Annotated in this window: 49 protein-coding genes and 1 riboswitch (1 of these 50 only partly in view); of the genes, 22 read left to right on the plus strand and 27 right to left on the minus strand. The window is 68.8% G+C overall.

Annotation, left to right across the window (positions count from 1 at the left end):
- Window positions 1–74 precede the first annotated feature (74 nt).
- The 5 genes from AB0E63_RS31040 (at window position 75) to AB0E63_RS31060 (ending at window position 5,928) form a co-directional block, all read left to right on the plus strand.
- Window positions 75–680, plus strand: coding sequence for an XRE family transcriptional regulator (locus AB0E63_RS31040; RefSeq protein ID WP_360374156.1), 606 nt, complete (start codon window positions 75–77; stop codon window positions 678–680).
- Window positions 681–780: 100 nt separating this feature from the next.
- Window positions 781–1,941, plus strand: coding sequence for an FAD-binding oxidoreductase (locus AB0E63_RS31045; protein WP_360374158.1), 1,161 nt, complete (start codon window positions 781–783; stop codon window positions 1,939–1,941).
- Window positions 1,938–4,031, plus strand: coding sequence for an FAD-dependent oxidoreductase (locus AB0E63_RS31050; RefSeq protein ID WP_360374160.1), 2,094 nt, complete (start codon window positions 1,938–1,940; stop codon window positions 4,029–4,031). Before AB0E63_RS31045 ends, AB0E63_RS31050 begins: the two co-directional genes overlap by 4 nt.
- Window positions 4,028–4,930 carry a dihydrodipicolinate synthase family protein gene (locus AB0E63_RS31055; RefSeq protein WP_360374162.1) on the plus strand — a complete coding sequence of 301 codons (903 nt, stop codon included), beginning with the start codon at window positions 4,028–4,030 and terminating at the stop codon, window positions 4,928–4,930. The genes AB0E63_RS31050 and AB0E63_RS31055 overlap by 4 nt, the downstream gene beginning before the upstream one ends.
- Complete coding sequence (locus AB0E63_RS31060) at window positions 4,927–5,928, plus strand: proline racemase family protein (protein ID WP_360374164.1); 1,002 nt, start codon at window positions 4,927–4,929, stop codon at window positions 5,926–5,928. The genes AB0E63_RS31055 and AB0E63_RS31060 overlap by 4 nt, the downstream gene beginning before the upstream one ends.
- A gap of 41 nt (window positions 5,929–5,969) precedes the next feature.
- Here the strand turns inward: AB0E63_RS31060 and AB0E63_RS31065 are convergent, their stop codons facing one another.
- On the minus strand, window positions 5,970–6,314 hold the full coding sequence (locus AB0E63_RS31065; RefSeq protein ID WP_360374166.1) for a UBP-type zinc finger domain-containing protein: 345 nt from the start codon (window positions 6,312–6,314) through the stop codon (window positions 5,970–5,972).
- Window positions 6,315–6,507: 193 nt separating this feature from the next.
- Window positions 6,508–10,101 (minus strand): hydantoinase B/oxoprolinase family protein, encoded by a 3,594-nt coding sequence (locus tag AB0E63_RS31070; protein WP_360374168.1) that lies wholly within the window; start codon window positions 10,099–10,101, stop codon window positions 6,508–6,510.
- A 124-nt stretch (window positions 10,102–10,225) separates the two neighbouring features.
- Between AB0E63_RS31070 and AB0E63_RS31075 the strand changes: the two genes are divergently transcribed.
- The 3 genes from AB0E63_RS31075 (at window position 10,226) to AB0E63_RS31085 (ending at window position 12,892) form a co-directional block, all read left to right on the plus strand.
- The gene (locus AB0E63_RS31075) at window positions 10,226–10,951 is read left to right on the plus strand and encodes a GntR family transcriptional regulator (RefSeq protein WP_360374170.1); all 726 of its coding nucleotides are present in this window, start codon (window positions 10,226–10,228) and stop codon (window positions 10,949–10,951) included.
- Window positions 10,952–11,039: 88 nt separating this feature from the next.
- A complete protein-coding gene (locus AB0E63_RS31080) occupies window positions 11,040–12,473 on the plus strand; it encodes an aminopeptidase P family protein (protein WP_360374172.1) in 1,434 nt (477 codons plus the stop codon).
- A 191-nt stretch (window positions 12,474–12,664) separates the two neighbouring features.
- Complete coding sequence (locus AB0E63_RS31085) at window positions 12,665–12,892, plus strand: hypothetical protein (protein WP_360374174.1); 228 nt, start codon at window positions 12,665–12,667, stop codon at window positions 12,890–12,892.
- A gap of 55 nt (window positions 12,893–12,947) precedes the next feature.
- On the opposite strand, the gene AB0E63_RS31090 is transcribed toward AB0E63_RS31085, so the two are convergent.
- Window positions 12,948–14,381, minus strand: a complete 1,434-nt coding sequence (locus AB0E63_RS31090) for an alpha/beta hydrolase (RefSeq protein ID WP_360374176.1) — start codon at window positions 14,379–14,381, stop codon at window positions 12,948–12,950.
- 126 nt (window positions 14,382–14,507) lie between these two features.
- Here AB0E63_RS31090 and AB0E63_RS31095 point away from each other — a divergent pair, with 126 nt between their 5' ends.
- Window positions 14,508–14,861 (plus strand): DUF3817 domain-containing protein, encoded by a 354-nt coding sequence (locus tag AB0E63_RS31095; protein ID WP_360374178.1) that lies wholly within the window; start codon window positions 14,508–14,510, stop codon window positions 14,859–14,861.
- A riboswitch (glycine riboswitch) is annotated at window positions 14,859–14,951 on the plus strand. It overlaps the preceding gene by 3 nt.
- A 79-nt stretch (window positions 14,952–15,030) precedes the next feature.
- Window positions 15,031–16,404 carry an L-serine ammonia-lyase gene (locus AB0E63_RS31100; protein WP_360374180.1) on the plus strand — a complete coding sequence of 458 codons (1,374 nt, stop codon included), beginning with the start codon at window positions 15,031–15,033 and terminating at the stop codon, window positions 16,402–16,404.
- On the opposite strand, the gene AB0E63_RS31105 is transcribed toward AB0E63_RS31100, so the two are convergent.
- Window positions 16,405–17,112: an SDR family NAD(P)-dependent oxidoreductase gene (locus AB0E63_RS31105; RefSeq protein ID WP_360374182.1), complete on the minus strand. Its 708-nt coding sequence runs from the start codon at window positions 17,110–17,112 to the stop codon at window positions 16,405–16,407.
- Window positions 17,113–17,214: 102 nt separating this feature from the next.
- On the opposite strand from AB0E63_RS31105, the gene AB0E63_RS31110 reads away from it, so the two are divergent.
- Window positions 17,215–18,045, plus strand: a complete 831-nt coding sequence (locus tag AB0E63_RS31110; RefSeq protein WP_360374184.1) for a helix-turn-helix transcriptional regulator — start codon at window positions 17,215–17,217, stop codon at window positions 18,043–18,045.
- Here the strand turns inward: AB0E63_RS31110 and AB0E63_RS31115 are convergent.
- Window positions 18,038–18,718, minus strand: coding sequence for an alpha/beta hydrolase (locus AB0E63_RS31115; protein ID WP_360374186.1), 681 nt, complete (start codon window positions 18,716–18,718; stop codon window positions 18,038–18,040). The two genes, AB0E63_RS31110 and AB0E63_RS31115, sit on opposite strands and share 8 nt — an antisense overlap.
- A gap of 178 nt (window positions 18,719–18,896) precedes the next feature.
- Between AB0E63_RS31115 and AB0E63_RS31120 the strand changes: the two genes are divergently transcribed.
- Window positions 18,897–19,529, plus strand: a complete 633-nt coding sequence (locus tag AB0E63_RS31120) for a hypothetical protein (protein WP_360374188.1) — start codon at window positions 18,897–18,899, stop codon at window positions 19,527–19,529.
- 225 nt (window positions 19,530–19,754) lie between these two features.
- Window positions 19,755–19,940: a ribbon-helix-helix domain-containing protein gene (locus AB0E63_RS31125; protein WP_360374190.1), complete on the plus strand. Its 186-nt coding sequence runs from the start codon at window positions 19,755–19,757 to the stop codon at window positions 19,938–19,940.
- On the opposite strand, the gene AB0E63_RS31130 is transcribed toward AB0E63_RS31125, so the two are convergent.
- Entirely contained in the window at window positions 19,934–20,770 is an 837-nt protein-coding gene (locus AB0E63_RS31130) for a hypothetical protein (protein WP_360374192.1), read from the minus strand. The two genes, AB0E63_RS31125 and AB0E63_RS31130, sit on opposite strands and share 7 nt — an antisense overlap.
- Before the next feature lie 136 nt (window positions 20,771–20,906).
- Window positions 20,907–24,287, minus strand: coding sequence for a bifunctional lysylphosphatidylglycerol synthetase/lysine--tRNA ligase LysX (gene lysX / locus AB0E63_RS31135; protein WP_360374194.1), 3,381 nt, complete (start codon window positions 24,285–24,287; stop codon window positions 20,907–20,909).
- An 85-nt stretch (window positions 24,288–24,372) separates the two neighbouring features.
- Here lysX and AB0E63_RS31140 point away from each other — a divergent pair, with 85 nt between their 5' ends.
- Window positions 24,373–25,059 carry a DUF998 domain-containing protein gene (locus AB0E63_RS31140; RefSeq protein ID WP_360374196.1) on the plus strand — a complete coding sequence of 229 codons (687 nt, stop codon included), beginning with the start codon at window positions 24,373–24,375 and terminating at the stop codon, window positions 25,057–25,059.
- A 39-nt stretch (window positions 25,060–25,098) separates the two neighbouring features.
- Here the strand turns inward: AB0E63_RS31140 and AB0E63_RS31145 are convergent, their stop codons facing one another.
- Together AB0E63_RS31145 and AB0E63_RS31150 are read right to left on the minus strand one after the other, a co-directional pair.
- Complete coding sequence (locus AB0E63_RS31145; protein ID WP_360374198.1) at window positions 25,099–25,365, minus strand: zinc ribbon domain-containing protein; 267 nt, start codon at window positions 25,363–25,365, stop codon at window positions 25,099–25,101.
- On the minus strand, window positions 25,346–26,278 hold the full coding sequence (locus tag AB0E63_RS31150) for a transposase (protein ID WP_360374200.1): 933 nt from the start codon (window positions 26,276–26,278) through the stop codon (window positions 25,346–25,348). The genes AB0E63_RS31145 and AB0E63_RS31150 overlap by 20 nt, the downstream gene beginning before the upstream one ends.
- Before the next feature lie 104 nt (window positions 26,279–26,382).
- Here AB0E63_RS31150 and AB0E63_RS31155 point away from each other — a divergent pair, with 104 nt between their 5' ends.
- Window positions 26,383–27,138, plus strand: a complete 756-nt coding sequence (locus tag AB0E63_RS31155; RefSeq protein WP_360374202.1) for an alpha/beta hydrolase — start codon at window positions 26,383–26,385, stop codon at window positions 27,136–27,138.
- On the opposite strand, the gene AB0E63_RS31160 is transcribed toward AB0E63_RS31155, so the two are convergent.
- The 4 genes from AB0E63_RS31160 to AB0E63_RS31175 form a co-directional block, all read right to left on the minus strand.
- Window positions 27,131–28,360, minus strand: a complete 1,230-nt coding sequence (locus tag AB0E63_RS31160; RefSeq protein ID WP_360374204.1) for an ROK family transcriptional regulator — start codon at window positions 28,358–28,360, stop codon at window positions 27,131–27,133. The two genes, AB0E63_RS31155 and AB0E63_RS31160, sit on opposite strands and share 8 nt — an antisense overlap.
- 172 nt (window positions 28,361–28,532) lie before the next feature.
- Complete coding sequence (locus tag AB0E63_RS31165) at window positions 28,533–31,454, minus strand: AAA family ATPase (RefSeq protein WP_360374206.1); 2,922 nt, start codon at window positions 31,452–31,454, stop codon at window positions 28,533–28,535.
- Window positions 31,455–31,557: 103 nt separating this feature from the next.
- Window positions 31,558–31,767: a hypothetical protein gene (locus tag AB0E63_RS31170; RefSeq protein ID WP_360374208.1), complete on the minus strand. Its 210-nt coding sequence runs from the start codon at window positions 31,765–31,767 to the stop codon at window positions 31,558–31,560.
- Entirely contained in the window at window positions 31,764–34,748 is a 2,985-nt protein-coding gene (locus tag AB0E63_RS31175) for a type 2 lanthipeptide synthetase LanM family protein (RefSeq protein WP_360374210.1), read from the minus strand. The genes AB0E63_RS31170 and AB0E63_RS31175 overlap by 4 nt, the downstream gene beginning before the upstream one ends.
- A 469-nt stretch (window positions 34,749–35,217) precedes the next feature.
- On the opposite strand from AB0E63_RS31175, the gene AB0E63_RS31180 reads away from it, so the two are divergent.
- Window positions 35,218–36,246 carry an MsnO8 family LLM class oxidoreductase gene (locus AB0E63_RS31180; protein WP_360374212.1) on the plus strand — a complete coding sequence of 343 codons (1,029 nt, stop codon included), beginning with the start codon at window positions 35,218–35,220 and terminating at the stop codon, window positions 36,244–36,246.
- A 65-nt stretch (window positions 36,247–36,311) separates the two neighbouring features.
- A complete protein-coding gene (locus AB0E63_RS31185; RefSeq protein ID WP_360374214.1) occupies window positions 36,312–37,772 on the plus strand; it encodes an NAD-dependent succinate-semialdehyde dehydrogenase in 1,461 nt (486 codons plus the stop codon).
- Window positions 37,773–37,776: 4 nt separating this feature from the next.
- Here the strand turns inward: AB0E63_RS31185 and AB0E63_RS31190 are convergent, their stop codons facing one another.
- The 6 genes from AB0E63_RS31190 to AB0E63_RS31215 form a co-directional block, all read right to left on the minus strand.
- A complete protein-coding gene (locus AB0E63_RS31190) occupies window positions 37,777–38,445 on the minus strand; it encodes a polysaccharide deacetylase family protein (protein WP_360374216.1) in 669 nt (222 codons plus the stop codon).
- A 228-nt stretch (window positions 38,446–38,673) separates the two neighbouring features.
- Window positions 38,674–39,420 (minus strand): 3D domain-containing protein, encoded by a 747-nt coding sequence (locus AB0E63_RS31195; RefSeq protein WP_360374218.1) that lies wholly within the window; start codon window positions 39,418–39,420, stop codon window positions 38,674–38,676.
- Between the two features lie 90 nt (window positions 39,421–39,510).
- A complete protein-coding gene (locus tag AB0E63_RS31200) occupies window positions 39,511–41,958 on the minus strand; it encodes a glycoside hydrolase family 2 protein (protein ID WP_360374220.1) in 2,448 nt (815 codons plus the stop codon).
- 67 nt (window positions 41,959–42,025) lie between these two features.
- A complete protein-coding gene (locus tag AB0E63_RS31205) occupies window positions 42,026–42,625 on the minus strand; it encodes an SGNH/GDSL hydrolase family protein (RefSeq protein ID WP_360374222.1) in 600 nt (199 codons plus the stop codon).
- A 5-nt stretch (window positions 42,626–42,630) separates the two neighbouring features.
- The gene (locus AB0E63_RS31210) at window positions 42,631–43,728 is read right to left on the minus strand and encodes a Gfo/Idh/MocA family oxidoreductase (RefSeq protein ID WP_360374224.1); all 1,098 of its coding nucleotides are present in this window, start codon (window positions 43,726–43,728) and stop codon (window positions 42,631–42,633) included.
- Entirely contained in the window at window positions 43,725–44,474 is a 750-nt protein-coding gene (locus AB0E63_RS31215) for a sugar phosphate isomerase/epimerase (RefSeq protein WP_360374226.1), read from the minus strand. The genes AB0E63_RS31210 and AB0E63_RS31215 overlap by 4 nt, the downstream gene beginning before the upstream one ends.
- A 338-nt stretch (window positions 44,475–44,812) precedes the next feature.
- Between AB0E63_RS31215 and AB0E63_RS31220 the strand changes: the two genes are divergently transcribed.
- On the plus strand, window positions 44,813–45,361 hold the full coding sequence (locus tag AB0E63_RS31220) for a substrate-binding domain-containing protein (protein ID WP_360374228.1): 549 nt from the start codon (window positions 44,813–44,815) through the stop codon (window positions 45,359–45,361).
- On the opposite strand, the gene AB0E63_RS31225 is transcribed toward AB0E63_RS31220, so the two are convergent.
- From AB0E63_RS31225 to AB0E63_RS31235, 3 genes are all read right to left on the minus strand, one after another.
- A complete protein-coding gene (locus tag AB0E63_RS31225; protein ID WP_360374230.1) occupies window positions 45,358–47,451 on the minus strand; it encodes a molybdopterin-dependent oxidoreductase in 2,094 nt (697 codons plus the stop codon). The two genes, AB0E63_RS31220 and AB0E63_RS31225, sit on opposite strands and share 4 nt — an antisense overlap.
- A 35-nt stretch (window positions 47,452–47,486) precedes the next feature.
- Complete coding sequence (locus tag AB0E63_RS31230; protein WP_360374232.1) at window positions 47,487–47,999, minus strand: AAA family ATPase; 513 nt, start codon at window positions 47,997–47,999, stop codon at window positions 47,487–47,489.
- A 92-nt stretch (window positions 48,000–48,091) separates the two neighbouring features.
- A complete protein-coding gene (locus AB0E63_RS31235; RefSeq protein WP_360374234.1) occupies window positions 48,092–48,691 on the minus strand; it encodes a TetR family transcriptional regulator C-terminal domain-containing protein in 600 nt (199 codons plus the stop codon).
- A gap of 79 nt (window positions 48,692–48,770) precedes the next feature.
- Here AB0E63_RS31235 and AB0E63_RS31240 point away from each other — a divergent pair, with 79 nt between their 5' ends.
- The 3 genes from AB0E63_RS31240 to AB0E63_RS31250 are packed head-to-tail and all read left to right on the plus strand — an operon-like array spanning window position 48,771 to window position 50,659.
- Window positions 48,771–49,319 carry a 2TM domain-containing protein gene (locus AB0E63_RS31240; RefSeq protein WP_360374236.1) on the plus strand — a complete coding sequence of 183 codons (549 nt, stop codon included), beginning with the start codon at window positions 48,771–48,773 and terminating at the stop codon, window positions 49,317–49,319.
- Between the two features lie 40 nt (window positions 49,320–49,359).
- Window positions 49,360–50,001: a Pr6Pr family membrane protein gene (locus AB0E63_RS31245; protein ID WP_360374238.1), complete on the plus strand. Its 642-nt coding sequence runs from the start codon at window positions 49,360–49,362 to the stop codon at window positions 49,999–50,001.
- Window positions 50,002–50,005: 4 nt separating this feature from the next.
- A complete protein-coding gene (locus AB0E63_RS31250; protein ID WP_360374240.1) occupies window positions 50,006–50,659 on the plus strand; it encodes a hypothetical protein in 654 nt (217 codons plus the stop codon).
- 217 nt (window positions 50,660–50,876) lie between these two features.
- Here AB0E63_RS31250 and AB0E63_RS31255 read toward each other — a convergent pair whose 3' ends face one another.
- Window positions 50,877–51,518: a transglycosylase family protein gene (locus tag AB0E63_RS31255; protein ID WP_360374242.1), complete on the minus strand. Its 642-nt coding sequence runs from the start codon at window positions 51,516–51,518 to the stop codon at window positions 50,877–50,879.
- Window positions 51,519–51,819: 301 nt separating this feature from the next.
- Window positions 51,820–52,347: a DUF5946 family protein gene (locus tag AB0E63_RS31260; protein WP_360374244.1), complete on the minus strand. Its 528-nt coding sequence runs from the start codon at window positions 52,345–52,347 to the stop codon at window positions 51,820–51,822.
- Between the two features lie 101 nt (window positions 52,348–52,448).
- Here AB0E63_RS31260 and AB0E63_RS31265 point away from each other — a divergent pair, with 101 nt between their 5' ends.
- Window positions 52,449–53,048, plus strand: coding sequence for a response regulator transcription factor (locus AB0E63_RS31265; RefSeq protein ID WP_360374246.1), 600 nt, complete (start codon window positions 52,449–52,451; stop codon window positions 53,046–53,048).
- Here the strand turns inward: AB0E63_RS31265 and AB0E63_RS31270 are convergent.
- The 3 genes in view from AB0E63_RS31270 to AB0E63_RS31280 are tightly spaced (each overlapping or abutting the next) and all read right to left on the minus strand, a layout consistent with a single transcriptional unit that may run on beyond the window.
- Window positions 53,027–54,721, minus strand: a complete 1,695-nt coding sequence (locus tag AB0E63_RS31270; RefSeq protein ID WP_360374248.1) for an ABC transporter ATP-binding protein — start codon at window positions 54,719–54,721, stop codon at window positions 53,027–53,029. The genes AB0E63_RS31265 and AB0E63_RS31270 overlap by 22 nt on opposite strands.
- Entirely contained in the window at window positions 54,718–56,370 is a 1,653-nt protein-coding gene (locus tag AB0E63_RS31275) for an ABC transporter ATP-binding protein (protein WP_360374250.1), read from the minus strand. The genes AB0E63_RS31270 and AB0E63_RS31275 overlap by 4 nt, the downstream gene beginning before the upstream one ends.
- Window positions 56,367–57,078: the final stretch of a prolyl oligopeptidase family serine peptidase gene (locus AB0E63_RS31280; protein ID WP_360374252.1), read on the minus strand. 1,202 nt of this gene lie beyond the right edge of the window; only the last 712 of its 1,914 coding nucleotides appear in the window; the start codon falls outside the window, past its right edge — the gene reads right to left on this strand; the stop codon is at window positions 56,367–56,369. Before AB0E63_RS31280 ends, AB0E63_RS31275 begins: the two co-directional genes overlap by 4 nt.

A 57,078-nucleotide genomic window follows, 5' to 3' on the forward strand; every position in this document is an offset into this window, starting at 1 on the left:
GAAGCGACGAGGGAAGGACGGGAGCCAGGGCCCCGTGACCACGCCGCGCCGGAGGCGCGGCAATGAAATATGGCATGCTCCGGGCTGTGACGGCGATGGGTGCGGGTCGGTTGCTCGGGACGAATCTGCGGGCGCGGCGAGACGAGCAGGGCATCTCGCTGTCCGAGCTGGCCCGGCGGTCCGGGATCGCGAAGGGCACGCTGTCGCAGCTGGAGTCCGGGGCGGGGAACCCGACGATCGAGACAGTGTTCAGTCTGTCGAACGCTTTGGGCGTGCCGGTGTCGGCCCTGCTGAGCGAGTCGCCGACCGCCGACCTGGTCCTGGTGCGGTCCGCGGACATCGACGTACTGTCCGGCGACGCGATCGATCTGCGGATGCTGCGACGGCTGGAGAATCCGGGCGGCTTGTTCGAGATCTACAACCAGGAGGTCCGGCCGGACGCCGTCCAGCAGTCGGACGGGCATCCTGGCACCGAGCATCACATCGTTCTGACTGGGCGGTTGCGGATCACTTCACGCGGGCGGACCGAGGAGCTGGGGCCGGGGGACTACCTCGCATTCCGGGCCGGCGGACCGCACGGGTACGAGGCGGTGGACGGGCCGGTGCGGTCGGTCCTGCTGCTCGAATACCCGCCGGACGCGTACCCGATCACGCCTGGCGGGCCGCATCTGCCGGGATAGTTCCTCTGAAGTGCCGGTTGAGTGCATTGACCGGGTAGCTGGAGGGCGCGTACGCTCGGAATCGTTCATTTTAGTGAACGTTCTCTTGGAGGAATGCGCCATGCCCGGTTCCGCGACACCCGATGTGGTGGTCGTTGGCGCGGGCATGGTCGGCGCCGCGTGCGCCGAGGCGCTGTCCGCGGCCGGGGTCCGGGTTTTGGTGATCGACCGCGACGGCCCCGCGGGCGGTACGACGGCGGCCGGTGAGGGTAACGTGCTCGTCTCGGACAAGGAGCCCGGGCCGGAGTTGGAGCTGGCGATTGCGTCGCGAGCCGAGTGGGACGTCGTCCGTGATCGGCTGCCGGAGCGGGTCGCCGACGTCGAGTGGGAGTCCAAGGGCGGGGTCGTGGTGGCGACTGGTGAGCCTGGACCGCTGCGGGAGTTCGCGGCCAAGCAGTCCGCGGCCGGGGTCGATGCCCAAGTGATCACGCCGTCGGAGGTGTTCGAGCTCGAGCCGTTGCTCACGCCTCGGGTGACGGTCGGCGTGCACTACCCGGACGACGCTCAGGTGCAACCGGTGCTCGCGGCAACGGCTTTGCTGGCCGCGGTGCGCGATCGCGGTGGCGAGGTGCGGTCCGGGGTGACGGCGCTCGGGGTGCGGCAGTCCGGTGGTCGCGTCGTGGGCGTGGATACGTCGGGCGGCGATATCGCGTGTGGCGCCGTGCTCAACGCCTGTGGGCCGTGGGCCGGAGCTTTCGGTGCATCGGCCGGAGCTCCGATCCAGGTGTTGCCGCGCCGCGGGGTCATCCTGGTGACGGCGCCGCTGCCGGAGTGCGTGCGACACAAGGTGTACGACGCGGATTACGTCGGCGCGGTCGGGAGTGGGGACGCGGAGCTGCAGACATCGACGGTGGTCGAGTCGACGAGGTCCGGCACGGTCCTGATCGGCTCCAGTCGTGAACGCATCGGCTTCGACGACACGATCCGGGTCCACGTGCTCCGCGAGCTCGCCCGCAAGGCCGTCGGTCTGTTCCCGTTCCTGGGCGACGTGCCGGTCATGCGCGCGTACGGCGGGTTCCGTCCCTACGCACCGGATCACCTGCCCGTCATCGGTCCCGATCCCCGTCTACTCGGCCTCTGGCACGCCACCGGCCACGAGGGCGCCGGCATCGGCCTCGCTCCTGCCACCGGCCGTCTGATCACCGAGCTCTTCCTGGGCCTCACCCCTCACGTCGACGCATCCCCCTTCCGAGTCGACCGCCCGGCGGTGATCGCCGCATGACCGCGTACCTCCGCCCGCGTTCAGGCGACCCCGCCGAGCCCGGTACGCCGCCCAACGTCCAAGTCACCGTCGACGGCCACCCCGTCACCGCCTTAGCCGGCCAAACCGTAGCCGCCGTCCTCCTCACCCAAGGCCGCAACTCCTGGCGCACCACCCGCCACACCGCGAGCCCCCGAGGCGTCTTCTGCGGAATCGGCACCTGCCACGACTGCCTAGTAGTAGTCAACGGCACCCCCGACACCCGAGCCTGCCAACGAACAATCCAAGACGCCGACACAATCACCACCCAGGTCGGCGCCGTCCTCCCACACCCGCCCACCACCCCGCAGCCCCACAACCCCGCCGACCCGGCGCCGCGCAACGCCACCGACGCGGAGTTGGATAACCCCACCGACGCGGAGCTGGGTAACCCCACCGACGCGGAGCTGGGTAACCCCACCGACGCGGAGCTGCGCAAGCCCACCGACCGCGCGCAGGGCGAGACCGCCGGCCCGGAGCCGCTCGAGCCGGTCGCCCCGCTGAACGCGACCGCATCGTCGCCTCACGCCGACGCGTCGGCGCAGCACACCAGCCCTGCCCGCCACCTCGCCTCCACTCCGCCGCCGAAGGCGGCTGATGTTGTGGTTGTGGGAGCTGGGCCTGCGGGGGTTGCGGCAGCTCTGGCGGCTGCGGATGAAGGTGCCTCGGTGGTGCTGATCGACAGCGGGCGAGCTGTGGGTGGGCAGTTCAACCGGCAATTGCCCGTGGAGTTCGCGCCTCGGCGTCCCGAGCGGTTACAGCACGGATGGAAGGACTTCGCGGCACAGCGGGATCGGGTGGCTACACACAACCGGATCACGCAGCTGTCCGAAAGCTCGGTCTGGGCTATCGAAGGCCTGCGGCTGTGGGTACAGCGCGGCCCGGCGGATGGCGTCGGACGGGACGTCTTCCCGGTCAACGCAAAGGCTGTCGTCCTCGCAACCGGAGCCTATGATCGCGTGCTTCCCTTCCCTGGTTGGGATCTGCCAGGCGTCTACAGCGCCGGCGCCGCGCAAGCACTAGCGAAGGGCCAGCGAATCTCCGTCGGCCGCCGAGTAATCGTCGCGGGAACCGGCCCCTTCCTGCTACCGGTCGCAGGATCGCTGACCGGAGTAGGCGCCTGCGTTGTAGCCCTCCTGGAAGCAAACTCCCTGCAGACCGTCCGCAAGGGCTGGTCCACTGACCCATTGGTTGCCTCCAGCAAACTTCGCGAGGCCCTCGGGTACGGCGCCCTGCTCGCCCGTCACCGCATCCCCCTACGCCACGGCTGGACGGTGACCGCCGCCCACGGCACCGACCACGTCGAGGCCGTCACCATCGCCCGCCTGGACGACGACTGGCACCCGATCCCAGCCTCCGAACGCCGCATCGAGGTAGACGCAGTCTGCCTGGGCTTCGGCTTCACCGCCCAACTGGAACTAGCAGTCTCCGCCCGCTGCGACCTAACCACCGGCCCCGACGGCGGCCCAGCCGTAGTCGTCAACGCCGACCAGCAAACCACCACCCCCGGCATCTTCGCCGCAGGCGAACTAACCGGCATAGGCGGCGCAGCCCTCTCCACAGCCGAGGGTCGAGTAGCCGGCGCCGCAGCAGCCCAGCACGCCCGCTCCCCACGCCCCAACCCGGAACTGCCAGTCAGCCCGGCGTCTACCGCGCCCCCGGCCACAGGCCGGACACGCGCAGCCCGCGATCCCGGCGTACGTTCCGCCTCCGACGACGGTGCGCGGGCGGCTGTGGTGAAGGGGCGGCGGTTTGCGGCGGCTCTTGCGAAGGCTTACCCCGTGCGGGAGGGATGGCGGGACTGGAGTCGGGCGGACACGCTCGTCTGTAGGTGTGAAGAAGTGAGCCGCGGGGAGATCGAGGAGGCGGTTGCCGACCGCGGTGTGGGGGACGGACGGGGATTGAGGCTCAGCAGCCGGGCAGGGCTCGGGTTGTGCCAGGGGCGGGTGTGTTCGCGCACCGTCGCCGAGTTGGTTGCCGGACAGAACGACGTACCAAGACCAAGCATGAAACGACCGATCGCCGTACCTGTGAGGTTGCGGGATCTGGCTGAGGCTCAGGAGGAGCTGTGAGCGAGAAGTTGGACGGCGTGATCGTCGCCACCGCGTTGCCGTACGTCGAGGACGCGTCGGCGCCGGCGGGGTTGCGGCCCGATCTGGACAAGTTCGCCGAGCATTGCCGCTGGCTGATCGACAACGGCTGCCGCGGCGTAGGACCGAACGGCTCGCTGGGGGAGTACTCGTCGTTGACCGACGACGAGCGCCGAGCCGTCGCGCGGACCGCGATCGAGGCCGTCGGCGATGACGGCGTGGTGGTCGTCGGCGTCCATGGCGTCGGCGCGCACCAGGCGCGGGCGTGGGCGGAGAAGGCAGGTGAGGACGGTGCGGACGGCGTACTCTGCCTGCCGCCGACCATGTACCGCGCGAACCGCGGTGAGGTGGTCCACCACTTCAGCGAGGTCGCGAAGGCCGGCCTGCCGGTGATGGTCTACAACAACCCGCACGACACCAAGGTCGACTTGACCCCGGATCTGCTGGCCGAGATCGCGCAGATCGAGAACGTGGTCGCGGTGAAGGAGTTCTCCGGTGATATCCGCCGGATCCTCGAGATCCGCGAGCTGGCCCCGGAGTTGGCTGTCATCGCCGGTGCGGACGACCTGACGCTCGAGGCGTTGCTGATGGGCGCGACCGGGTGGTTCGCCGGATTCCCGAACGTGTTCCCGAAGGAATCGGTCCGGTTGTTCGACCTCGCCGTACAAGGCAAGCTGGAAGAGGCCCGGACGCTGTACGAGCCGCTGGTCGCCGCCTTCCGGTGGGACTCGCGGACCGAGTTCGTCCAGGCGATCAAGTACGGCATGGACTACGTCGGCCGGTACGGCGGCCCGTGCCGCCCGCCGCGTGGGCCGCTGGTCCCCGAGCACGTCGCCCAACTGGAGCAGGACATGAAGAAAGCCGTGGAATCACTGCGATGAGGTCCATCCGGACGATCAGCGCGATCGACTCGCACACCGAGGGGATGCCGACCCGCGTCGTCACTGGCGGGGTCGGCGTCGTCCCGGGCGCGACGATGGCCGAGCGGCGCGAGTACTTCGTCAAGCACAACGACGACCTGCGGTTGTTCCTGATGAACGAACCGCGCGGTCACGCGGCGATGAGTGGCGCGATCCTGCAGCCGCCGACCCGGTCCGACGCGGACTGGGGCGTCCTGTACATCGAGGTCTCCGGCTGCCTGCCGATGTGCGGGCACGGCACGATCGGCGTCGCGACCGTACTGGTCGAGTCCGGCATGGTCGAGGTGACCGAGCCGACGACGGTGGTCCGGCTCGACACCCCGGCCGGCCTGGTCGTCGTTGATGTTGCCGTGAGCAACGGCCGGGCGGAGCACGTGACGCTCCGGAACGTCCCGTCGTACAGCCATGCCCTGGATGCGACGGTCGACGTGCCGGGGCTCGGGACGGTGACCTACGACCTCGCGTACGGCGGGAACTTCTACGCGATCCTGCCGTTGGAGCAACTCGGGATCCCGTTCGACCGCGCGGAGAAGGACCGGATCCTGAAGGCCGGCCTGGACATCATGGACGCGATCAACGCAACCGACCGCCCGGTGCATCCGCTCGACCCCGGGATCAACGGCTGCAAACACGTCCAGTTCACCGCGCCAGGTCTCGACGGCGCACACTCGCGCAACGCGATGGCGATCCACCCCGGCTGGTTCGACCGCTCACCGTGCGGCACCGGCACCTCAGCCCGAATGGCCCAACTCCACGCCCGCGGCGAACTCTCCCTCAACACCGACTTCGTGAACGAGTCCTTCATAGGCACCCGCTTCACCGGCCGCCTAGTCGAGGAAACCGTTGTCGGCGACCGCCCCGCCGTCATCCCCACCGTAACCGGCCGAGCCTGGATCACCGGCACCGCCAACTACCTCCTAGACCCCGACGACCCCTTCCCCGCCGGCTTCGTGCTCTAAGTCCGCGTCAACCGGCGGCCGCGCTCGTCGACCGGCGGGCGTCAGTGGTGGAGCTTGGTGCGCCAGTCGTCAGGGACGTTGCCGCCGGGGACCGGCTGGTCCTCCGGGCGGGACTCCGGCGGGGCGAGCTCGGGGCCGTCGTAGTACTGGGACTCGCCGTAGTGCCAGAACCAGTCCTCGCCCGGCTCGAAGCTGCGGACGATCGGGTGACCGGCCGAGGCGGCGTGGGCCGACGCATGCTGGGCCGGCGACGAGTCACAGCAGCCGATGTGGCCGCACTGAGTACACCGACGCAGGTGGAACCACCAGCCGTCGACGGCCAGGCACTCCACACAACCGGTCCCGCTCGGTGGGACCGTGCTGTCGATCCCCGGTATCTCCGTCATAGCCGCCATCCTTGCGTGCCGCGGCCGCCCGGACAAGCAATCCCACTCGGATGGGCGTCGGCCAGTCCAGGACCTTCGAGGTTCGCACAGCAGGCCGGATGCCGAACGAAGACCCCACGATCTGTCACGGTGACGTCACCGTGGGTCGGTCTGTACGTCGGCGATGCCGAAGATTCGAACTCCGGTTGACGAGTCAGTCGGCAGGTTCGCCGTAGCCGCCACCGCCAGGTGTCTCGAGCACGAGTACGTCGCCGGCGGCCACGGAGAGCGAATCGTTGCCGGCCATCTGCGTGACGGAGCCATCCGCGCGCTCGATCCACTGGCGGCCGAGGCCGCCGGGCAGGCCGCCGGCCATGCCGTACGGCGGCACGCGGCGGTGACTGGCGAGTGTGCTCACGGTCATCGGCTCCAGGAACCGGATCCGGCGGCGGCCACCGTTGCCGCCGCGCCAGCGGCCCGCACCACCGCTGCCGGCGCGGATCTCGAAGCTCTCCAGCTGTACCGGGTAACGCCACTCCAGCACTTCCGGATCTGTCAGCCGTGAGTTCGTCATGTGGGTCTGGACGACATCGGCCCCCGCGAAGCCTTCGCCCGCGCCGGCTCCGCTGCCGACGGTCTCGTAGTATTGGTGCCGGTCGTTGCCGAACGTCACGTTGTTCATCGTCCCGGAGCCCTCCGCCTGGATGCCGAGGGCGGCGTAGAGAGCGCCGGTGACAGCCTGCGAGATCTCGACGTTGCCTGCGGCAACCGCCGCAGGGTACTTCGGTGACAGCATCGTTCCCGACGGGATGATCACCCGCAGCGGCTCCAGGCAGCCCGAGTTCAGTGGGATCTCGTCGTCCACCAGGGTGCGGAAGACGTACAGAACTGCGGCCATCACCACCGAGGACGGCGCGTTGCCGTTGCCGGGCTGCTGCGCGGAGGTTCCGGTGAAGTCGATCTCCGCCGTCCGCGCGGAGGCGTCCACCTGGACCGCCACCTCGATCCGCGCGCCCGAGTCGAGCTCATAGCTGTAGCTGCCATCGTGGAGCGTCGGGATGATCCGCTGCACTGCCTCGGCCGCATTGCGGCGCACGTGTTCCATGTACGCCGATACGACGTCGAGGTCGAAGTGGTCGACCATGGCCCGCAGCTCCTCGACCCCCTTCTCGTTGGCCGCGATCTGGGCCCGCAGGTCGGCGATGTTCGTCGCGGGGTTGCGCGACGGGTACGCCGCGGTGCGCAGCAGCTCGACGGTCTCGCGCTCTCGCAACTCGCCGCCCGAGACCAGCAGCCAGTTGTCGATGAGTACCCCCTCCTCCTCGATCCGGGTGCTGTTCGCCGGCATCGAACCGGGCGTGATGCCACCGATCTCCGCGTGGTGGCCGCGGGACGCGACGTAGAACAAAATGTCTTTCCCAGCCCGGTCGAAGACCGGGGTCACCACGGTGATGTCGGGCAGGTGGGTGCCGCCCCGGTAGGGGTTGTTGAGCACGTACGTGTCGCCCGGCGCGATCTTTCCGGCGTTCGCGGCGATCACCAGCTTGATGCTCTCGCCCATCGAGCCGAGGTGGACCGGGATGTGCGGCGCGTTCGCGATCAGGTTGCCCGCGGCGTCGAACAGCGCGCAGGAGAAGTCCAGCCGCTCCTTGATGTTCACAGACTGTGAGGTGCTTTGCAGCCGCACGCCCATCTGCTCGGCGATCGACATGAACAGGTTGTTGAAGATCTCCAGCATCACCGGGTCGACCTCGGTCCCGATCCCCTGCCGAACCGGTCGTGCCGCCACCCGGCTGAGCAGCAGGTGGCCGAGATCGTTGACGCCGGCCCGCCAGCCGGCTTCGACCACCGTGGTCGCGTTGGCCTCGGCGATGACCGCCGGTCCGTCCACCTGGTCGCCGGGGACGATGTCGTCGCGCTGATAGAGGTCGACGTCGACCCACGCTCCAGCTGAGAACATCGGTACCCGGGCCGCGGCACGCAACTCGCCACCCGATCGCTCGGGGCGGATCCAGTTGTCGTCGCCGGATCCGGTGGCGCCGAGCAGCTCGAGCGACACGGCCTCGACGACGATCGGCCGGCCGGGCATCAGGAAGGAGAACCGTCGCCGGTAGGTGGCCTCGAACTCCGCGACCATCTCGTCCACCTCGCCGACAGACACGGCGACAGCGGTGTCGGTGCCGTCGTAGCGCAGCAGCGCGCGACGGATCGCGGTGATCCGCTCGGCCGGGATGCCTTCGCCCTCGAGCTCACGCCCGGCGTCGTCGGTCAGTTCGTCGAGGACCCGCGCGAGCTCCGGGAGTACGGCAGCGCTCAGTGTCGTCTCGACCGCCCGCTCGCGCAGGGCGGCGACGTCGGCGACACCCATGCCGTACGCGGAGAGCACGCCGGCAAGCGGGTGGATGAGCACCTGTGTCATGCCCAGCGCGTCAGCGACCGCGCAGGCATGCTGGCCGCCTGCTCCGCCGAACGTCGCCAGGACGTACCGGGTGACGTCGTACCCGCGTTGCACCGAGATCTTCTTGATCGCGTTCGCCATGTTCGCGACGGCGATGTCGGCGAAGCCGGCCGCGACCTCCTCCGGAGCTCGCCCGTCCCCGATCACGGTGGCGAGCTCCGCGAACTTCCGCCGTACGACGGCTGAGTCGAGCCGCTGGTCGCCGTTCACGCCGAACACGGCCGGGAAGAAGCCCGGCTGCACCCGGCCGAGCATCACGTTCGCATCCGTGACCGTGAGCGGACCTCCCCTGCGGTACGACGCGGGGCCTGGATCCGCGCCCGCCGATCCTGGACCGACCCGGTAGCGGCTCCCGTCGAAGGTCAGGATCGAGCCGCCGCCCGCCGCCACGGTGTGGATGCTCATCATCGGCGCCCGCATCCGCACCCCGGCGACAAGCGTTTCCAGCTCGCGTTCGAACTCGCCGGCGTAGTGCGACACATCGGTCGACGTGCCACCCATGTCGAAGCCGATCACCCGGTCGAACCCGGCCGCCGTCGTGGTCCGGGCCATCCCGACCACACCGCCCGCGGGTCCGGACAGGATCGCGTCCTTGCCACGGAACGCGTGCGCTTCGGTGAGCCCGCCGTTCGACTGCATGAACATCAGCCGGACACCGTCCAGCTCGGATGCCACCTGATCTACGTACCGGCGCAGGATCGGCGAGAGGTAGGCATCGACCACGGTCGTGTCGCCCCTGGAGACCACCTTCATCAGCGGGCTGCACTCGTGCGACAGCGAGATCTGGGTGAAGCCGATCCGCCGGGCGATCTCGCCGATCACCTCCTCATGCCGCGGATGGCGGTAGCCGTGGAGCGACACCACGGCTACCGATCGCAGGCCGTCGTCGTACGCACGCCGCAGGTCCTCTGCGACGGCCCGTTCGTCGAGCGGGAGGAGAACCTTGCCGTCTGCGGCCAGCCGTTCGTCCGCCTCGATCACCGCCGAGTAGACGAGCTCCGGCAGCACGATCTCGCGAGCGAAGATTCGCGGGCGGTTCTGATAGGCGATCCGTAGCGCATCGCGGAAGCCCTTGGTGATGACGAGCACGGTCGGCTCGCCGTCGCGCTCGAGCAGCGCGTTGGTGGCCACCGTCGTGCCCATCTTGACGACCTCGATGCGCTCTGCCGGGATCCGTTCTCCGGCCGGCGCCGCGAGCAGCCGGCGGATGCCCTCGACGGCGGCGTCCCGGTAGCGCTCTGGGTTCTCGGACAGGAGCTTGTGCGTCACCAGAGTGCCGTCCGGGCGCCGGGCGACGACGTCGGTGAAGGTGCCGCCACGGTCGATCCAGAACTCCCACTTCCGCGCCATGCCTACCGCCTTTCCGGACAGCCGTCGTGGTGGTGAGACCGACACTAGAGATTGTTCAACAATCCTGCAAGAGGGTTGTTCCACCAAACTTTCACTCACTGGCTGATTGCGAGATGATGCGGAGATGAGCACGGGTGAGGCCGACGACACACCCCGGCAGGCGTGGTTGCGATCGGTTGCCGCCGATGTCGCGCGCCTGGACCGCAGCAGCTCGGCCGAGCGGGCCGCGGACATCTTGCGCCGCAGCATCACCGAGGGTGCGCTGCCCCCGGGTTCCCAGCTGTCCGAGATCGAGCTGACCGAGGTGCTGGAGGTCAGCCGCAACACACTCCGCGAAGCCTTCCGGCTGCTCACCCACGAAGGGTTGCTGGTCTACAAGCTGCATCGCGGCGTGTTCGTCCCGGAGTTGGACGAGCGTGACGTGGTCGACCTGTACCGGCTCCGCCGGGTGCTCGAGGTCGACGTCGTGCGGAGTCTGGCCGAGCGCGATCCGGAGCTGCCGGCGAGCCGGCTCGAACCGCTCCAGGACGATGTCGAAGCCGCAGAGGCGGCCGCGCTCGTGGATCGCTGGCCGGCCGTCGGTACGGCGAACATGCGCTTCCACGAGCACCTGATCGGTCTGGCCGACAGCGCCCGGATGGATGCGATGACCGGGCGGCTGCTGGCCGAGTTGCGGCTGGTCTTCCAGGTGATCGCGACGCCGCGTGAGCTGCATGAGCCGTACATCACGCGGAACCGTGAGCTGTTCGAGCTGCTCGAGGCGCGTAAGTACGACGAGGCGGCGGCCGACCTGCATCAGTACCTGCTCGACTCCGAGCGCGGTCTGCTGGAGGCGTTCCGGGCCAGTTGATCCACGAGATTCGTTAAGGGCTTGCGCGGCCCCGCGCGGACCTGAGTTGATGAACTGTGACCGTCAGCTGCAAAGGGGAGCTCAGCTCATGACCGAAGACGACCGGACCGAAGAGACGCCGAAGTCCTACCGCCCGATCGACGCCAAGGGTTTCCGGGAGTTCATCTCGCGTGGCTGGGGGCCGGTGGACCGGTCGGTGACGCTGCCGGAGGGGCTGGCCGAGGCGGCCGCCGCGCACCGGCGGAAGCTCGCAGCCGCGCTGCCGGGCCGGCGGATCGCGCTCGCGGCCGGGCGGGCGCCGGTGCGCTCGAACGACACCGACTTCCAGTTCCGCGCCGACAGCGACTTCGTTTGGCTGACCGGCTGCCAGGCCGAAGGCGCCGTACTCGTGCTGTCGGCCGATGGTGAAGCGACGCTGTACCTGCGGGAGACCGCGGGGCCGGACGAGGCGGATTTCTTCGCCAACGCGCGGGACGGCGAGCTGTGGATCGGCCCGGTGCCGGGGCTCAAGGACTGGTCGGACGCGCTGCAGATCGCGTGCCGTCCGATCGAGGAGCTGCCGGCCGCTGTGCGTGGCGCGGTCCCGTTCATGCTGTCGACGCCTGGCGTCGAGCCGATGCTGGACGCACTGGTCCGGACCTCCCCGACCGACGGGAACTCGCTGCGCCAGACGCTGGCCGAGCTGCGCCGGATCAAGGACGACTGGGAGCTGGATCAGCTGCGCGAGGCCGTCGCGGCCAGCGTGCTCGCCTTCGGCGATGTCGCCCGCGAGCTGCCCGAGGCGATCCGGGGCGGCGGTGAGCGGTGGCTGCAGGGCACCTTCGACCGGCGCGCGCGGACCGCGGGCAACGGCGTCGGGTACGCCTCGATCGTTGCGGCTGGCAACCACGCGCCAGTGCTGCACTGGGTCCGCAACGACGGCCCGGTGAACGAGGGTGACGTGATCCTGCTGGACGCCGGCGTCGAGACGCGCACGCTCTACACCGCCGACGTGACCCGGACGTTCCCGGCCACCGGTGAGTACACCGCCGCCCAGCGGCAGGTGCACGACCTCGTGCACAAGGCGCAACTCGCGTCGCTGGAGGCCGTCAAGGTGGGAGCGCCGTACCGTGCCTTCCAGTACGAGGCGCTGCGCGTGCTGGCCGAAGGCCTGAAGGACTGGGGTCTGCTGAACGACGTGTCGATCGACGAGCTGCTCGGCCCGGACGGGCAGCAGCACCGGCGGTACATCGTCTGCGGGACGGGCCACTACATCGGCCTCGACGTGCACGACTGCGACGCGTCCCGGCCGGAGGCGTACTTCGCCGGCACCATCGAGGCGGGCATGGCGCTCGCGGTCGAGCCGGGGCTGTACTTCCACCCGAACGACGAGACCGTGCCGCCGGAGCTGCGCGGGATCGGCATCCGGATCGAGGACAACGTCGTGGTGCACTCCGACCGGCTGGAGATCCTCACCGAGGATCTGCCGATCACGACCGACGGCCTCGAGCAGTGGACCCGGTCGCACCTCGACGGCCGGTGATCGCGCGCTGACGGAAAATTACCCGTCACAAGCAGTAACACCGATGCCCCCGGCTCCGATGTAGCGAGCGGGGGAGGGTCGAGCTCGGCCCGGCGCGTGGCAGTGGGGGGCCGCGTCCATGCGCCGGGGCCGAGGCGGCCGAACTGGGGCCATGGGGGACCCAGGATCCCTGGGCACGGGGAGTAGTCATCATGAATCTGCGAGTGCGAGTAGTCCACTACGGAGATCAGCACTGGTACGCCGACATCGACGATGCCGACGATCCGCAACCCGACGATCCGTTCTGGTACGTCGACCATTGCCGATCGCAGACGCAGGCACTCGAGACCGCCTGCGTCGAACTCCGCATGCTGTCGAGCCGGCTGGTCCATGGTGATCACCTCGACCGCGTGCTGGACGTGATCGGCGTACTGGTCTGAGGTCACATCGACACCGGGGCCGGTGCTGGTTGGGAGCACCGGCCCCGGGTCTTCCTCAGCCCACCGGTGGTACGGCGGGACAGCCGGTGCCGCGCTTCGGCACCTGACGCGAGACCAGGTAGGCGTCGATCGTCGACTGCATGCAGGGGCTCGAGTTGTAGCTTCCGTGTCCCCAGCCCTCGTACGTCAGGAGTACGCCGTACCTCCCGAGCTGGCGCTCCACGCTCTGGGCCCAGTTGTAGCCGGTGGCCGGGTCGTGGATCGCGTTGGCCAGCAGGACCGGGGTCTTCAGGTCGCGGACCTTCAGCGTCTGCTGCGGATTGTTCGCCTTCGGTGCGCCGAGGCAGTTCGTGACGGCCATCAGCTGGCCTGGGTACCTCATGTCCGGGTTGTTCCGGCCGACGCGGTCGACGAGGCCGGCGAACTCGCGGTAGTTCCGCACCGGCAGGTTCCAGTCCTGACAGAACGGCGCCAGCGTGTTGTTCACCAGCCCGGTCGGCACTGAGGCCAGCTTGCTCTCATCGAGTGTCTTCAGGGTGTCCGCCAGCTTGCGCCATTCCGGGTCGTAGAGCAGCCTGAACACCTGAAAGCTCAGCTTGAACGGATTGGTGGAGACCTTCAGCAGGTCTGCCCAGAGTGCGCGGATGTCGCGGCCGTGCAGTGCACAGGTCGTTGCCTGGTCGCACCATTTCACGAACTCGTCGAACGAGTCCTGCACCGGCGCCGCCTGCTCGTCGAGAAACGTGCGTGCAGTCGGGGAGCTGTGGTCGAGCACGCTCTCCAGAACGACTGCGCGCGTACGGCGCGGGTAGGTCTCGGCGTACTGGGCGCCGAGCATCGTCCCGTACGACGAGCCGTGGAACGAGATCTGCGACTCGCCGAGTGCCTTCCGGATGGCGTCCACGTCGCGTACCGACTGCCAGGTGTCGATGTGGTCGTAGAGCGGTCCGGTGTGCTCGCGGCAGTCGGCGGCCAGCGTGCGGTTGTAGCGGACGGTCGCGTCGAAGTCGGCCTGGCTCTTCATCAACGGCGACGGCTGCTGGGACAGCAGGGCCGCGGAGCACAGCACCGGGTTGCTGCGGGCGATCCCGCGCGGGTCGAAGCTGACGATGTCGAAGCGATCCTGCAGCGTCTGGCTGAACCGGCTGACGCCGGTCTTGATCCGGTCGACGCCGGAGTCACCGGGACCACCCGGGCCGGAGACCAGCACGCCGGCGCGCTCGCTCGGGGACTTCGCCGTACGGCGGGCGATCGCGAGGCCGAACGTCGGTCCGCCGGGGTCACGCCAGTCGACCGGTACCTGCAGGGTCGCGCACTGCGAGCCCTGCACCCTGGCCGGGTCGTCCTTGCCTTCGGGCTTGCAGTCCGACCACTGCACTCCCGCGGGCCTGGGTACGGCGGCCGACGCCGGAAGCGTCGCGAGGCCGGCCGCCGTCAGTCCCAGGACCACACCCCACGCGGTGGTCCTGAGAAGCTCTCTCGATCTCATCAAGGAAATCTCCTGTGTCTGTGGAAGCTCCCTCGATCCTCGGCAACCGTTTGCTCGGCCGCATCGGGGACGAGCCCCCGGCGGACCCCGGGTGCGGCTTGGGGGACTTGTTAGGGTCGGTCGCTGATGACTACCAAGCACGCGGTGTGGTTCCGGACGGTGGCGATCGCCGAGGCGATCTCGTGGACCGGATTGCTGATCGGAATGCTGTTCAAGTACGTGCTGTCCGACAACGAGATCGGGGTGAAGATCTTCGGCCCGATCCACGGCGGCATCTTCGTCGTCTACGTGGTCACGGTGCTGATCGTGCGCGGGCCGTTGCGGTGGTCGTGGCCGGTGACGCTGGCCGCGCTGGCGGCGAGTGTTCCCCCGCTGTTCACCTGGTTCTTCGAGATCTGGGCCGTGCGGACCGGCCGGATTGACGTTGCCGGTCGGAGCGCCGTACCGTCCACACCGTCAGTCAATTCAACAGCCGCATGAACCCGTGCGGGAGAGACCTGGGCGTGACCCAGGCGCCGTAGGAGCAACTCTCCCCAAGAATCTCTCAGGCACCTTCACCGCACGGGCGAGGCATCTCTGGAAGGCAACGGCCTGACAGAGCGGGGAGGACACCAAACGGTCAACGGCGACCGGAAGGAACCTCCACACGATGGCGATCAGCGTCTTCGATCTGTTCAGCATCGGGATCGGCCCTTCGAGCTCCCACACGGTGGGCCCGATGCGCGCCGCCCGCACGTTCGCACTCGGGCTGGCCGACGCCGGTCTGCTGGCCGCGACGACGACCGTCGAGGCGCAGCTCTTCGGTTCGCTCGGTGCGACCGGGCACGGCCACGGCAGTAACAAGGCGGTCCTGCTCGGGCTCGAGGGCGAGGATCCCGAGACCGTCGTCACGCACGCTGTGGACGCGCGGGTCGAGACGATCCGCGAGCTCGGCCGGCTGCGGTTGGCCGGTACGCACGAGATCGCGTTCGACGAGAACACTGACCTGACCATGCACCGGCACAAGGCGCTGCCCTACCACCCGAACGGGATGACGTTCGTGGCGCGCGGGTCCGATGGCCAGGTGCTGCGGGAACGCACGTACTACTCGGTTGGCGGCGGGTTCGTGGTCGACGAGAACGCGGCCGCGGGCGACCGGATCGTGCCGGACACGACCCCGCTGAAGTACCCGTTCACCACTGGTGCGGAGTTGCTCGACCGGTGCCGGGAGTCGCAGCTGTCGATCAGCGAGGTGATGCTCGCGAACGAGCTGGCCTGGCGGACCGAGGAAGAGATCCGGGCCGGACTGCTGCACATCTGGCAGGTCATGCAGGACTGTGTCCGCGAGGGTTGCGAGACCGAGGGCATCCTGCCGGGTGGCTTGAAGGTGCCGCGCCGGGCGCACGCGCTGTTCACCAAGCTCAGCCAGGATCCCTGGTCGATCGATCCGCTGAAGGTGATGGACTGGGTCAATCTGTTCGCCCTCGCGGTGAACGAGCAGAACGCGTCCGGTGGCCGGATCGTCACCGCACCGACGAACGGTGCCGCCGGCATCATTCCCGCCGTACTGCACTACTACCGCCGGTTCGTGCCCGGGGCCAGTGAGGACGGGGCGGTTCGGTTCCTGCTCACCGCCGGCGCGATCGGCGTGCTCTACAAGGAGAACGCGTCGATCTCCGGTGCCGAGGTCGGCTGCCAGGGCGAGGTCGGGTCGGCCTGTTCGATGGCCGCGGCCGCGTTGTGCGAGGTGCTCGGTGGTACGCCGCTCCAGGTCGAGAACGCGGCCGAGATCGGGATGGAACACAACCTCGGCCTGACCTGCGACCCGGTCGGCGGGCTGGTGCAGATCCCGTGCATCGAGCGGAACGCGATGGCGTCGGTGAAGGCGATCAACGCGGCCCGGATGGCGATGCACGGCGACGGCGTCCACGTGGTCACCCTCGACAAGGTGATCAAGACGATGCGCGAGACCGGCGCGGACATGAAGGTCAAGTACAAGGAGACTTCCCGCGGCGGCCTCGCCGTCAACGTCATCGAGTGCTGATCACCAGGGCACGGTTCCGTGCAGGCTCAGGTACTCCGCGGTCGGACCGTCCTGGTCGATGGTCGCGAGCCTGACGATGATGTCGGCACCCTCCTCGACGGTCTGGTAGCCGCTGCGGCCGTTGAAGTCGGTCGCGGTGTAGCCGGGGTCGACGGTGTTGATCCGCAGACCGGGCAGTTGACGCGCGTACTGGACCGTCAGCATGTTGAGGGCTGCCTTCGAGGCGCCGTACGCCGGAGCCGGCACCCAGACGGGTACGGCGGCCGACTGCGCCTCGGGGTCGACGGCGGTCGCGATCGAGCCGAGTCCGCTGGAGACGTTCACGATGACCGGGTTGTCGCTGCGCGCGAGCAACGGCAGGAACCGGCGGATCATCCGGACCGGGCCGTACACGTTGAGGTCGAAAACCTGGTGGAAGTCATCGGCCGTGAGGTCGCGGGCCTCCTTGCGCGGGCCGGGGATGCCGGCGTTGTTGATCAGTACGTCGAGGCCGCCGGCCTCTGACGCGAACTGCTCGGCCGCAGCGTCGACGGACTCCTCGTCGGTGACGTCGAGAGGGAGGTAGTGCGCGCCGAGGTCGGAGGCAGCCTGCTTGCCGCGCTGCGGGTCGCGGGCGCCGATGTAGACGGTGTGTCCGGCTTCGATCAGCCGGCGGGCGGTTTCGTAGCCGAGGCCCTTGTTCGCCCCGGTGATCAGTGTCGTGGTCATGTCTTCACCTTCTCGTCGCGGCTGTCGAGCAGGTAGTACCCGCGGTGTCCTAGGGAATGGCAGTACCAGGCTGTTTTCGCCGGCGGACGGAATACTGGGGGTGTGAGCGAGCTTGGCCGGACACTGCACGCGTGGCGCGATCGGGTGACGCCGGACGCGGTCGGTCTGTCTGCCGGCGGGAAGCGGCGCGCGCCGGGGCTGCGGCGGGAGGAACTGGCGCACCTCGCCGGGCTCTCGGTCGACTACATCGTCCGCCTCGAGCAAGGCCGCTCGGACTCGCCGTCGGTGCAGGTGCTGACCGCGCTGGCCCGGGCGCTCCGGCTGTCCGATGCCGAACGCAACCATCTGTTCGTGCTCGCGGGTCAGGTGGAACCGTCACCCGGCCGGATCTCGGCGTACATCCCACCTGGTGTGCAGCGGGTGGTCGACCAACTGGAAGGCGCACCGCTCTGCGTGTGCGATGCGGCTTGGACTGTGATCACCTGGAATCCGCTCTTCGCGGCGCTGATCGGGGACCCGTCCGAGTGGCAGGGCCGGTGGCGCAACATCCTCTGGCGGCACTACGCGGCGCCGGGAGACCGCGTCGTGCAGACACCCGAGCAGCGGCAGAGCTTCCGGATCGCGATGGTGACGGACCTGCGCGCCTCCGTCACCCGCTATCCGCACGACCCGGAACTCAGGGCGCTGATCGACGACCTTCGCGCCGGGTACGACGACTTCGCCCAGCTCTGGGATCAGCCCGTCGTCGGCTTCCACCAGACCGAGCAGAAGACCATCAACCACCCGGACCTCGGCTCCCTCGTCGTGGACTGCGACGTACTGACGGTGCCCGGCAGCGATCTCCGTATGGTCGTCTACACGACCGCGCCGAACACCGAGGCGGCGGAGAAGCTTCGCCTCCTGTCAGTTATCGGGCTCCAAGCACTCACCTGATCAGCGCTGCGACGGCCTCCGGGTTCTCGACCTGCGCGTTATGACCGAGACCGGTCAGGGTAACGGCCTGGTCGTGCAGGGCGTGGAGTTCGGCGTCGGTGTTCATCGGGTCTCGCTCGCCGCGAGCGAGGATCACCTCCGCCTTGCTCTCGGCGATCAGCGTCGCCATGTCCGGTGCGCCGACGCCGAAGGTTCCTGGATCCATCGCGAGTCGCCACCGGCCGTCGACCTCCAGGAGGCCGTGATCGACGACTGCGCCCGCCGGGTCGACAAGTCCTTGCAGACCGGAGATCTTGAGGAATCGGGTCGCGGCCTCCGCGCGATCGTCGAACCAGGCGACCGGCTTCTGCGCCAAAGCGGCCGCCCGTCCCAGGTCGTCATCGGACCAGGTCACCTTGACCCCGAGTGCGACGACCCGGCTCACGTCGACGCCGTACCGTCCATTCGCCAGCTCGAGTGCGATCACGCCGCCGAGTGAATGCCCGAGTACGACGAGATCGCGCCGTACCTCCAAGGTGTCCGCCACCGCCGCGGCCATTTCACCGAAGCTGTAAAACGGGAGCGCGGGAGCCGTGCCGTGTCCGGGGAGGTCGGGGGCGAACCGCGGTTGCGGCCACGCGTCCCAGACTCGTCCGTTGGCACCGAGGCCGTGCAGCAGCACCAGAAAAGCCATGGGAGCAGGCTGACATACGAGGATCCCCAAGTGCAGAGAAGTAGGCGCGCCATCAGCTAACTCGCTGCATTCCTACGGTCGCGTAGAAGGTATCGGAGTGTCCAATAGTTGCGATCTAGCGTGGAATTTCTTCCAAGGGCTGTTTCAAGCGCTGGTTCAACCGATAATCTCCGGGACCGTGAAACCGTTCGCTGCCACGGCACCCGGCCGCCCGCCTTGGCAGGACCCGCGGCGACTTCGTCAGGTCGCCACCGGTGCCGGCGCACTGCTGCTGCTCTACCTCGTCCTCGCGTTCGTCGCCTTCCTCGGCGGACCGCGGATCGGCGCGTCGTTCCTGCCGCTCCCCGGCGGCGGCCCCGACCCGGCCAGCCCGGTCGCCGGCCTCGAACCCAGTCAGCCGACGCAGAACGTCCCGGCCATCCCGCGCGGCAGCACGCCCGCCCCCGGGACGACCCCGACCACGTCGCCGACCGCGTTGCCCACAGCAACCGTCCCCGGCGCCGGCGCCACCACCGCCCCGGTCCCGCCGGGCACCACCTCCTGGTCCACGGCCACCCCGGGCAACCCGACGACCCAGATCGTCGACCAGTTCGACCCCACCACCCCGGTCGCCACCCAAACCCCACCCACCAGCACCACCACCGCCCCCACCAGCCAGCCCACGTCAGGCCCCACCAGCAATCCCACCACCCCACCGCCCACCAGCACCACCCCAACCACCCCACCCCCCACCCCCGAAGACCCCCCACCCCCCGACCACCCATCTCTGGGCGGGCTCATCGGCTCCCTCCTGGACAAACTCGGTCTGTAGCTAGACCTGGACAGGGGTCGGCTGCCGGTGCGGCTCTCCGGGCGGCCGAGCGTTTCCCATCCGAGGGGATATCCGTTCCAGTTGTGCCTTCTCTGCTGGTGTACCAGGGGAGAAGGCACAAGATCAGGGGAGATCCCCTTGAATGGTGTCCACGGTGTGGACGCCCGAGAGCCGGCGGCAGGAGCTAGAGCTGATGCCCCGCAGATCAAGCCATAGAGTTGGGACGTGTCGAGGAAGCGCACCAGTGTGTACGTCGATCCAGAGGATCTGGCGTTGATCAAGGATGCTGCTCGTCGGCGCGGGATTCCGGCGGCAGAGCTCATCCGTGAGGGCATCCACCTGGCTGCGATGACGAACCGCGTCTGGGACGATGCGCTCGACTGGCCGACCTTCGAGGGCGCGGGTCAGTAGGCTTCGACCTCGGTGGTTTTGGCGTTGCCGCCGACGGTGGGTTCTAGGTTGATCTGCCAGCCCTGGTCGCGGCCGAAGGCCTGGTCGAACTTCTGGAACGAGCAGTCCGCGCTGAACTGGCGGCGAGTGGGATTCCAGTCCGTGCCGCTCTTGAAGTAAACGTGGTACGCGCCGCCGATCCGGCTGATGGTCGCGGTCTTGCCGGCCTGGATGTACATCATCACGTGCGGCGCTCCGGGCGGCTGCCCGTCGGTGACGACCGAGATCGCGACGTCTTCCGCCGTACCGTTGGTGATCTTCAGCCGGCCGGTGCCCGCCTCGCCGTCGCGGACCAGGATCTTGCCGCTCGAGGGGCGCCCGGCCTCCGGTTCCGGTCCGGGATCGGGCAGCGTCGCACCGAACTTGAGCTTCAGCCGCGTCAACGGCAGGATCGCGCCGCTCAGATCCGCGCGAAGCTTCCGCTGCACCTTCTGCGAGGTGTACGCGACACCACCGCAGCGCGCGTTGAGCTCGGTCTGATCGGAGTTCGACAAGGACTCGGCCGCCGCCGCGAGCCGGTCCTGCAGGACTTCGTGTACGGCGGTCAGCCGACCGCTCACCGTGAGACCGGCCAACTGGGACGACGCCGCGGTGAGGGAGTCGGCGAGCGTGGTCATCGCGTCGGTCAGGCCCTCGGCGGTCCGCACCCGCGTGAGCGCACGCAGCTGACCGGCCAGGCCCTTCTCGATCTTGGTCAGTTCCACCTGGTACGCCGTCGACCCGGTGACCCCGGCCGGTGGCACCGACGACGCCGGCGCCGGTGCGGCCGACGTACCGGTCGACACTGCCACCGGAGTCTCCTCCGGCGCGCCACTACAGCCGGCCATCCAAGCCAGCATTCCAACCACCGCGCAGAGCGCAGCACAGCGCTTCATGTACTACCCCCCAGGTCCGCCCCAAAGCCCCGTGCCGCACAGGGTACAGGGGCTAGTCCCGCACAGCAGGGCGGACGAACGGAAAGGCGAGCGTCGCGCGGATGTTCTGGCCGGTGAGCATCATCAGAACCCGGTCCACGCCGATGCCGAGGCCGCCGGTCGGAGGCATCGCGTACTCCAGCGCGGTCAGGAAGTCCTCGTCGAGGGACATCGCCTCCGGGTCGCCGGCGGCTGCCTTCAGCGACTGTTCGGTGAGGCGGCGGCGTTGCTCGACCGGGTCGACCAGTTCGGAGTACGCCGTACCGATCTCGGCTCCGAAGGCGACCAGGTCCCAGCGTTCGGCCAGGCGTGGTTCGGAGCGGTGGTTCCGGGTCAGCGGTGACGTCTCGAGCGGGAAGTCGGTGTAGAACGTCGGCACGGTGGTGTTCGGCTCGACGAGCTCGTCGTACAGCTCCAGGATCAGCTCACCGGCCGACATCTCGAAGGTCGCGTGTACGCCGTGCTCCGCGCAGAGCTCCCGGAGTCGATCGGCCGGGGTGTCCGGGTCGAGCGTCGTCCCCGTGGCCCGGCCGACCGCGTCGTGCACGGTGACGACCGGCCACTCACCGGAGATGTCGAGGTCGCCGTCCGGCCGGCGGACGATCGGCTTGCCGAACACCGCGGTCGCGGTCTCGATCAGCAGTTCGCGGGTGAGCTCGCGCATCACGTGATAGTCGGCGTACGGCTGGTAGGCCTCGACCGAGGTGAACTCCGGGTTGTGGGTCGCGTCCGCACCCTCGTTGCGGAAGTTCCGGTTGAGTTCGAAGATCTTACCGAGCCCGCCGACGCTGAGCCGCTTCAGGAACAGCTCGGGCGCGATCCGCAGAAACAGCTCGGTGTCGTAGGCGTTGATGTGGGTGGCGAACGGTCGCGCGTTCGCCCCGCCGTGCACGGCCTGCAGCATCGGAGTCTCCACCTCGATGAAGCCGCGCGACTCGAAACCGTTGCGCAGGGCCCGGACCGCGGCGCTGCGGTGCCGCATCATCCGCAGCGAGTCCGGGTTCATCACCAGGTCGATGTGCCGCTGCCGGACCCGCGCCTCCGGATCGGTGAACCCCTTCCGCTTGTCCGGCAGGGGGTGCAGACACTTCGCGGCCATCAACCACGAGGTCGCCGCGATCGACAGCTCGCCGCGCCGACTCGTCACCACCTCGCCGGTGACGCTGACATGGTCGCCGATGTCCACCAGCCGTCGCCACTGGTCGAGGGGTACGTCGCCACACGCATCGGCCGTCAGCATTACCTGCAGCTGGGCCAGCCCGTCCTGCAGTTGCGCGAACGCCAGGCCGCCGTGGTTCCGCATCCGCATCACCCGGCCGGTCACGGACACCGTCTCACCGGTGTGGTGATCGGGCGGCAGGTTGTCGTGCAGTTCGCGGACCCGCTCCAGCGTCTCCGTCCGCGGCACCCCGACCGGGTACGGATCGATGCCAGCGGCAACGAGCTCGGCGAGCTTGATCCGGCGGATCCGTTCCTGCTCGGTGAGCTTGCGATCGGGCAGCGCCGGCCGCAGCAGCTCATCCTCCAGTTGACGTACGGCGGACGCGAAGTGACCACCGTCGGCCGCCATGATCGCGTGCCGATCGGCCGTTTCGGCACTGTCCACCCGCGTCCACGGCCGAGGCGCGGGCAGGAATCCTTCCGCGGTCCCGGCCGCCAGCAGCACGTGGGCGAGCGACGCCCCGCGGGAGTAGCAGATCAGCCTCGGCGACCAACGCGGCAAGTACTTCTCGTTCGACTGGTAGAGACTCTCCAGTTGCCAGAACCGCGAGGCCGCGGTGAGCAGCGCGCTGGTCAGTCGCAGCACAGGCCCGGCGCCGACCCGCTCGGCATCGCTGAAGATCTCCCGGAACATGGCGAAGTTCAGCGAGATGCGATGCAGTCCGAGATCGCCGCAGGCGTCCACGAGTGAGGTCACCATGAACTCCATCAACCCGTTCACGGACTCCGGATCGCGCCGCATCAGGTCCAGCGAGACACCCCGGACACCCCACGGCACGAACGACAGCAGCCCACGAACGACCCCGTCCGCGTCGCGCGCGATCACCATCACGCACCGCGCGTCGGCCGGATCGCCGAGCCGCCCGAGCGCCATCGAGAACCCACGCTCGGTCCGCGCCCCACGCCATTTCTCGGCGAGATGCACATACTCCGTCAGAACCTGCGGAGACAGGTCACCGGCCCGGACGACTTCCGCGTGGTAGCCGGCTCGCTGGACCCGGGTGACCGCCTGCCGGACCGGCCGCATCGTCCGGCCCTCGAGCGTGAAGTCGGCGACGTCGATGATCGCCTCATCACCCATCGACAGCGCGCGCAGGCCGGCATCGACGTACGCGTGGGCGGCCTCCTCGCTCGCCGAGAGAACAGCCGGCGACCAGCCGTACGTACGTGCCTCGGCCAGCCAGCGTTGGATCGCGGCCGGCCAGGCGGCCGGATCACCCAGGGGATCACCACTGGCCAGGCTGACCCCGTTGACCACCCGGTAGGCGATCGCGGCGTCGTTGCCGGGGGCGAAGACGACCGCCTTGTCCCGGCGGGTGGCGAAGTACCCGAGGGAGTCCCGCTCGCCGTGCAGCAGGAGCAGGCGGCGTACCTCGAGCTCCTCGGGCTGGGTCAGGTAGCGGACCCGGCGGACCGAGCGGAGGAAGATCCAGAACGCGATCACCAGTGAGGCGGCCGAGATCGCGCCGACCGACAGCCCGATCCAGCCGTGGCCCTCGTGCCCGCCCATCTTGCTGCGGGACTGTCCGAGCGCGGCGATCACGGCCCAGCCGATCTTCTGCCGCTGACCGCTCAGCGTCCGCGGGAAGACCTGGGTCAGCGTGATGCTGACCGCGATCGAGATCAGCAGGCCGAGGACGAGCGCGCCGATCGCGAGCCGCCGGGTGCCCGGCGCGAGCCGGGCCGGGAAGGCGGCGCGGATGTTCCACAGCAGCACGATGATCGCGGCCACCACGATCACCTGGACGATGCCCCACTCGAGGTCCTGGACACTGGCCGGACCGAAGTCCCGGAGCAGTTCGGCGTCGTTGGGGTTCGCCAGCCGGACACTGGTGAACGCGATCCCCGCGATCTGCGCGAGCAGCCACAGCGCCTGGAAGACCCACAGCACCCAGAGCAGCGCCGCGCGCTTGCCCCGCAGCAGCGCGCTGCCGACGACGGCCAGGTAGACAGCGGAGAAGAACGTGTGCCCGGCCGGAATGCCGAAGAAGTCGAACGCCATGTCGACGCGTTTCACGTACGCCGGGGCGAAAACGTGCAGCGGGATCGCCACGAACGACCACACCGAGGCAACCACGACGACGCGGCCCACCCAGACCGCGGCGCGATGCTTCCACGCGGGGATCACTTCCTGCTGTTCCGGCCGCACCAAGCGATCATCCCACTTGTTCATCACGACTTCGGTCGACCTAGGTCTACCTCGACGGTATAGCTGACGCCACAGTCAATACTTTGGTTGACGTGCCAGGCTTGCCGGTGTGAGAGCCGCAGCCGTCGCCGTCCCGTATCGCCTGCTGCGCAACGTGATGATCGCCGCCGGCGTGCTCTACTGCAGCCTTCTGCTGGAGGCGGCGGCCGGATTCCCGCTGGACGTTCATCAGTCGTTTCTCAGCGAACTCGGCGCCCTGGACCAGGCCACCAGCCCGTACGCACGGGCGATGGATCTCGGTGCGGGCGCTCTGCTCTTGATCGCGGCGATCCTCGGCCGGGGCGCCGCCCGGCTGCACCGGGACCTGGCCGGCTTGCTGATCAGTGCGGCGGTTTTCGGCGCGGGCACGCTGTTCGACTCGTTCTCGCCGATGGACTGCGCTCCCTCTGTGAGCGCGGCGTGCCGGGCGGCTGAGGCCAACGGTCAGGCCGGCGCTGCGCTGGTACTGCATGAGGTCACTTCCACCGTGGCCGGTCTCGGCAGCATCGCCATCGGCATCTTCGCGGTGCTCGTCCTGCGCCGGCTCGGCTGGGGTGGTGTGTGGGACCGGGTGGTCGCCGTACTGGCTGCTGGAGTCGCGGTGACGCAGACGTGGCTCGGGATCGAGACCGGGGTCGAGGTGCTCACCGGCGACGATCTGCATGCGCCGGGCATCCTCCAGCGAGTCTCGGTGCTGCTGGTCTGCTTAATGTTGGCGACAGTGCTCCCTGGTCTCAGGCAGGCTTTCCCTCGTTGACGTCCTCCTCGCCGTGAGACGGCGGGGATTCCAGCCCATTTACGCGGAGGTAGTGAGTTGAGGTTCACGCTTCACCGCCGATGGGACTGCGTCGGCTCCACGCGCTGTCACGGCACGTCCTGCCGCGATGTTGATGGCTGCGTTCACGTCAGCGTTTGCGGTGTACCCGCAGGACCGGCACCGGAACGCGGCTTGGCTCTCGCGCGAATCCCGATCCACGGTCCCGCAGCACGAACACGTCTGCGAGGTGTAGGCGGCTCGGACTCGCTCGACGCGGCCCGCAGCCTTACTCAAGTCGCTCGACAAGCATCCCCCACCCTTGGGAGAGGATCCCCCGGTTCAGGCCGGCCTTGGCGCGCACGTTCCGCCCAGGATTCTCGACCGTACCCTTGGCGCTGCGGGTCATCTGGCGGATGCGGAGGTCTTCAACGCGGATTACGTCGAACCGGCGCGCGAGGGCGGTACTAATCTGCTCCACCCAGTCCTTGCGACGGTCCGCGGCCCGCGCCTTCAGTCTCGCGATATCGGCTTTGACCCTGGCGCGGCGGTTCGAGCCACGTTGTGCACGAGAGAACCTGCGTTGGAGGCGCAACAGCCGTCGCGCCTCCCCTGGCCGCAGTCCAGGGCACTGCATGAGCTCACCGGTCGACAAAGCGGCGGACACGGCGACCCCACGGTCCAGTCCGACAACCTCACCAGTGCCTGGACCGCGGATCGAGTCCGGGATGACGGCGAACACGATGTGCCAGCGGCCGGCGCGGTCGAGGGTGATCCGGTACGACTTCGCCTCCGGCGCTGCCCGGGAGAGACGAAACTTGACCCAACCCACTTTCGGAATCAGTACACGGGCCAATCGACGGCTGAGACGCTCCACTCGCCGAGCTTGCGGTCCGACGACCCGGAAACCCTCGTGCACACCGGCCTTGCGCCACGTCGGACGGTCATGCGTACCTGCAAAGAAGTTGGCCACTGCCTGATCGAAATCCCGCAAGGCTTGCTGCTGCACTGTCTGCGACCCGGCGCGCAACCATCCGTTGCCGGCTCGCGCCTCGGTCAACTGCCGAGCCTGCTCAATGTACCTCGGTGGGTAACTACGCCGACCCCGCGACCACATGGCCCACTGCTCAAGCGCGAGGTTCCACACGAACCGTGCGTGCCGGCACTGTCTCAGCAACGCAGATTCCTGCGCCGGTGTCGGGGTCAGACGGAAGCGGGTCATGCCCTCGACCCAATCACCCAGAACCGACAGTTCCAGCGCAAGCGCTGCGGGCCACTTGGAACTCCTCCCCACGCTGAAGGACGGGCTGACCTCCGGAGGCCTCGATGACCGTGATCTGGATCGTGCTGCCCGGCCTGGCCGAGACTCCCGAGGAGTTCGCCCGGGTCGTCGACCTGTTGCCGGGGGAGGACCTCCGCGTCATCGATCCCTGGCGTACGCCGATCACCTCCGACGTCGACGAGCTCCGGACGGCGACCGGCGTACCGGCGGAAGCGGAGATCGGTCTGGTCGGGCATTCGATCGGCGGGCTGGCGGCGTTGCGTTGGGCCCTGACCCGGCCGCTCGAGGTGACCAGGCTCGTGCTCGTCGACACCAGCCTGACCTCGGAGACCGGGTTGCGGTGGCTCTACCCGGGGACGCGTGGTGACCGGGCGGTGCGGGCGTTCCTGCGGTTCCTCGGGCGGATCGGCGGACCGCAGGTGCTCGGTCCGACGCTGCGGCGGCTGTTCGTCCGGATCGGCAGCGTGACCAATCACGACCTGTTGTCGAAGGCAACCGCCAGGGCCCGGTACGGCGCGGCGTCGTCCTGGCTGCTGTTCTGGGACGACCTGGCGAGCAGCTGGAAGCTGGCCGCCGAGGTCGCCAAACTGGTCGCCGCGCCGGTCAGTGCGGTCGCGCCGCCGGTACTGCTGGTCGCGACCGGCGGCAGCTCACGGTTCACCGCGGACCGCTGGCTCGCGGGCCAGCGACGACTGGCCGACCCGCTGCGCGGCACGGTCGAGGTGCTGCCGGACTCGGCCCACCTCGTCCACCTGGACCGACCGGACGCCATCGCCTCGGCCGTCCGGACGACTAGGTAGTGCTCGTCAGGGCGGGGGTCGGGAGCTTGCGCTGCCAGACCTCGTCGAGGGCCATCCGCATCGCACCGGTGACCACGGCGTCCTCAGCCAGGGCGGACAGCTCCAGCTTCGGGTGGTTGAGCGTCAGCAGCCGCAGCTGGTCCGAGATGGCGTCCAGCAGTACCGCACCCGCCCGGGCCACACCGCCACCGATCACCACAGCCGTCGGGTCCAGCACCAGTACGGCGGGGGCGAGAGCGCGGGCGAAGTCCCCGGCGACTCGCTGCACGACCGCCTGAGCCACCGGGTCGCGCTCTGCCGCGGCCGCGAACACATCGGCCGTGTCGAGCTGCTCTCCGCCCAGCTCGGCCAGACGGGACTGTGGGTTGTCCAGTGCGGCCTGGCGGCCGAGTGCTGCGATCGCCTCCGAGCCGACCGCGCGTTCCAGCGGGCCCCGGCTGTCCTCGGGGTTGATGACGTCGTCCGGGGCGGTGGCGATGAAGCCGATCTCACCTGCCGCTCCGGTGCCGCGGTGCAGGCGGCCGTCGATGACGATGCCGGCACCGAGCCGCTCACCCCACTGGACGGCCAGCAGCGTGCCCGTGCCGCCACGAGCGGCCGCGATGGCCAGCGCGGCCAGGTTGGCGTCGTTGTCGAGCATGACCGGGCAGTCGAGCAGCCCGCGGACATGCTTGATCAGGTCGACCGCGGACCAGCCCGGCACACTCGGGACCAGCTGGACCCGGCCGGTGTGCTCGTCCACGATGCCCGGGCTGGCGGCGACCGCGGCTGCGATGTCCTCGGCCGGCACTTCGGCCTCGGCGAGCGCCTCGGTGATCACCTCGCTGATGACCCCGAGCAGTTGCTGCGCGGTCCAGCCGGGACCGGAGCGCCGTACCAGGGCGAGCTTGCGGCCCGCGAGGTCGGAGACACCCACGGTCACTCGGTGCGGGCCGACGTCCAGGCCGAGCACCGGTGCCGCACGTCCGCGGAGTGAGACGCGGATGGCCGGGCGACCGAGTGAACGGTCGGCGGAGTCCGGGCCGTGCTGCTGCAGCCAGCCCGCGTCCAGCAGCTCGTCGACAGCCTGGGCGACGGTCGGTCTGGCCAGGCCAGTCCGTTCGACCAGTTCGGCGACGCGCAGCGGTGCGGGCGCGGACCGTCGTACCGCATCCAGGACCGCAGCCACGTTGATCCGCCGCAGCATCGTCGTACCGCCGCCGCCGACCGTTCCCTTGCTCATGTCCGACCCCTTGCCTGCCACCCGCCCAGTATAGATAGCGAGCGTTCATAAATTACGTGTGATCTTGTACCGCGCGGCGGGCGGTCGCCGATGCGTGAGTCGACAACTATCACCCTCCGGCCGCCCGATGTTCCAGCACACGCACCAGTGCCAAAAAAGGTCACTGCCACCGTCAGTCCTGGACCACCGTCCGGGCGAAACTGCTCAGCGCCTCCCGATCGGGTTGCTGCGTCTTGGTCATCAGGCTGGCCACGTGTTTCTCCACGGTCCGTGGCGAGATGTGCAGCCGGGACGCGATCGACTTGTTGCCGATCCGGTCCACGAGTAAGCGGCACACCTCGTACTCGCGGCTGGTGATACCGAGCTGCCGCAGGTTCGGGGGCACCTGCTCGATCCCACTCCGCCGCTGCGACACGGTCGCCCCGAGTTGCCGCAGCAGACTCCGGCACGCACTGGCCACAGGCTGGATGTCAGCGTTGTGGAAGTAGTCCTCGGCCTGCCGCAACCACGCCACCGGCTCACCCCACCCGTCCGCGTGCGCCGGCTCCGCCACCATCCGCAGCCCGAGGTAGCGCGCCAGGGGGTAGAGCGACGCGGTCTCCAGCGCCTCCGCCACCTTGTCGTTGGCTGCCTCCACCTGCCCGTCCCGCCCGAGCAGTACGGCGTGGGCGAACTGGACGAACTGCTTGTTCCATCGCATCCCACTGCCGGCCGTCGCAGTGACCGCCTCGAAGTGCGCCCAGCTGTTCCGGCCGGACAGTACGCCTAGTAACAGGCCCAGCCCGTTCTTGCCCGAGGTATGGAAGGTGGTCGGGTTCTGAGCGTCGTACGCGAGGGCCTGGGCCAGGTCGGAGTCGGCCAGCTCGCGGTTCTCCTCCAGGAGTGCGCAGAACGCGCGGGCCAGGCCGTAGGAGTACGGCAGCTCGTACGACGCGCGCTCGCCACCCCAGCTGGCGACTTCGGCGAGCGTCTGCTCCATGGCGGTCCGCCGGCCGCGGTGCGCCTCGAGAATCGCCTTGGTGGACAGGAAGTACGTCGCCGACCGGCCCATCCGCAGTCGCCGGGTGACCTCGAGGCACTCGTCGATGATCGCGGCGGCCTTGTCGTACTCGGCCCGCAGGATCGCCTGCTGGCCGAGGATCCCGTCGACCTCGTACACCAGCGGGATCGCGCCGATCCGCAACGCCTGTTGCCGGGCTCGCTCCAGCTCGAGGATGCTCCCGTTCGCCAGGCAGATCGTCCCGGCCTGGAAGATGTGCGAACACACCCGCTGGAACGTCATCCCGTGTTCCTCGGCGACCTGCCGGGCCCGATGGAAGTAGTCGATCGACTGATCGAGGTCGTGCTCGCGGGCTAGAATCCCCAGCAATTGCAGGGAGTCGCAGGCCACCGCGGGCAGCTTGGCGCGTTCGGCGGCCTCGGCCGCACGGGTCGCCAGCTCGGTCGCCGCCTTCAGTCGGCCGGGGCTCGAACGGGCCAGCTCGAGGTTGGCGGCGATCGCGTCGACCGGCGCGAGGTCGGCGTCACCCGCGTCGATGCCGAGCAGCGTCCGGGCGGTCGCGACCTGGGTCAGGGCGGCCGACCAGCGACCGGCCATGTGTTCGAGGTTGGCCAGCTGGACGTGGAGCGCGGCGACCTTGCGACTGTCCAGGTTGCGGTCGGCCAGCTCCTCGATCGTCGCGGCGTGGGCGGCGCTGGTCTCGAACTGTCCGGTCTCGCCCAGTGCGATCAGCAACGAACACAGCACCTCGGCCCGGCTGATGGTGTCCGGATCGCCTGCCAGCAAAGCGTTCGAGCGCTCCAGTAGATTCACCGCCGAGGCCATCGACCCTTCGTCGAAGGACCGTCGGCCGGCCATCGCGAACAGCCGTCCGGCCCGGGCCATGTCACCACCGGTCTCGGCAAGCTCCGCGACCATCGGACACCACTCACCGGGCAGACCCGGGTGCAGCTCCTCGATGGCGTCCGCGCACCGCCTCGCGAGGGTGGACCGCTCTGTCGGTGTCAGCCCAGCCAGCAAGGCGTCGGCGGTGAGGGGGTGGCGAAATGCATACCAGTCCGGCACCGGCTCGTCCGGTCCGACCAACTGCGCCGCCAGGCCGGCCCGCAGTGTGGCCAGCAGCAACCGTTCATCGGTCCCAGTGGCCTTGCGTACGACGCTCAGCGGAAAACGGTGGCCGATCACCGCGGCCAGCACGAGCAGGTCGCGTGACTGCGGTCCGAGCTGGTCGGTGCGGCTACTGATGCTCCGGACAACGGCCGCGGGCACATTCGTGTGCAGTCCGTCGACGACCTGCACATCTCCGTCGGCCTTGGACAGCTGTCCGGTCCGGCTGGCCTCCTGCAGCAATTCCTCAACGATAAAAGGGATTCCGGCGCTGTCACGCCACAGTCCGTCGACCAAAGCATCGGGCACGCCGCTGGGCGGCACCTCGAGGCAGCCCGCCGCCAGCTCGCCGACCTGGGTCCGGTCCAACGGCTGCAACTCGATCAGCTCGGCCGTGCCGCGCTGGACCGACAGCCTGGCGAGCTCGAGCGCCGCGCAGGTCTCCGAGCGCAGGGTCGCGACCAAAGCGATCGGCTGGTCATCCAGGTTGTCGAGCAGGTACTCGATCACTGCCAGTGTCTCGGGATCGGAGCCGTGCAGGTCCTCCAGGACTAGCAGGCATCCACGGTCCTTGGCGACCAACGCGAGTAGCCGCAGGACGGCCTCGCCGAGGACCACGGTCGAGGTCGCGGTGTCGTGCGCCGTACCGTCGTCCCACTCCGGGACCAGTCGGCCGAGCACTTGGCGGTAGGGGCCGAGCCCGTCCGCCGGGGGCATCTCGCCACGGCGGATGAGCGAGAGCAAAGCTTCGGTGAAAGGGCGGAACGCGACCATCGCACCGATGGCTCCGACCCGGCCGCGCAGGGTCGCCATCGCGTCGTCCAGGGCCTTGGTGGTGGCCACAGCGGCCAGCCGGCTCTTGCCGATGCCGGGTTCGCCGACGAGAAAGACCGCACCCCCTCGACCGCTTCGGGCCGCGGCCAGCAGGCGATGGAGATGATCGATCTCCTCGTCCCTGCCGACCACTGTGGGTGAACGGGTCTGCATGCTTGCCAACTCTAACGAGGGATCGTTGCCGCCGCAGCGAGTCAGCGAGGCCAGTCGGTCATTCCGGTGACCGACTGACCTCGCGGTTCAAGCGTTCGCTCGATCAGTTGACACTGATGGTCGGCCAGGTGCTGGCAACGTCGTTGCTGATGGCCGCGACCGCGAACGTGCTCATTCCCACGGTTCCGACCAGGGCCAATGCGCGAGCACCGATCTTGGTGCGCTTCGGCAACGTGATCGGGCCGAGCGGGTCGGTCGTGTCCGGGGTGGTGGACTGGACGTCGGGCTGTGCTGCGTGGTTCTGGGCGGTCATGCTCTTCCCCTGTCGCTGTGTGGGTTTCGGCGCAGTGGTGGGCGCTTCGACCCGGTGGATGGTTCGAGGAGCAGCACGGACGGAACGCGTTCGGTGAACGCCAGCCGGAGCAGGCCGTAGCCGATTCCCGCCAGACCGGTCAGCAGGCCTGGAGATGGAACCGCCCGCGGTGTCCCGCACTGTGGTCCGTACTGCTGTAGTGCTGCGAGCACCAGCCCGGCACGGCGTCGCCGTACTCCCTCAACGGCTGGATGATCGTGTTCGGTCAGCCACGCCAGTGGCTCGACCGCGCCGAGCTCGCCATGACACAGACTCAGGTCTGCGAGCACCGGACGTTCTGTTGCGGCCCTCAGGTAGGCGTCGAGGTCCGCGGGTACTCCGGCCGTCAGTCGGGCCAGTGCGGTCCCGGCGTCGCCCGAGCACCAGCCATGGCCGCTGGGCCGGTCCACCCGATCCAGATCGGCTGCCGTCCGCGCGGCATCCAGGTACTTGTCACCCGGTACGCCGTACTGGCCGAGAGACCACGCGATGCCTTGGTAGCCACGAGCGAAGCCGTAGTGCTGTGCGCCCCGGCCGTGACGTACGCCGAGTTCCACAGTGGTCACCAGTTCGTCGGCGTACCGCTGGGCCAGCCGGCTGGTGACCGGGAGACCCTCGATACCGCGCATGGCGGCGAGTCCGCCGGCCGCGCCCTCGGCGTACGTCGGGAACTCGGTGGGCTCCGGGATGAGCTGCTCGGTGAGCTCCAGGGACGCAGCCAGCCAGGTGGTGAGGTTGGAGTCGCCGAGCAGTGTGGACAGTCGGTTCAGGCCGTAGCTGATGCCACCGAGTCCATGGAAGCCAGGGCCGACCAGTTGCGCGGACTCCAGGTCCGTGGCCAGGGCCTCCAGCAACTGCGGGATCGGACGGATCGCATCGCGCGCGAGTTCGCAGTACTTCTGCGCTCCGGTGAGGACACCGACCTGTGCGAGGAAGAGCGCCGTACCGGTGTAGCCGTTGGAAAGGCCGGCACCCATTGGCCTGATGGCCCAGTGGTGGTCGTCGAGCAGTTCGAGACCGAGCCAGTTGGCCGCACCGCTGGGTTCGCTGATCACCTGCGCGACGATCTCGTCGGCGATGTCGGTCGCCGCGGCCAGCAGGCATTCGGGGTCCGCCTCGGTGGCACCGAGTCCGGGCCTGCTCGCTGCGGTGGTGTGCACGACCGGCTCCGGACGGGTGGCGAGCGATGCGGAGATCATCCACTTCTGCCGATGCTCGTCGATGTCGCCGAGGCTCTTGATCTTCGCCTCGACCGCGGCCAGACCTTCCGTGACCAGGACGTCGGGGATGCGGGTGCCGTCGGAGGACCAGACGTCACGGCTGTCCGGGCGAGCAGTGAAGAGCGGTACGTCGCCCGCCCACAGGTCGGCCAGCTCGTATGGCACCACTTGGCGCAGCGACTCGTCGGCGTCCCACAACAGGTCGAGCAATTCACTGCGACCGGCTGCGTCGCGCAGTGCGTCGGGATGCGTCGACTCGTCGAGGAGACCTGTGTAGAGACTGGTGTTCCGCGGTACGAACCTGATCTGGTCCGCGGCGCACCGGGTCACCATGCCATCCGGTCCGATCAGCTCGTCGCGATGCCAGGCGATCGCCTCGTACGCGGCCCGGAACCCTGTGAGCACAGCGTTCTCGTGGTCTCGCGGTTCGATGACGGCGCCGTCGAGCAACGGTCGGTTGGCGCCGCTCTGCGTCCGGCCGGGACGCCTGACCAGGTGCATCGAGTCCAAGCCGGCGTCGGCCCAGTCGACCACGTCCATGGGCGTGGTCTCATCCGCGTCACCGCCCAGCCCGGACATATCCGCCACGCCATGTTCGCCGCTGACCAACAGTGGCAACAGCGCAGTGCGGTAGACCGAGCTCAGGAGCGCGCGATGCGCGGGGTCGCGACTGAGCGAGCCCACCGGAGTGTGACTGGGATGGAACAGCGTCTCCACATCCACGAGGACCGGCTGATCGCCGACTGCGATCAGGTTCTCGTAGTGCATGTCAGTGCCGTCGAGCACGTACAGCAGTGCCAGGAGAGCGCCCTGCCGGTGGTAGAAGCGCCGTACGCCGGCCAGATCCTCACAGGGCCCGTGTACGACGTACTCCAGCCAGCCATAGCCCTCGCGGGTCAGCTGGTCGACCGTGCGGATGTCCAGACCGGTCTTGTCGTTCAGCCAGTGGACGAACTCGTTGAAGTGCCGGTGCAGGTCGAGCGACCGGGGTTTGTAGACGAGTCGCCGCCCGTCCGCGAAGGTGAGGGTCGCCGTGCATCGCCCACCACGGTGCGGATCGCCACCGGGCGCGATGGCGGTCAGCGCGCCGGGATCACGGCCGTCCAGCAGCCCGGTGACGAGCGACTCACGGTCCGCGGCGAGTCGTGCGAGTAGTTCGAGGTGACCCTCGACTCCCTGCCGGCACGACTCGCCCAGGACCCGGGCCAGCACCGGGTAAGCGGCCAGGAACCCCGCCAGCTCGCTCCCTCCGACGAGCCGGTGGGTGAAGTCCAGGAAACGTTCGGCCGGGGTGTCACCGGCCAGCTCACCGCGGTCCCGGGCGCGGGCGAGCTCGAGCACCAGCGTCCGCGCGGCCAGCTTCACCAGCCGCAGCCCGAGCCGCTGCAGGAACTGCTCGGTCAGGACACCGGTGTGGCCGGCGGCGGCGAGATCGCGACGGGCGGCGGCGAGCAGGGGCTCAAGGCAACGCATAAGCGCCTGCCGCCAGTCGGACCCACCCGTTGCCTCTGCCGCCCCACCTGATGTGTGGCCGCCGATGACACCGGTCCCTGCAGGGCCTCGACCGGCGGCAGGCGCGCTCGGTGGGAGGGACGTACTGCGCTCCACGTACTCGGCCCAGGCCGGTGCTGACTGGGTCAGCTCCTGCGGGCGCATGCCCGCGGACCACCAGTAGTTCCTCTGGCTGGTCCGGGTCCGCCCGGCGGTCGCTGAGTTGAGCACGCGGACAGGCTGCCATCGGCGGATGGGTCCGGGCATGGGTAAGCAGCCCCCATATTTGTGCTGGGAGCGGGTGACAACGGTGGCCGGACCCGGCCAGGCGGTGCCTGCCGCGGGGTGACGACTGGGGGTTGACCACCCCGCGGCAGCAGCTCCCGGCCGAGCGGCCTCTGGTGGAAGGCCGTCCGGCTCAGGTCGGGAACGTCAGCGTCCCCAGCTCGGTAGGTGCACTCGTCGTCGGCCTCCTCTGTCCCGCGATTCCCGAAACGAACGCCGGGAACAATGCCCCACGGACCAGGGCCGGACAAGGGCTCCGAACCCCCATTTTCGAGCCGTTGGACGACCGCGGGCAGATGGGTGTCCGACGGCGGGAACTTGGGGGCTGTACACCCATGTGTGACCGTGCGGACACTGCCACGGTGAGCACGTGCATTCCCCTGTCGCTCCTGGACTGCCCGTCTCAGCTCACTCGGTGCTGGACGTCGTTCCGCAGCTGCCCGGTCAGTCGGCTGCGGCCGCGCTCCGGGAGACCTCGGAGGTGGCACAGGCCGCCGACGACCTCGGGTACCGCCGGTTCTGGGTGGGGGAGCAACACGGCGTCCGAGGCGTCGGCGGCGCGGTACCGGCCGTACTCGCAGCGATCCTGGCCGCGCGGACCGACCGGATCCGGCTGGGCGCCGGCGGTGTGCTCCTGACCAACCACCAGCCGCTCGTGGTCGCAGAGCAGTTCGCCGCGCTGGCAGCGGCGTACCCGAGCCGGATCGACCTCGGCGTGGGTCAGCAGTTCGGCATGGCACCCAGTACGGCGGCCGCACTCGGCGGTGCCGCTCGGGACGCGTTCCCGCAGCGGCTGGACGAGCTGTGCGGATTCCTTCGGGACGGACTGCCCGGCCGAGCACCTGTCGGCGACGTACGGCTCGCACTGGCCGGACTGCCGCCACCGGTGTTCGTACTGGCTGATCAGCCGGGTGCTGCCGTGACTGCCGCCGTACGTGGGTTGCCTGTGTTCCTTGCGCATCACTCCGCGTCCGCGGTGACGGCCGCGGCGTTGACGGCGTACCGGGATCACTTCGAGCCGACCGGTACCACGGTGAAGCCGTACGTCGCTCTCACGGTCGGTGTGGTCGCGGCCGACTCGGAGGAGGAGGCGATCATCCGGTTCGCCGAGTACGTGCGAGTGAAGACGCGCCTTGGTACGGCGGGACCGCGAGCGACACCCGCTGAGTTGATGATGCTCCTGGAGCAACCATTGACCGGACGAGAGCGCGGACGAGCCGAACGGATGCTGGACGACTCCGGCACCATCGTGGGCTCCCGGGCGACCGTGGTGTCCGAACTCGGTGAACTGGTGGCCGACACCGCCGCCGACGAGATCATGCTGGTCCCGCTCGCCTTCGACGGCCTGGTCCGATCCGCCATCCTGCGCACCATCGCCGCCGGCCTGACCCGCATGGTCCGCACCATCCCCAGGCACGCTCCACCCCTGATAGCCACGGCTTAGGCCGTGGCTGATGGTCCCGCGCCACGGCCTAGTCTGGGTAGAGCCGACTAGCGAAAGGCAGGCCCATGTCAGGGGAGCGGGAAGTCGTCGAGGCGTGTCCGACCGAGCTGTTCATCGGGGGTAAGTGGGTAGCGGCCGAGGGAGGCAAGACTCTCGCGGTCGAGGACCCGGCCACCGGTACGACGATCTGCGACGTGGCCGATGCCAGTCCGGCCGACGGCAAGGCCGCGCTGGACGCAGCGGTGGCAGCGCAGGCGGACTGGGCCGCCACCCCGCCCCGCGAGCGTGGCGAGATCCTGCGCCGGACCTACGAGCTGATGACCGAGCGGGCCGACGAGCTCGCGCTGCTGATGACGCTGGAGATGGGCAAGCCGGTTGCGGAGTCCAAGGGCGAGATCGCCTACGCGTCCGAGTTCTTCCGCTGGTTCGCCGAAGAGGCGGTCCGGATCGACGGCGGCTACCAGGTCGCGCCGAACGGCAAGGGCCGCTTCCTGGTGATGCGGCAGCCGGTCGGCCCGTGCCTGCTGATCACGCCGTGGAACTTCCCGGCCGCGATGGGTGCTCGCAAGATCGGTCCCGCCGTCGCCGCGGGCTGCACCATGGTGATCAAGCCGGCCTCCCAGACGCCGCTGTCGATGCTCAAGCTGGCCGAGCTGATGACCGAGGCCGGACTGCCGGCCGGTGTGCTCAACGTGATCACCACGCACGACTCGGGTGGCGTGATGGAGCCGCTGATCCGCGACGGCCGAGCGCGCAAGCTGTCCTTCACCGGCTCGACCGAGGTCGGCCGGAAGCTGATCGAGCAGGCCGCCGAGCAGGTGCTGCGGACGAGCATGGAGCTGGGCGGCAACGCGCCGCTGCTGGTGTTCGCCGACGCCGACCTGGACAAGGCGGTCGACGGCGCGATGCTGGCCAAGATGCGCAACGGCGGCGAGGCCTGTACGGCGGCCAACCGGATCTACGTGCAGGCGCCGGTGATGGCGGAGTTCGCGGCCCGGCTGACCGAGCGGATGGCCGCGCTGACGGTCGGCCGCGGGACGGAGGACGGTGTCGACGTCGGCCCGTTGATCGACGCGACGCAGCGGGACAAGGTGCGAGAGCTCGTCGACGACGCGGTCGACCAGGGCGCCCGGGCGCTGACCGGCGGGTCGATTGCCGAGGGCAACGGGTACTTCTACCCGCCGACGGTGCTCGCCGACGTTCCGAAGAGTGCGCGCCTGCAGAAGGAGGAGATCTTTGGCCCGGTCGCGCCGCTGACCGCCTTCGAGACCGAGGACGAGGCGGTCCGGATGGCGAACGATACGGAGTTCGGCCTGGTCTCGTACCTGTTCACCAACGACCTGACCCGCGCGCTCCGGGTCTCCGAAAAGCTCGAGACCGGGATGATCGGACTCAACCAAGGCATCGTCTCCAACCCGGCAGCACCTTTCGGCGGCGTCAAGCAATCCGGCCTGGGACGTGAGGGCGGCACGGTCGGCATCGACGAGTACCTGGACATCAAGTACGTCGCCATCAACGTCGACTGATGATTCATCCAGCCAGTAACTGCGTGACGGTCACAAGCTCGTAGCCACAGGCCCGAAGCGCCTTCACGATCGGGCCTACGGCTTCGGCGGTGTACGGCGCGTTGTCGCCGCCGTGCATGTGGAGGACGACGATCGAGCCGTTGCGGACATTGGACAGCACCTGCTTGACGATCGGGGCGGACGACTTCGCGAAGCCGTCCGCGCCCGGTACGTCGAGGCCGACCGCGGTCACTCCGGCCGGCGCCAGCTCATGCAGTGCGGTCCCGTCGTAACACCCGCCGGGGAACCGGAACCACCTGGTCGCGTGCGGGTCCAACTGATCCAGCTGTACGACGGCCCGCCGTACATCCGCCAGCATGTCCTCGCGGGGAACCGTGCCGAGCGTGTAGCAGTGCTTGGTGAAACCGCGGTGGTCGTAGGTGTGCGTACCGAGCTCGAACAACGGATCGGCGGCCAGCTCTCGGGTGACGTCCGGATACTGCTCCATCCACATGCCGGTGAGGAACATCGTCGCCGGCACGTGCATGGCGCGCAGTTCGTCGATCAAAGCCTTGTTGTAGTAGGAGTGCACCTTCCCACTCAGCAAGCGGCGTCGCATGAGTGCGGTGAGGTCGGCGTCGAACGTCAACGCCACTCTCGGCTTGTCACGGGGGCCATGCTGAACCACCGGCATGAGGTTGGCCTGGTGTGACTCTCCAGGGTGCCGCGCTGGCGCAGTCGTTGGGTTCACCGAGGTCCGCAGGACGGTCGGCGCACTACTGGGCCTTGGTGAGGCGGTCACCACACCAGTTGACGGCTCTGTGTCGCTACAGCCAGCAGCTACCAGAATTAACCCAGCCAGCACCGCGATCGGCTTCCCCCAGTGAAGTCGCACGATTGGCCAGTATGCCTGCCGCCCGGTCTACTCCACGGTCAGGGTCAGCCGCTGGATGCCCCAGTTGTCGGCGGCCGGGCCCGGCGGGAACCAGACGTCCACGATGTCGTCCTTGATCCAGCTGCCGATGTCAGCGGCGTAGCAGTGACCGTAGCCGGGCACCCACAGCCGGGTGCCCCACGGAATGATGCGCGCGTCCACGGCACAGATACCGGTGCCGGCGTTGTACCCGAGTGCCGTCTGGGCGACGTCGTTGTACGCCGACACCCGGTAGTTCAGCGTGGTCCCGGGAGCCGGCGTGAACGCGGCCAGCCGGTTGGACGAGTTCAGCCGGTACGACGTGGTGATCTGACCGATCGACGACGCCGCGGTGTCTTCCGCGGACATCGCGTAGACCTGGTAGTGCGCGCCGGCGCACGGGCTCGCATCCGTTACCTGCAAGGTGGTCTGGCCCCAGTCGCTGATCCACTGCAGCGCCTGACCGTTCTTGAACGCGCGATACGCCTTCGCACCGGCCACCCGGTTGAACGTGAACGTCACCTTCCCGTCCGCGCCGAGCCCACCGTTGATCCCGCTCGGCGCGGGCAGTCGTCCGCTGACGTCGTACGGCGGTGCGGTCGTCCCGTCGCCGTGTCCGCCGGAGATCGGCCGGTCGGGGATCGGTCCGCTGTAGAAGTGCTGACAGGCCGGCAACGCCGCCGAAGCGGTCGCCGGTGCGACGAGAAGGGCGGCGAAGCTGACCAGAACAATGCTCAGAGCACGCAATCGAGGCATAACGACAAGACCTCCAAGGTGGGGCGGGACCATGAGGTTCACCCTCAAGTAGTGGTCCCGCCCCTCACTTAGTCAAGGTCTCGACGTAATTCAGTTCACCAGCTCGTTCGCCGACCGCAGCACCGGTACGCCGACCTGCTCCGGAGCCGCGGCGCCCGTCACGCGGAACGTGTGGCTCTCGCCTGCGGACAACGTGACCAGACACGAGTCCACCCGCGCGGCCGGATCCAGCCGGTCCGGGAACAGCGCCAGATCCTTCGCCAGCGCGGTCGCGGTGACGGCCACGTCGTACCCGTCTTCCGTCGGAGTGACCGCGGCCGTGTACGCGTCGCCGGCCAGCCGCAGTGCCGTGTCCTCGGCGAAGTACCAGTACGCCGTACTGCCGTCGGCGCCGCGCACCTCGAGGTACTCGCGAGCTGGGTCGCCCGCCTTGGCCACCGACTCGGGAAGTGAGCTGAGCACGGCCGACCGTGGCGCGACCTCCAGAACGAAGGTTTCGCGGGCGAGCGCCTCACCACCGTGACCGGTCGACCGCCGTGTAACGGTCACCTCGCCGGTCCACGCCGAGTCGGTGTCGTTGTGCGCGGCAACGACCAGCTCGTTCTCCCGCGGCTGCACGGTCAGCAGGCGATCGGCGTACACGCGCTTCAGTGCGAACCACAACGGCTTGCGGATCCCGTGGCCGTCGACCGCGGCCCACGAAACCACCGGCCAGTTGTCGTTCAGCTGCCATACCACCGCACCGGTGTTCAACGGGAACAGGCTGCGGAAGTGCTCGATGCCGTAGATGATCGCCCGGGCCTGGTTCAACTGGGTCGTCCAGTGCCAGTCATCGATGTCTTTCCACCGCGGCAGGTGATCCCCGAGCCCACGCTCCAGCTTGAGGTTTCCCTCGAACGCCTTCTGGTGCACGAGCATCTGCTCGCCGTACGGATCCAGCGGCGAGTCATGCACCACGGAGACCAGCGTCGACCAGGCCGGCGGCCCCTGGAACCCGAACTCCGACACGAACCGCGGCTTGTACTTGCGATAGGTCGTGTAGTCCACCTGGTTCCACACGTCCCAGATGTGCATGGTCCCGTGGCGCTCGTCGTTCGGGTGGATGAAGTGGTCGTAGGAGTACGGGCTACCCGGAGAGTACGGCGTCCGCGGATCGAGTTCGGCCACCACGCGCGGCAGCAGGTCGAAGTAGTACCCCTCACCCCACGCGCGTCCGGCCAGCGGCACCCGCCAGCTCCACTCGACGTACCCCCAGATGTTCTCGTTGTTGCCGTTCCACACCGCGAGGCTCGCGTGCTTGCTCAGCCGCGTGACCGCCTCCCGCGCCTCGGCCTCCACCTCACTGCGCAGGGGCTCGTCCTCCGAGTACGCCGCACACGCGAAGAGGAAGTCCTGCCAGACAAGGATTCCGAGCTCGTCGCAGATGTCGTAGAAGGCTTCGCTCTCGTAGATTCCGCCGCCCCAGACGCGCAGCAGGTTCATCCCCGCGTCGACCGCGTCCTGAATGCTGGTGCGGTAGGTGTCCGGGCTCAGCCGGGTCACGAACGCGTCGTCCGGGATCCAGTTGGCGCCGCGCACATAGATCGGCTTGTCGTTCACCGACAGGACGAACGGCGTCCCGTCGTTGTCCGGTGCAACGTTCATCGAGATGGTTCGGAACCCGACCCGACCCGACCAGCCGTCCTGGTCGATCAGCGTGACAACCACGTCGTACAAGGGCTGTTCGCCGTGTCCGCGCGGCCACCACAGGTTCACTGCGTCGACCGTCGAGACGAGTTCGACGCTCTCGGTGCCAGCGGCAACTGTCGCCGTCTGCTGCGTACCACCGACCTCGACCGTGACCGTCGCGTCGGCGCTCGCGTCGGCCCACGCGAGCGTGACGTGAGTGGTCAGGACGCCCTGATCGCCATCGACACCGGCCAGCGGCCGGACCGTGTCGATGCGTACGCCGGACCACGACTCGATCCGGATCGGTCGCCAGATACCGACGGTCGCGACGTCGGGTCCCCAGTCCCAGCCGAAGTTCGACGCCATCTTCCGCAACTCGTTGTACGGATGGAGGTTCGTGTGCGGCCAGTCGCCGACCTTCGCCCGGATCGCCTCGGCCTCGGTCACCGGACCGGCGAACTCGATCACCAGCTCGTTGTCACCGGCAACCAAGACGTCGGTGACGTCGAACCGGTACGAGCGGTGCTGGTTCGCGGTCCGGGCGATCTCGCGGCCGTTCAGCGTTACCGTGGCGACCGTGTCGAGGCCTTCGGCCACCAGTTCCTGACGGGTGTTGCCGTCCGGAGCCCAGCTGAACTCGGTCCGGTAGCGCCACGACGTACGCCCGATCCACGCCAGCGCGGACTCGTTGTCACCGTCGAACGGATCCGGGATCTCGCCGGCCGCGAGCAGATCGGTGTGCACCTCACCGGGCACGGTGGCGGCGATCGACTTCCCGATCACACCGTCCGGCGTGGGACCCTGCACCGCGGTGACGGTCCACGCGGAGCCGCCGTCGGTGGTCAGCGGGACGAGATTTGGGGTTGTCACAGGCGTCTCCAAATGAACCGGTTTAGTTGAAGCGCACTGCTCCGCGCAGGAACGAGGAACAGTGATGTCAGTCTTCCAGCACGACCCGGCGCCACAGGTCCGCGATCGCGCGATGCCCTGTGGCGGAAGGGTGCACCCCGTCACCGGCCAGCGTGGCCGCGCCGGCGGTCGAGGCCTGCCGGTTCAGCTCGGCATCGGCCGGCACCAGGATGGCGCCGTACTCGACGGCCAGCTTCCGGACCACCTCGAGCTTCGGGTCGAGGTCCTCGCGCCACTCCTCCTGCCCGGCCTTGACCGGCAGCAGGAACGGCTCGATCAGTACGACCGGACAGGTGAGCGGATCGAGCATCGCCCGGCAGGACGTCTCGAAGGACTCGGCCGTCGTCGGGTCGTTCTCGTCGTACCGCCGCCAGGTGTCGTTGATCCCGATCAGGATCGACACCACCGACGGCTCGTGGGCGAGCACGTCCGTGGACCACCGGCCGGCCAGATCGGCTGCCCGGTTGCCACTGATGCCGACATTGACGATCCGCGGCCGGCGCGGGCCGAGGTCGTCGTACAGATTGCGCACGTAGCCGTCGCCGAGCCCGTCGGGGTCCGTACGACGGCCGCAGTCGGTGACCGAATCCCCGGCGAACACCACGGTTCGCCGGGGATCGAGGAGCATCGTGGTCACAGAGTGGCCGCGGTGACGTCCCAGTCGTCCGGCAGGATCGCCGCGACCTCGACCGTACTGGTCACGTCGACGAACGCGCCGGTGTCGATCGACTCGGTGATGGACGACATCACGTCGACGATGTGGAACGCCAGCGCCCCGGTGGCCCGGTGCGGCCGGTCGGCCCGGATCGCCCGCGCCATCTCCAGTACGCCGGTGCCACGCTGAGCCACCGCCTTGGTCTCGGCGATGGTCTCCCACTCGTCGGCACCCCGGCGGCGGATCTTGATCTCACCGTCGAACCCGTTCGGGTCCGGCACGGCCAGCGTCGCGTCGGAGCCGGTGATCTCGACGAACCCGCCCCGCGACAGCGGCGAGTCGAAGCTGAAGATGCTCTGCGACGACTGCCCCGACTCGAACCGCGCGATCGTGCTGACGTGGGTCGGCACGGTCACGTCGAAGTCGGTGCCCGCCAGCGGACCCGACCCGATCGTGCGCTTCTCCCGCGACTTCGAGCCGAGCCCGGCGACCGCGGCGACCGGACCGAACAGCTGCACCAGCGTGGTCAGGTAGTACGGGCCGATGTCCCACAGCGGACCCGCACCCTCCTGGAACAGGAACGCCGGGTTCGGGTGCCAGGACTCCGGGCCGGGCGACTGCATCAGGGTGAGCGCGGTCAGCGGCGCACCGATGTCACCGCGCTCGATGATGCGACGCGACTCCTGCAGGCCCGGACCCAGGATGGTGTCGGGTGCGCAGCCCAGCCGCACGCCCGCGTCCTGGGCCGTCGACAGCAGCTTCAGGCCGCTGTCCTGGTCCAGCGAGAACGGCTTCTCGCTCCACACATGCTTGCCTGCGGCAACCGCTGCCAGGGCCACCTCGACGTGCGCGACCGGGATGGTCAGGTTGACCACGATCTCGACGTCGGGGTTGTTCAGCACCGCGTCGGGACCCCCGTGGGTCTCGATGCCGTACTGCTCGGCCTTCTCCTTCGCCGCCTCCGGCCGGAGGTCGCCGATCGCGACCACCTTCAGATCGGGGAAGCTCTGCATGCTCTTGATGTAGGCGTCGGAGATCACTCCGGCGCCGATCACACCAACGCCGACTGCGGTCATTCGGGCGCTCCCTCACCGGTGAGGAAGGTGTAGCTGCCCTCGACCGCGTCGAAGATCTCGCCGGTGAAGTCGTCGAGCTCGACGACCCGCAGCGCGTTCGGTGCGGCCGCCAGAATGTCCCGCACCGCGATCACGCCGGCGCCGACCGCGACCTGGGCCTTGTTGTCCAGGGTCCCGTCGCCGTCCTTGACGTGGATCGCCTTCACCCGGTCGCCGAACTTGCCGAGCAGTGCCGGTACGTCGGCACCGCCGACGGCGGCCCAGTAGGTGTCCACCTCGAGGATCACGTCGTCGGACAGGTTGTCCGCCAGGATCTCCAGCGCGTGCACGCCGCCGATCTTCGACTCGAGCTCGAACTGGTGGTTGTGGTACCCGACCGTGATGCCGTGGTCGGCGGCCTCGATGGCGGCCTTGTTCAGCCCGTCGGCGATGACCTTGATGTCGTCGGCCGACTGCCAGCGCGCGGGGTCGGTGTGCGGGTCGATCACCGTGGTGATGCCGAGCCGCTGCGCGGCGGCGTAGATCGGGGCGCTGTCCTCACGGAGCAGGCCGGCGTGGGTGGTGGGAGCCGAGAGTCCGTGCTTGGGCAGCGCCTCGGCGAGACGGTCCGCGAAGGCGGTGACACCGAAGGGCTCGACCTTCGTGTAGCCGATCTGCGCGATGCGGGCCAGGGTGGCGTCGAAGTCCTCTTCGAGCTTGCCCCGGACCGTGTACAACTGGAGGGACAGGTTGTCCACTGCGACCATGGTTTCTCCTCGTCGCCGACGCCTCGCCCGCTGCCCTGGGGTTCACGCCGACTGATAAGCCGAACCGGTTAAGTAACGACGGCAACGGTATCCCACCCGCCCCCGCCCACACCACCCTCCGCCCAACCACTGGGCGGTCACCAGCCACATTTCGCGGCAGGCTGAAGTTCTGATCAAGCGGTTACTCTGTGCGCTTGAATGCTGACACGGCGTAGAAATCGGCGCACACTGGAGGATTCCGGACCGACCGTCGGCGGTCCGGCTGCCCGTGAGGAGTCCGTTGTGTCCCGAGTGACCATCAAAGAGATCGCCCGCCGGTGCGGGGTCTCCCAAGGCGCGTGTCGTACGCGCTGAACAATCAGCCCGGCGTTTCCGAAGCCACCCGGGCCAGGGTCCTGAAGGTGGCCGCGGAACTCGAGTGGGTGCCCAACCGCGCAGCCCGGCAGTTGTCCGCGGAGCGCCGGGTGGACGGCGTGATCGTGGTCGACCCGCGGGTGGCCGACCCGCGCATCCCGCTGCTGCGGAAGCTGGGCCTGCCGGCCGTGCTGGTCGGCGATCCGGCACTCGCCGACGGGATGCCGTGCGTGTGGACCGACGGTACGGCGGCGATGAACGCGGCACTCGATCTGATGGCGGTTGCCGGCCTGTCCGTCGTCCAGGGACAAGGTCTGCATACGCCGGCCGACGTCACGCTCGTCGCCTGGGACGACTCAACCCTGTGCCGGATCACCCACCCGACGCTGACCGCCCTGAGCCACAACATCGTCGGCTACCGCGCCGAGGTAACCCGCCGCCTCCTAGATCTCCTCGACGGAGCCACCCCCCAGGCGCACCTCTACTCCACCCCCCTCCTCATCATCCGAGACGCCTCAGGACCGCCTGCCTAACAGGCTGTCACCGTGACTGGGACGCCGTTGACTGCGGCTGTGCCTCCGACGGGGTCGGTGAGGTCGGCGTCGGTGATGTCGTTCGCGCTGGGGCCGGCTACCTGGTTGGCGACGGTGAGGCGGGCGCCGGGGCGGTTGTGGCCGAAGCCGTGCGGGAGGCTGACCACGCCCGGCATCATGTCGTTGCTTGCGGCAACCTCCACCGCGACCGAGCCGGCCGTCGACGTCACCGTGACCAGTTGCCCGTCGGTCAGGTCGCGTTTGGCCAGGTCTTCCGGGTTCATCAGGAGCTGATGCCGCGGCTTGCCCTTCACCAGCCGGGCCGAGTTGTGCATCCACGAATTGTTGTTCCGCAGATGCCGCCGCCCGATCAGCAGCAACTCGCCGTCGTTCCCGGTCGCCAGCGCGTCCAGCCGCGGCAGATCGTCCAGGATCATCCGCTGGGCCAGATCGATCCGCTTGGATTTGTGATGCAGAGCCCCGGGCAACGCGGGCTGCAGCGGCCCGAGGTCGATCCCACCCGGCGACTTCCGCAGTTTCGCCAGCGACAGCCGGTACGGTCCGATCCGCAGTCCGAGGTCGACGATCCGCCGCGGCGACATCCGCAGCCGCGCCGTGGCCTCGATCCGCCGCCGGCTCCACGACGTACGCCGTACGAAAGCCAGCCCGAGGTCGCGGAAGATCTCCCAATCGTGCCGCGCCTCGGCGGGCTTCGGCAGTACGGCGTCGTTCCAGCGCGCGGTGTTGCGTACGGCGAGTTGGTGGAAGATCACGTCGTAGTGGTCGCGCTCGAGCGGTGGCGCGGGCGGCAGGATCACGTCCGCGTGCCGAGTGGTCTCGTTGATGTACGGATCGACCGCGACCATGAAGTCGAGCGTGTCCAGGGCCTCGTCGAGCTTGCGGCCGTTCGGCGTGGACAGCACCGGGTTGCCGGCCACCGTCACCATCGCGCGGATCCGCCCGTCACCCGGCGTCAGGATCTCCTCGGCCATCGTCGACACCGGCAGCTCACCGCCGAACTCGGGCAGCCCGCGGACCCGGCTCGACCACACCCCGAGATGTCCGCGCCCGAGACCGAGCAAGGCGTTCACGGCCGGCCGCGGGAACATCGTCCCGCCGGGCCGGTCGAGGTTGCCGGTGATGATGTTGAGCACCTGGATCGCCCACTGGCAGACCGCGCCGAACTGCTGCGTCGACACCCCGACCCGCCCGTAGACGGCGGCTCGGTCGGAGGTCGCGAACTCATCGGCGATCCGCCGGATCACGTCCGCGCCGATCCCCGTGATCCCGGCCGCGCGTTCGGCCGTCCAGGACTCGACCGCGGACTCGACGGCTTCGAAACCGTCGACGTACGCCGCCGGCCGCGCGTGCCCGTCCTCGGTCACCTGATGGATCAGCGCGAGCAGAAAGGCAGCGTCGGTGCCCGGCCGAACGAAGTGGTGCTCATCGGCGACCGCCGCGGTCTCGGTCCGGCGCGGGTCGATGACGACGACCTTGCCGCCGCGCTTCCGCAGCTCCTTGAGCCGCCGACCGAACCCGGGCGCGGTCATCATGCTGCCGTTCGACGCGAGCGGGTTGGCGCCGAGCATCAGCAGGTACGACGTCCGGTCGATATCCGGTACGGCGACCATCAGCTGATGCCCGTAGAGCAGGTACGACGCCAGCATGTGCGGAAGCTGGTCGATCGAGGTCGCGCTGAACCGGTTCCGCGTCCGGAGCTGCCGCATCATCGTCGGCAGGTGGGTGAGCGCGCCGAGACTGTGCACGTTCGGGTTGCCGAGGTAGACGCCGACCGCGTTCCGGCCGTACTCCTTCTGGATGCCGGTGAGCTTGTCGACCACGAGCTCGTACGCCGCCGCCCATCCGATCTCCTGCCATCCGTCGGGCGTCCGTCGTACCGGCGTGGTCAGGCGGTCGGGGTCGTCCTGGAGGTCACGCAGCGCGACCGCCTTCGGGCAGATGTGACCGCGGGAGAGCGGGTCCGACTCGTCGCCGCGAATGTCGATCACCCGGCCGTCGTCGACGGTCACGAGCACACCGCAGATCGCTTCACACAGGTTGCACGAGGTCCGCCGTACTGTGGTCGCCATCCAGCCAAACTACCCTCGGGTAGCCCCGCTCGCCATTACTCGAAGCGGGCCTCGTCGAGGCGTCCGAGGATGGCGTCGACCGTCTCACCGGGGGACAGGTCGGAGTTGTCGAGCCAGAGTCCGCGGCGCGGACTGAACGCGTGCAGCTCGTAGTCGAGCTCGTCGACCAGATGGTGGGCCCCGCCGAGCCTTCCGGAGATCACCTCGGGCCGCGGCGTCAGTACGACGAGGTAGCGCGGGCGGGTCCGGATCCCGTCGAGGAACTCTCTGAGCAGTTCGCCGATCACCACGTCTTCGAGAACCACGGTGAAGCCGGCGTCGGCGTACCCGTCGGCGACTGTGCAGGCCAGCCGGTAGCGGAGCTGGAGCTGACGCTGGGCCTCGGCCATGTCGTCGCGCATGGAGGCCTGACCGCTGACGATCATCCGGCGGAAAACATCGCCGCGAAGATGGACGCCGTACTGGAATCTCTCGGCCAGCACTTGGGAAACCGTCGACTTCCCGGCCGCCATGATTCCACTGACGACGATCACCCCCTCGGATTCCATGCTGGTGATCGTGCCACGCGGCGCGGGGTTTTAGTCAGGTCTCCTCGAATCTTGTCTGTAACTGGACAGAAAACCTTGGTGAGCAAGGGTTTTCAGGCCAGGAGCGACTCGATGTGGTGCCGGAGAAGCTGCCGGACCCGGGCCGGGGTGGTGCGGTCGGGCTGGATCGTCGCGTGCAGGGAGAGACCGTCGATCACGGCATGCAAGCGCTCGACCTCGCGGCGTAGATCGAGACCGTCCCGCAAGGTCCCGGACTGCGCGAGTGCCTGCAGCAGTGACTCGCACAGTTGACGCAGTCCGTTGTGCACTTTGTCGACGTGTTCGTGCAGGGTGCCGGTGCCGGATTCGGCCTGGGCCTGGGCCATGAATGCGAGCCAGACGTCGAACTCGGCACGGCGTTCGGCGTCGAGGGGGAGCGCCTCCTCGAGGTAGCGCAGCACGATCGACAGCGCGCTGCCCTTGGGGTCGAGGGCGTCGATCCGCTCGGTCACGCGGCGGGTGACCAGATCCATCGCGAAGCTGAGTAGACCGTCCTGGTCCGGAAAGTAGTACCGGACGGCGCCCGCCGACCAGCCGGCCTCGGCGGCGATGGTCCGGACCGAGGCTGCGCGGATGCCGTCGCGGCGAACCACCCGCCAGAGCGCTTCGGCGATCTCCTCACGGCGGGTCTCGTGGTCGACGATCTTCGGCATGTGGTCCTTTTTAGCACAGCCGTGTTAGAGTCGTTTTACAACACAATCGTACTGAAACAACGCGGGAGGGTGAACCACTGTGCTGCTCGCTGTGATCGCCGCATGTGAGGTCGGCTTCTGGGTCCTGCTCGCCGCCGGTCTGGTGACGCGCTACCTGCTCCGGCTGCCGAAGGCGGGCATGGTCCTGCTGGCCGCCGTACCGCTGGTCGATGTGGTGATGCTGGTCGCCGGCGTGATCGACATCCACCGCGGCGGGGAGCCGTCGTTCAAGCACTCACTGGCCGCGATCTTCATCGGTGTCAGCGTCGGCTTCGGCCATCAGACGCTGAAGTGGGCGGACAAGTGGGCCGCGCACTACCTCGGCGGTGCGCCGCGCCCGGTCAAGCCGCCGAAGCGCGGTCCGGAGCGCGCTCGCCGCGAGCGTGCCGGCTGGTATCGCCACCTCCTCGCGTACGTCGTCGGCGTCGGCATCATGATCGGCCTCGGCCTGCTGTCCGGACGCGGGTACGACGCCGCCCTCGGGCCGGCATGGACCTGGACGATCGTGCTGGTGATCGACGCGATCGTCTCGTTCAGCTACTCGTTCGACGGCGCGGAGGCGGAGACCCGGGAGAAGGAGTCTGTCTGACGTCCCGGGTCGGAGCGGTCACTCGTCGTACATTCCCATCATGACGACGGTTGGGCGGATCTGGGCCGCGGTGACGGCGGCGGTCGTGGTGTGCGGGATCGTCGTACAACTGGTGGTGACCGCGAACGGGCACGAGGGCTTCTTCCCGGACAACCCGGATCGGGTGTTCAACGTGTTCGCGTACTTCACGATCCAGTCGAACCTGCTGCTCGGCGGGACCACGCTGATGCTGGCACTGCAGGCGGATCGTCCGCAGAGCACGCTGTTCAAGACGTTGCGGCTGAACGGGGTGCTCTGCATCGCCGTGACCGGGATCGTCTACCACCTGGTGCTGGCGAGTCAGGACGAGCCGCGCGGGTGGGCGGCCGTGGCCAACTTCCTGCTGCACACGGCGGCTCCCGTGATCGGGGTCTTGGGCTGGCTGCTGTTTGGGCCACGCGGACTCACCGATCGGCGGATCGTCTCGTGGTCGATCGTGTACCCGCTGCTGTGGTTGGTGTTCACGCTGGTCCGCGGTGAGTTCGTCGGGTTCTACCCGTATCCGTTCGTGAACGTCGACGAGCACGGGTACGGACGGGTCCTGCTGAACTGTCTGCTGGTCGCGATACTCTTCCTGGCTCTGGCGGCCGGGGCGACGTACCTCGACCGCCGATTGCGCCGGAGGACAACCGTCGAAAGGTAGACCTGTGCTGGTGACCTCGCGCTCGTACGCCGAGTACGAAGCGATGTTCGATCTGAAGGAACTCCCCGAGTCCGTGCTCGACTGCTGCGCGGGTGGTGCGAGCTTCACCGCCGAGGCCGCGGCCCGTGGCGTGGACGCGATCGCCGCCGATCCGGCGTACGAGCTCGATCACCCCGAGCTCGTCGACACGGTCCGGCGCAGCCTGCCGGCCACCGCCGGGATCGTGGACGAGCACCAGGGGAGCTTCGTCTGGCACTGGTACGGGTCGCCGGAGCGCAAGGATCAGTATCGGATCGAGGCCGCCGACTCCTTCCTGCAGGATGTCGCCGCAGCCCCCGAGCGCTACGTCGCCGCGGGGTTGCCGGAGCTGCCCTTCGGCGACCGTCGCTTCGAGCTGGTGCTGTGCTCGCATCTGTTGTTCACCTGGGCAGACAAGTACGACCGCGGCTGGCATGAAGCGGCGCTGCGCGAGCTGATCCGGGTGAGCAGCGCCGAGGTCCGGATCTTCCCGCTGGTGATGCAGGGAGCCGGCGAGCCGGTGCCGTACCTGCGGGAGATGCTGGACGCGCTGGACGGGGTCACCTGGGAGATCCGCAAGGTGCCCTACGAGTTCCAGGTGGGCGCCGACGAGATGCTGGTCATCAGCCGCGCGGAGTAGCACTGACGTTTGGTGCTTCCCACCCGTTCGCGATCACGGATGAGTTGAGCACTCACCCGCCACGAGGGGTGGGAAGCGCCAAACGCCAGGGGCGTGTCAGGCTGGCCGGGGTGCCGAGGGTCAGCCGGGTTGTGAGGGTCGGCCAGGTGGTGAGGGCCGGCCGGGCGGTGGGAGGACGGTCTACCGCCACCCGACCGGTCGGCTCAGGCGCGGACGACTAGCGCAGGTACTTGCCGCAGACGGGCCAGGGGGCGGCGCCGCGCTGGGCGTAGAGCTTCTTCGCGCGGCTCAGCTGCTCGGCCGCCGACGCCTTCGCCGGGTTGCCGGAGCCGCCGACGCTGCGCCACGTCTGCAGGTCGAACTGGAACAGCCCGTAGTACCCAGCCGGGTTGACGGCCCGCGGGTTCCCACTGGACTCGCAGTTCGCGACCTTGGCCCACGCGCCGCTGAGGTTGGCCTTGGCGCTCGACGCCGGGCGGTCCTGGGACCGGCTGGACCGGACCTTGCGCTCGGTCTTGCGGACCTTCTTCGTCTCGACCTTCTGCGCGGTGACCTTCTTCGCGGTGACCTTCTTCTTCTGGGGAGCGGTGGCCTTCTTCACGCCGTCCAGCGACAGGGTCTGCCCGATCAGGATCAGGTCCGGGTCCTTGAGGTTGTTGATCTTCGCCAGGTGATGCCAGTCGGCACCGTTGGCCTGGGCGATTTCGGAGAGGGTGTCGCCGGCCTTGACCTTGTAGTCGGCCGCGAACGCACCGCCGGCACCGGCCGCGGTGATACCGGCCCCGAGACCGGCAATGGAGAGGGTCCGAACTACCCGGCGCGTACTTCGCCGGGGGCGCGCATGTCGAGCCTTGGACATCAGAAAAGCGCTCCTCGTGAGCTGGGCATGGTGGAACGCACCAGGCCCCCCGTCAGGGGATGGGGGCATCCGGGCAGGTCACAGGACAGCGTCCGAATGGTCACGCCACGGTAACGACGCGACCCGAGTCATCCTGTGCGACCTTGGGCCGAAGCGCAAGGCCAATCCGGCAATCTGCCCCAGGTTTTTTCGGTGCCTTGAGGTAGCGAAAGCCCAACAACAGAACGGTTTCCACCTCGACACGCCGATGGTTTGGGGCCCGCCGGACCGGGGTAGTCGAGCGTTTGAACCGATCGGTTTCTCACCGCCGGAAGTAGCGCTCGGGGACCAGCTCGACGGTGAGTTTCCGGATGGTGTCCTGGTCGTCTGGCGGCCAGGATTCCCAGACTTCGCGGGCCCAGGTGATCAGCGCGCTCTCCACGTCATCCGCGGTGAGTACGTCGTACGCCGTGAGCCGGCCGACCGTCGCGGGTGGGGTCATGGCGGGCCAGTCGTCGTACGCGTTGGCCATGATGCCGTGGGCCGTGCGGACGTCGATGTTGCCGGATCCGCGCTCGAGGTACATATAGAGGCCGTTCAGCGCGAATACCGGGCCGATCCGTGGGGCGTCCGGGCTGACGTGCTGAGCGCCGTACGCGTCGATCCGGAGCTGGTGCAGGTAACCGAGCTGGGCGGAATGCTCGACCTCGTAGCCGAGCAGCTGTCCGGCGACCTCCAGGCACTCGGCTGAGGCGTTGTACTTCGCCTCGCCCGGCCACTCCGATCGCGGGAGTACGGCGCGGCAGCCGGGGCAAACCGTAGAGTTATGCGTGCCATCCGGGGAGTTCACTCGTTGATCGAAGCACGGGCACCGCCGTCCGGCAGCTGGTTTTCGCCGCCGCGACGCGCTGACCGGCGGATGAGGCAACGGATGTGATGGGGGCAGAAGCGGTGATCCGAGTGGCTCTCGGCCATCGCGGCACATTGGTGCGTGGTGCACTGGCCGCGGTGCTGTCAAGGGAGAACGATCTGGACGTGGTGGCCGAGCTGGACCGCTCGGAGGACGTCCTCCAGGTGGCCGGACGGCGGCCGCATGTCGTGCTGCTCGATCCACAGCTGCCCGGGCGGATCCGGATCGAGGAGCTGTGCCGGAAGCTGACCGGCCGCGGCGTACTCGTGCTGATCGACCACGAGGCCATCGCCGCGACCAGCCTCGCGCTGGTGAAGCAGGCGCCGCGGATCGGGTTGATCGCGACGGACGCGACGACTGACCAGCTGGTGCAGGCAGTGCGCGATGTCGCGAAGGGCTTGCCGGTGGTCGACGTACGGCTCGCGGTCGCCGCGTTGAAGGCGGGAGACAATCCGCTGACCGATCGTGAGTGCGAGGTCCTGCGGCAGGTCACCACGGGTGCCACGGCGCAGGAGGTCGCGCGGACCCTCAGCCTGAGTGCCGGGACCGTCCGTAACTACTTGTCCCGCATCCTCGCCAAGACCGGATCCCGGAGCCGCATCGAGGCGATCCGCAAGGCTCAGGACGCCGGCTGGATCTGACTCCGGCTGATCGTCGGCGTCCAGTTGCCGTGCAGGTCTCGGTACATGCGGGAGTTGCGCATCAGGCTCGCGTGCGTGCCGAGCGCCGCCTTGTTCCCGTCGAGGACCAGGATCCGTTTGGCTCGCAGCGCCGAGCTGATCCGGTGTGCGATGACGATGAGCGTCCCGTCGCGTTTCGCGAACGCATCCTCGGCCCGACGCTCGGCCTCGGGATCGAGGAAGCAGGTCGCCTCGTCGAGGACGACGAGCCGCGCCGGTGACAGGTACGCGCGAACCAGCGCGAGCAGCTGCTTCTCCCCGGCGGACAGCTCACCCGGCTTGACCTCAGCCGTCAGTCCGCCGAGCCGCTCGACCAGGTTGCTCGCGCCGACCGCCTCGACCGCTTCGGCAACCTCGACAGTGGTTGCTGATGGCAACAGATAGCTCAGGTTGTCGAGCACCGAACCGCTGAAGACGTACGCCTCCTGCGGGATCAGCACCCGTGTCGCCGCCAGCCGCTCCGCCGTCACCTCGGCCGGAGGTACGCCGCCCAGCAGCAGCTTCCCGCCCGTGGGGCTCAGCATTCCGCAGACCAGCCCGGCCAGCGTGGACTTCCCGATCCCGCTCGGCCCGACGACCGCCAGATGCTCGCCCTCGGGGATGGTGAGCTCGAGTTTGTCCAGCACCGGCTCGGCATTGGGTCCGTAGGCAAAGGTCAGTCCCCGCAGGCGGACGCTGAAGCCGGTCGGACTGTCCGTGCGCCCCGGCTCCCTGACCGGTGCCGAGGTTTCGAGGATCCGTCCGAGCGTGATCACGTAGCGCAGACCACTGTCCCCAAGCGCACTCATCACCGTGTTCAAGGCCGGCTGCAACCCGATCAGCACATACGTCAGCCCACCCAGCAGCGTGCCGGTGCTGACCCCGCGCCCGACGAGCCACGGACCGGCAGCCAACAGGATCAGCAACGGCAACCATCCACCGACCGCGAAGCACAAGGTCCGCAAGGCCGAGACCTTGGCCAACGCACGTTCCGCGGACGCGTGGGCCTCGATGGGCGCCCCGACCAACTGCCCGGCGAACTCCTCCGTCCCGGTCGCCGTAATGTCCCGCACCCCGCCGAAGACCATCCCGGCCGCTGACGCGAGCTCCTCGTCCGCGTGCAACGACGCCCGCACCCGATCCGCCGCCATCCCCAGCATCGCCAGCGACAACGCGAACCCGAGCAAGAACGGCGGTATGACGAACGCCGCAACAATCGGGGCCAGCGACAACAACCCGGTCAGTACGCCGAACAACGTGACAGCGAAACTCCGCAGCACCAGGACCAACCCGGCGAAGGTGTCCCGAACGATCTCCACCTGCCGGTTCAACCGCGCCACGGCACTGTCGTCCCCGGACCGCAGTGCGCCGCCGACAACCCGCCGTACCAAGTCATCCCGCAGCGCCTCGACCAGATCCCCCAGCCGTCCGTAGACCTGCCGAGCCCCAGCTGCCCCCAGACAAGCGGTCGCCACCAGCCCGCCAAGCCATGCGATCCCGTGCCACGCATGCCCATCGAGAAAGCTGTCCGTCGCCCGCGCGACCGCGACGCCGTAGATCGCTGTCGGCAGGATCTCCGGAACGGACCACGCGATCAGCTTGACCGTGGCCCGCTTCTTCAGCGCGCCGGCGCCGTACGACAGCTCTCGTTTCATCCGAAGACTTCGCGGTACGACGTGTGGTGCCAGAGATCGGCGTGCGGGGCGACGCCGCGGACCTGGCCGTGGTCGAGCCAGATGACCAGGTCGGCACGGGCCGCGGTGGCGGGGCGGTGGGTGACGATCAGGCGGGTACGGTGGTGGCGGTCCTCGGTCAGGGTGTGGCTGATCTGCCGCTCGGTGGCGGTGTCGAGGCTCGAGGTCGCGTCGTCGAGGACGAGCAGACGGGTCGCCGACCAGGCCCGGGCGAGGCCGAGCCGTTGCCGTTCGCCTCCGGACATCGGTGCCCTGCGCAACGAGGTGAAATACCCGTCCGGCAGCCGGCTGACGAAGTCGTGGGCGTGCGTGGCGCGGGCGGCGGCCAGCGTGCGGATCGGGCTGATCGCGTCGGAGGCGATCGCTTCGCCAATCGTCCGCCCGACTAGCTGTGGGCGCTCGAACGCGCACCCGACCGCGCTGCGCAGCGCCCGTCGGCTGACGGCTTGCAGAGGTACGCCGTCCAGCGACACCTGACCGGACGACGGATCACGCAGCCGCGCCGCGATCGCGGCGAACACCGACTTCCCTGCGCCACTCGAGCCGACGACGGCGATGGTCATGCCGCCGGGCAGGTCGAGATTCACGTTGTCCAGCAGGACATTCTCACCGGCGACCACGCTGACACCATCGAACGTCAACTGCCCGGGACCGGCCGGGATCGGCAGTGTGCCGTGCGCGATCGACTCGATCGCGAGCACCTCGGCGGCTCGGTGCACCCCGGCCTTGGCCCGGGCGATCTCTCCGAGTACGCCGGTCAGGTTGCCGAGGCCGGCTCCGAGGACGGCGTACTGCGAGGCGGCGAAGAGCTCACCCGCGGTGATCCGGCCGGAGACGAGTTGGAGGCCGCCTACCGCGAGTACGGCGACCAGCACGAGTGGGCCAACGACCGCGGCCTGCGCGCCGGAGCGGGCCAGGATGCGCCAGGTGACGACACCGTGTTTGTGGAGCTCAGGGAGGAGTCCGAGGATGCGGCGCTCCTCGCGTTCCGTCGTACCCGCGGCGGTGATGGTGCGGATGCCGGTCAGGGATTCGGACAGCAGGGCGGCGATCCGGCCCTGGGTTTCTTGGTACGCGAGGCTGACGCCGGCGGTCCGTTTCGCGAACGTCCACAGGACCACGATGACGAGCAGCACGCCGCCGAAGAACGCGCCGGCGAGCCAGGGGTCGATGAGTGCGAGCAGGACGAGGCTGCCGACCGGCGGAGCGATCGCGGCGACCGCGGTCACCGCCGCGGGGCCGGCCTGAGCGGCGTCGGTGGCGTTCGCGGAGACCCGGGTGACCAGGTCGCCGGTCTCGAAGTCGCGCGTACCCTCGGGGCCGCCGTGAACGACCTGCTTGACCAGGCGGTGCCGCAGCCAGGCGGTGGTTTCGGCGACACAGGCGGCGCCGGCGAACGCATCGACGATGCTCGCCGCGATCCCCAGCGCGATCAGTAAAGCGGCCGCGATCAGCCATCGGGTGTAGCCGGTGCCGGCCACGATCGAGTCGACCGAGCGGCCGAGGATCGCCGGGAGTGCCAGGGTGACGCCGCTGCCGATGAGGGCGTTGAACCCGATCAACGGCAGCCAGCCGCGACCGCGCTTGGCCACGTCTTTGAAGGTGATCATGACGCCAGCCCGGTCTGATCGGCAAGGAAGGCGAGCATGTCCGCGGCCAGGCTGATGCCGCCGGTTGCATGCCCCGCGTTTGCTTGCAACCGCAGCAGCACCGGCCGGTCGCTGTCGGTCGCGTGCTGGAGTGCGGCGCACATCTTCCTTGCGTGCAAGGGATCCACGCGGGTGTCGTTCCCGAAGACCGTGAACAGGACGGCCGGATACTTCACGCCTTCGGCGACCCTGTGGTACGGCGAGTAGGACAGCAGGTTCCGGAAGTCGTCAGGATCCTTGGCGGACCCGAACTCCGGCACCCAGCGCTCACCGAGCCCGGACAGCTCGTACCGGACCATGTCGGTCAACGGCGCCGAGCAGACGGCAGCCGCGAACAACTCCGGTCGCTGCGTGATCGCCGCGGCGACGAGCAGGCCGCCGTTCGACTCGCCGCAGAGCGCGAGCTGATCCGGCGTCGTCCAGCCCTGCGCGACCAGATGCTCAGCGCCGGTGATGAAGTCGTCGAAGACCTTCTGCTTGTTGAGCAGGATCCCCGCTCGGTGGGACGCGTCGCCGCGCTCACCACCGCCGCGCACGTGTGCCGTGACGAACACCCCGCCGGCTTCGACCCAGGCCAGCGCGAACGCGGAGTACGTCGGGGTCAGCGTCTGCCCGAAGCCGCCGTACCCGTAGAGGATCGTTGGCCGCGGTCCGTGGGCTCCGGGCTGG

This window comes from Kribbella sp. NPDC026596 (assembly GCF_040638415.1).
GTDB lineage: Bacteria > Actinomycetota > Actinomycetes > Propionibacteriales > Kribbellaceae > Kribbella.

Coding starts and splice junctions, on each gene's coding strand:
- AB0E63_RS31040 (WP_360374156.1), top strand. CDS start 75: ATGCTCCGGGCTGTGACGGCGATGGGTGCGGGTCGGTTGCTCGGGACG.
- AB0E63_RS31045 (WP_360374158.1), top strand. CDS start 781: ATGCCCGGTTCCGCGACACCCGATGTGGTGGTCGTTGGCGCGGGCATG.
- AB0E63_RS31050 (WP_360374160.1), top strand. CDS start 1,938: ATGACCGCGTACCTCCGCCCGCGTTCAGGCGACCCCGCCGAGCCCGGT.
- AB0E63_RS31060 (WP_360374164.1), top strand. CDS start 4,927: ATGAGGTCCATCCGGACGATCAGCGCGATCGACTCGCACACCGAGGGG.
- AB0E63_RS31065 (WP_360374166.1), bottom strand. CDS start 6,314: ATGACGGAGATACCGGGGATCGACAGCACGGTCCCACCGAGCGGGACC.
- AB0E63_RS31070 (WP_360374168.1), bottom strand. CDS start 10,101: ATGGCGCGGAAGTGGGAGTTCTGGATCGACCGTGGCGGCACCTTCACC.
- AB0E63_RS31075 (WP_360374170.1), top strand. CDS start 10,226: ATGAGCACGGGTGAGGCCGACGACACACCCCGGCAGGCGTGGTTGCGA.
- AB0E63_RS31080 (WP_360374172.1), top strand. CDS start 11,040: ATGACCGAAGACGACCGGACCGAAGAGACGCCGAAGTCCTACCGCCCG.
- AB0E63_RS31085 (WP_360374174.1), top strand. CDS start 12,665: ATGAATCTGCGAGTGCGAGTAGTCCACTACGGAGATCAGCACTGGTAC.
- AB0E63_RS31090 (WP_360374176.1), bottom strand. CDS start 14,381: ATGAGATCGAGAGAGCTTCTCAGGACCACCGCGTGGGGTGTGGTCCTG.
- AB0E63_RS31095 (WP_360374178.1), top strand. CDS start 14,508: ATGACTACCAAGCACGCGGTGTGGTTCCGGACGGTGGCGATCGCCGAG.
- AB0E63_RS31100 (WP_360374180.1), top strand. CDS start 15,031: ATGGCGATCAGCGTCTTCGATCTGTTCAGCATCGGGATCGGCCCTTCG.
- AB0E63_RS31105 (WP_360374182.1), bottom strand. CDS start 17,112: ATGACCACGACACTGATCACCGGGGCGAACAAGGGCCTCGGCTACGAA.
- AB0E63_RS31115 (WP_360374186.1), bottom strand. CDS start 18,718: ATGGCTTTTCTGGTGCTGCTGCACGGCCTCGGTGCCAACGGACGAGTC.
- lysX (WP_360374194.1), bottom strand. CDS start 24,287: ATGAACAAGTGGGATGATCGCTTGGTGCGGCCGGAACAGCAGGAAGTG.
- AB0E63_RS31150 (WP_360374200.1), bottom strand. CDS start 26,278: ATGACCCGCTTCCGTCTGACCCCGACACCGGCGCAGGAATCTGCGTTG.
- AB0E63_RS31155 (WP_360374202.1), top strand. CDS start 26,383: ATGACCGTGATCTGGATCGTGCTGCCCGGCCTGGCCGAGACTCCCGAG.
- AB0E63_RS31160 (WP_360374204.1), bottom strand. CDS start 28,360: ATGAGCAAGGGAACGGTCGGCGGCGGCGGTACGACGATGCTGCGGCGG.
- AB0E63_RS31165 (WP_360374206.1), bottom strand. CDS start 31,454: ATGCAGACCCGTTCACCCACAGTGGTCGGCAGGGACGAGGAGATCGAT.
- AB0E63_RS31170 (WP_360374208.1), bottom strand. CDS start 31,767: ATGACCGCCCAGAACCACGCAGCACAGCCCGACGTCCAGTCCACCACC.
- AB0E63_RS31185 (WP_360374214.1), top strand. CDS start 36,312: ATGTCAGGGGAGCGGGAAGTCGTCGAGGCGTGTCCGACCGAGCTGTTC.
- AB0E63_RS31190 (WP_360374216.1), bottom strand. CDS start 38,445: ATGCCGGTGGTTCAGCATGGCCCCCGTGACAAGCCGAGAGTGGCGTTG.
- AB0E63_RS31195 (WP_360374218.1), bottom strand. CDS start 39,420: ATGCCTCGATTGCGTGCTCTGAGCATTGTTCTGGTCAGCTTCGCCGCC.
- AB0E63_RS31205 (WP_360374222.1), bottom strand. CDS start 42,625: ATGCTCCTCGATCCCCGGCGAACCGTGGTGTTCGCCGGGGATTCGGTC.
- AB0E63_RS31210 (WP_360374224.1), bottom strand. CDS start 43,728: ATGACCGCAGTCGGCGTTGGTGTGATCGGCGCCGGAGTGATCTCCGAC.
- AB0E63_RS31215 (WP_360374226.1), bottom strand. CDS start 44,474: ATGGTCGCAGTGGACAACCTGTCCCTCCAGTTGTACACGGTCCGGGGC.
- AB0E63_RS31225 (WP_360374230.1), bottom strand. CDS start 47,451: ATGGCGACCACAGTACGGCGGACCTCGTGCAACCTGTGTGAAGCGATC.
- AB0E63_RS31230 (WP_360374232.1), bottom strand. CDS start 47,999: ATGGAATCCGAGGGGGTGATCGTCGTCAGTGGAATCATGGCGGCCGGG.
- AB0E63_RS31235 (WP_360374234.1), bottom strand. CDS start 48,691: ATGCCGAAGATCGTCGACCACGAGACCCGCCGTGAGGAGATCGCCGAA.
- AB0E63_RS31245 (WP_360374238.1), top strand. CDS start 49,360: ATGACGACGGTTGGGCGGATCTGGGCCGCGGTGACGGCGGCGGTCGTG.
- AB0E63_RS31255 (WP_360374242.1), bottom strand. CDS start 51,518: ATGTCCAAGGCTCGACATGCGCGCCCCCGGCGAAGTACGCGCCGGGTA.
- AB0E63_RS31270 (WP_360374248.1), bottom strand. CDS start 54,721: ATGAAACGAGAGCTGTCGTACGGCGCCGGCGCGCTGAAGAAGCGGGCC.
- AB0E63_RS31275 (WP_360374250.1), bottom strand. CDS start 56,370: ATGATCACCTTCAAAGACGTGGCCAAGCGCGGTCGCGGCTGGCTGCCG.